A 57201-nucleotide genomic window follows, 5' to 3' on the forward strand; every position below is an offset into this window, starting at 1 on the left:
TTCTATTCCTCCGCCTCGGAGAAATGCTCCCGGCAGAACGCTTCCAGCACTCGTTCTTCCTCGTCTTCCAATTCGGCGTCGACGAAGGCGTCGTTCAGCCGCTTGTACAGCTCGTACTTGACGATGCCGCCGCTCTCTCCGTCCACGCGGTATATGGCCCTGACATACAAGCCGCCTGCGACATGCAGGTCGTCGTCCTCGGCGAGTTCGATCTCGAGCCTGAATTCATACCGGTCGCCGGACAATATGCCGAACGGATCCTTGATCTTTTCTACGGTGTACGCTTCGATTTCCATGTATGTACCTCATCCTTCCAGACGTCGTAGCCCCCATTATACCGTTTTCGGCCACGGCTTTCGAGTCCGGACGCCGGAACGGCCCCTTCGTTACTCCCGGCATTCCTCCCGCGTCGGCTTGACCTCGTACGGCACGCGCCTGCCGGCCATCGGTACCGTCCTGGCATCGAACCGTCCCGCGTAGCGGAATACCGGTCCCAGCACCGGATTCGCGATCTCGGCGGCGATCCTGTAGCAGGACGCCTCGTCGTCGTACCATTCGTGCACGTTCGCTCGCGCCGTCAGCCAATCCGGGAGCCGGAACCGAAGACGGCCTTCGTAGCAGCGCTGTTCGCCGGACCGGAGCAGCATGCCGCCGAGCGGCGAGACGTCCATCTCCAGATCGACCGCGAGATGCTGCCTCGTGCCCATGTAGTCGACGATGCAGCGGCGTTCCGAGCTGTGAATCATCGTCGCGTCGAATTTGCGGACGCCGTCCGGGAAGCGGAACCGGCGGCTCCACGTCACCGTTTCGCGGCCGTAGGAATCCGCGTACGCGTAGTTGGACACGGTGAACGGAACGCCCTCCCCGCCCCGCGGGAACATGATGTTCCGCGAAGACAGGAGCAGCAGCGGCGCAGCCGCCCATTTGGCGTACCAGACGCGTTCCATGACGCCTTCGCCGATGGAAGCCACGCCGGCTTCGCTGGCGAAGCCGAACCGCTCCCGAATGCGCGGATGCAGCCGCTCGAACTTTGAACCGAGCGCTCGTTCGTAGATGGATCTCATGCCCGGCCGCCTCCTCTCGCGCCGGGCTTGCGCCGGCAGCGCCCGGCCTGCGGCAGTTCTCGGCTCGTCACGTGCGCCGCCCCGCACAGGACGATCATCGCCGCCGCGAGCGCGGCCGGATTGTACGGCGATGCCAGCAGCGCGGGGTTGCCCGCGGCACCGGAGACGGCCAGCAGCAGTAGCAGCAGCGCCTGGAGCCGGTAATAGACCCTTGACCGGTGCAGGAACGGCGAGACCGTCCCGACCGCGATCTCCAGGATGCCGAGCAGCGCGAGCAGCGCGGGCCCCCATCCGCCCGGTATCCAGCCGGCCGCCTGCATGACGGCAAGCTCCCCGGTGCCGGGAAACAGCAGCTTCGGCAGCAGTCCTTGCCCGATCCATAAGCCGGCCAGCGCCGCTGCGCAGGCATAGTGGACGACGGCCTGGCGGATCAGGATTCGCGGGGGGATGCCCGCTTCCAGCCATATCCGAAGCAGGTCGAAGCTCCAAGCCGTGGCATAACCGAACACCGGGCGGAAGAGCCACCGGTCGAACAGGAGACCCGCCCAGCCGAACCGCGTCCGATAATCGTAACGGGTCGCGAATCGAATGGTTGGCGGTTCTCCTTCTTCGTCAAACTCGTGCAATCGCGTATATTTCCAATAGCCCGCGCCGCGGCTGATGAGCGACTGCGGCTGCTCGGAGCCGAACGACAGCGTGGACAGGCGTTCGTTCCGTATCGCGGAAATCTTCGTTCTCGTCTCGCCCGTCCCCGAGATTCGCAAGCCGAATCCGATCTGCGTCCGATAGGTAAACGTTTGCGTGCCGTCCTCCTTTTGCCGCGGATGATAATGAATGTCGGTGAAGCGCACATCCCACTGCCGATGCAGCTCCGGATGCTGCGTATGCAGCCAAAGCCGGTCCATGTCGGTGCGGATCACCGTTTCCACGTAAATCGGTTTTCTTCCCGCCGTCATTCCGATCAGCTCCTCTCTGGACCCAGTATAGCGGCATCCCGCGGGGGCTGAGCAGAACCAACATTCGTAGAACGCACGGCAAAAAGGGTACTAGATTCGCTAGTACCCCTGCTCGCGCCGTCTTTTGCGGCGGGCTTCTCGGCTGCAACGCATGCCCGCTCCAAGCGCTATATCGCCCCAATGCGCCGTGCATCAGGACGAGGTACGCCGGCGGCAGCCGCGCATCTCATTGCTCCGGTTTGTCCGGCGACATGCCGATGCGCTTCACTTTCTCGACGGCTTCCCGGCTGCTGCGGACCCCGAGCTTTTTGAGCATCTTGTTGACCTGGTTCTTGAGCGTGCTCTCCGCCTTGTACAGCTTGCGTTCGATCTCGGGCTGCGTGTAGCCGGCTTGAATGAGGTCGAACACTTCGCGCTCGGCCGCCGTCAGCTCCTTCAATTGCTCTTCGCGCTTCAGCCGCGCGAACTCCTTCAGCAGCGCGTCCATAGGCGCGGAATGATGATAAGCCGCGCGTATGGCATGCGGCAGGTGCAGGTAATTCGTCTTCTCGATGTAGTTGACGGCTCCTGCGGTGAACGCCTGCGTCATGACAGCTTCCTCGTTCATCGACGTGAGCATGATGATCTTGGCCGCCGGCGCGAGCTCGTGAATCTCCATCGCCGCGTACAAGCCTTCGTGCTTGCGGTCGGTCAGCTGAATATCCATCAGCACCACGTCGAAGGACAGCGTCCGGGCGAGCGCGGCCGCTTCGGGCGCGTTCGTCGCCGCGCCGACGACGAGCAGGTCCTCCTCCCGGTTCAGGAACGTGCTGATGGCTTTGATCCAATCCAGGTCGTCTTCGACCAGAAAAACGCGGATCACACTCATGGGAACGGTTCATTCCTTCCGTTGTTTCTTGCGCGGGAACGTCAGCGCGGCGCAGGTCCCGCCGCCGGCTGCGCCCGACAGGCTCAACGTTCCGCCGCTGAGCAGCATCACGTTGTAGGCGTAGGACAAGCCGAGCCCGTAATTGTCGACGCGGCTTTTGGTGCTGTAGAACGGTTCCATGACGCGCCGCAGTCGTTCCTTCGGAATGCCCGGCCCGTTATCCGATACGGTCAGCACGATATTGCGTTTGTTCCCGTCCAATGCGACATCCAGATGGCCGCCGCCTTCCATCGCTTCGACCGCGTTCATGATCAGGTTCCCGAGCACCTCCCGGATATGTATGGCGTCGAGCAGCAGCACCGGCCGCTCCAGCGGACTGAACGCGTGCGTGATGCCCCGTTCCTCCAGCAGCCCCGCATACCGGTCCAGACAGTCGCGGACGAGGTCGTCCAGGGCATGCGGCCGCTCGTGCAGCACGATGGCCTTCGTGCGGTGATGGATGCGCGTGACCATCTCCAGCATATGTTCGGAGGATTGCGCGATGATGGCGAGATGCTGGCGCGTATCGGCGTCGGCATCCGGAAGCTGATGGCGGAGATTCAGCGTGCTGAGCGAGATTTTCCCGATCTCGTTCTTGATCGTATGGTTCAGCATCGCGGTGCCCGAGCTCACGGCCTTCATCGTCGTATCGAGCGGATCGTGCTCGATCCGCAGCTTCACGCCCAAGAAGCCGTAGACGAACACGCAAAGCAGCGCCATCGAAAGCGAATAAATCATGAAGATCGAGATGTAAGCGAAAAAATCAAAGTCCGGCTTGATCGCGCGGGCGACATTGATGAACGCCAACGTCGCGAGCACGGTCGGAACGATGATAAGCGTCGTGATGAGCCGGTTACGCTTCCGCCGGGCGTCCTCTTCCTTCCAGAGCGCGCGCACCAGCACGTAACACGCCGCCCCGTAATAAGGACCGACCCAGCAGAGCAGCAGCGGGAAGTCGATCTCGAGCGCGGGCCACATCGGCGTCGCCGCCAGCATCAAACCCGCCGGAAAAAAAAGCAGCACGGCGGTCAACCGCCTTCTCGTCCTGCCGCGGGGCAAGCGTTCCGCGTATGCGAGGCTGAAGGCCAAAATGCCGCAGGGCGTGAAGGTCTGATTGACGTAGACCGCCGCATCCGCGAACCGCGGCCATCCCGCCTCCCGCAGCGTCGGCTCCGCGCCGCCGATCGAGGCGCAGACCAGGAAGAACGCCGCCCAGCGGTTCGTTTCGTGGCGGGGATTGCTGACCAGCAGCACGGCCGCGGCCGCCGACAACGCGAAGAAATAGAAGATCACGAGATGCCTTGAAGCGTTCCTTCCAGCCGCAATAGCTCGGCCTTCGCCCGCAAGCCGCCGCGGAAGCCGGTCAGCTTGCCGTTCTTCCCGACGACCCGATGGCACGGCACCACGATCATCACGGGATTGGCGCCGATGGCCAAGCCGACCGCGCGGACCGCGCCGGGCTTGCCGATCCGTTCCGCGATATCCGAATAAGCGCATAATTCGCCATGCGGGATCCGCTTCAGCTCCTGCCAGACGGATTGTTGGAAGTCGGTTCCGCGAAGGTCGACCGGGATGCCGAAGCTTACCTCCCCGCCGTGCAAATAGGCGTCCAGCGCCTCGACGTAAATCCGCATCGCCGCGTCGTCGCGAGCCGGCGCCGCGCCGGGAAGCCGTTTGCGCGCCCACGCTTCCAGTTCTTCGTACGGGGCATCCGGGGTGCCGACGTAGCACAGCCCCGCTTCCGTGGCCGCCAGATGCATGTTCCACATGCCGCTTTCCATCCTTGTCCATATCAGCTTAGTCATGATTATCTTCACCGGCTTTCCGATTCGATGGGGTTGCTAGTTCTTGCCTGTACTGAGAAGGAGAGCGGCCCACGGTCTTCAGGAATACGGTCGCGAAATGCGCCGCGTTAGAGATGCCGACGCGCGCCCCGACCTCGGCTACCGTGTACCGGGATTCGCGAAGCAGCCCTTTGGCGGCCTCGATCCGCACGCCGATCAAATATTCCGCCGGCGTCGCTCCCCGAATCCGCTTGAACGTCCGCTGCAGATGGAAAAGGCTGACATGCTGCTCCTCGGCCAACGATTGCAGCGTGATTCGTTCGGGATAATGCGCGCGGATCGACTCCGCGATCGCGTTGACCCATTCTTCGTCCGGCATCCGCAGGCCGTCCGGCTTGCAGCGCTTGCAGGGCCGGTAGCCGGCCGCGACGGCTGCGGCGGCGGAACCGAATACCCGCACGTTCTCGCGCTTGGGCGTCCTGGATCTGCACGAAGGCCGGCAGAAGATCCGCGTCGTGCTGACGCTGTAATAGAACCTGCCGTCTTGTCCGGCGTCGCTATTGACGATGGCGGACCATTTCGCGTCGGTCAAACATTCGGCGTCCGGCGTTTCCGTCTGCTTCGCCGCCGGCGTCCATACGGGCTCTTCCATCCTCGATGCCGTGTCGGTTGCGTCCGGTACCCCGGTTAAGTCCGTTGCCATGTCACCCACCTCCAAGCCAAAGTATACCCGCTTTGACGCCCGGATGTAACCATTTCGAAATAGAATAGCAAGATTACGAAAGCCGCGGTCCGCCCGAATGTGGTACAACTAGTAGAGAACCGCGGGGCGATCCGCCCACCAGAGGAGGAAAGTGCGTCCAATGACAGTAAACATCACGTTAACGCCGCCGGAAGCGTTCAGCTTCCCGCATATGCTCGGCTATATGGAACGATCCAGCAATGAATGCCTGTACCGCGTCGACGATGCAGTCCTCTCGCGGCTGATTCGCATCGGCGAAACGCCCGTCCTCGTCGTCCTGTCCGAGCTCGCGGACGGCAAGTTGTCCGTCGCTTGTCCGAATCTGCCGGAAGCGCAGGCTCGGGCAATGGAGGCGGACATCGTCGCTTATGTCCGCGATTGGTTCGACATGGACAGGGATCTGGCGCCGTTCCTCGAGCTGGCGAGCCGAGACGCCGTGCTGTCCGGGGCCGCCGAGCGATTCGGCGGCCTGCGCATCGTCGGCATCGCGGACTTGTTCGAGGCGCTCTGCTGGGGCATCATGGGCCAGCAGATCAACCTGACCTTCGCCTACGCGCTCAAACGGCGCTTCGTGGAAAAATTCGGCGAAGCCCTTGATTGGGACGGCGACCGGCATTGGTTGTTCCCCTCGCCCGAGCGCATCGCTGGCATCGATCCCGCGGAGCTGAGGGAGCTGCAATTCACGGGGCGCAAGGCCGAATACGTCATCGGTACCGCGCGGTTGATGGCCGACGGCGCGCTGTCGAAGGAAGGGCTGTTGGCGCTGCCCGACTGGACGGCCATGGAGAAGGCGCTCACCGGCATCCGCGGCATCGGCCCTTGGACGGCCAACTACGTGCTGATGCGCTGCCTGCGCATGCCCGGCGCTTTCCCGATCGAGGACGTCGGGCTGCATAACGCGCTCAAGACGGTGCTCGGCCGCGAGGACAAACCGTCCATCGCCGAGATTCGGGAGCTTTCCGCCGGTTGGGGCGAATGGAAAGCGTACGCGACGTTTTATTTGTGGCGGCTGCTCTACTGAGGACTGGCGGACGGAAGCTTCCCTCGCGCAGCATAAAGAAAAGCCGCCTGAGCGGCGGCTAGATGTCGAATTCCGATTTCGGTTTTCGCGGTTGTCGTTTGATTTTGTTTTGCACGGCCGGGAGATGCCTCATGCTGCGATGCATGGGGCCTTTGCAGATGGGGCAGCTTTGCTCGCTCTCGGCGAATTCTTCCCTCACCCACGCCTTGCACTCCGCGTTTTTGCATTTCCAAATCTTCGTCGGGATCAGCTTCGGTTTCTCATCTTCTGTCGTTGCCAACTGTAAGCATCCTTTCCATCCATCATGCTAATTCGTGGTTGAACTAAGTTTTCAATTGACGATTGCGTCTTTCGTGTTATATTATCTAACAAGAAAAACGAATAAACAACCATAATCGTTTTCTAGGGTTCCGCCGCGGCAGATTAGCTGACCGTCGGGCTGGTCCGAGAGAAAACGCACGGCAAGCGCTGTGTGCACGGAGGGATAAAAGCCCGGGAGGATATCAGTCGACGGATATCTCCTGCGCTTTTTTTATTTTAGCCATCATCGAAAGGGTTGTGCCGCGCATGAGAGAGGAAGCCAAACTGCCACGGACGCTGTCGTTGACGCAAGTCGTCTTCTTGGGACTTGCCTGGATGACGCCGATGATTTATTTCTCCATCTACGGAATCGCCTACGATTCGTCGTCGGGCATGCTGACGCAGGCTTACTTGCTAGCGTTCGTCGCCATTCTGTTCACCGCCTACAGCTACGGACTGATGTCCGTCGCCCATCCGACGTCCGGTTCCGCCTATACGTATGTAAAAAAATCCGTCCACCCCTATCTCGGCTTTCTCGTCGGCTGGGCGCTGCTGCTCGATTACTTGTTCTCTCCGATCATCGCTTGCCTGACGTTCGGCATCTACATGCACGCGCAATTCCCGGTCATCCCGGAATACGCGTGGATCATCGGCATCAACCTCGTCATCACGCTGGTGAACGTGAAGGGCGCTTCCTTCTCCGCCAACCTGAGCAAATGGTTCGTCCTGCTTCAAATCGGCTTCATCGCGCTCTTCTGCGCGCTGCTGATCCGCAATCTCCCGACGCTTCATGATCCCTTGGCGCCGCTGCTGCAGACGACCATCCCGATCGCGTCGATTCTGAGCGGCGTATCCATCATCTGTTTCTCGTTTCTCGGCTTCGACTCCATCACCACGATGGCGGAGGAAACCAAGAACGCCAAGAAGAACATCCCCCGTGCGATCGGCATTATTATTATAATCGCCAGCATCCTATATGTCACACCGTCTTATTTGACCCAGCTCGTATTTCCGAAAGCCATCGCGTTCGCCGATATCGACGCCGCCGGTCTCCAGATCGTCAAGATGGTCGGCGGGGCCGCGCTCGGCACCGTGTTCATCGCCGTGCTGCTCTTCGCGATCTTCACCCAAGGCGTGTCTTCGGTGGCGAGCGTCTCCCGGCTGATGTTCGTGATGGGACGCGAAAGGATTCTGCCGCCGCGCTGCTTCGCGTACGTGCATCCCAAATTAAAGACGCCGGTGGTCAATATTCTGATCGTCGCGATCGTCTCCCTGCTCTCGCTGGTCATCCAGCTCGACCTGGCCGTGAAATTCGTGAATTTCGGCGCGCTGACCGCCTTCTTCTTCGTTAATGTATCCGTCGTCAGCCATTATTACGCAAGAGAACGCCGTCGTTCCTTCTCCGGAACGCTGCTCTATCTGATCCTTCCGACCCTCGGGGCCGGCATCGTCGGCTGGCTGTTCCTGCTGCTCAGCAAGGACGCCTTGATGATGGGGCTCGCTTGGCTGCTCGCCGGAATCGTCTACAACGCGCGGAACACCGCCTTCGCAAAAGGCCTGCTGGCCCGCAGGAAGCTGCAAGCGCGCAAGGGCGCATAGCCTCGCGCAGGCGCTCGCATGCAAAAAAGCACCCGCTGCCGGGTGCTTTTTTGCATTTCATGATGTATCCGCGCGAAGCGCTTCGTTAGTCGCGAATCAATCGTTGACCGTATTCGGAGCCGCGCCGAGGCTGCCCGTCTCGATCAGGCTGCGCAGATCGGGCTCGATCGCCGCAGGATCGGTCGTCGCCGGATACTGCTTCACGACATGGCCTTCTTTGTCGACGAGGAACTTGACGAAGTTCCACTCGATATCGCCCGTATGGTACGGAGCCGGCACTTCGTCGACGAGATATTTGAACAGCGGGTGCGCATCGTCGCCTTTCACGTCGATCTTGGCGAACATCGGGAACGTGACCGAATAGTTCAGCTCGCAAAATTGCGCGATTTCCTCGTTCGTGCCCGGTTCCTGGCCTTTGAACTGGTTGCAGGGGAAGCCGAGGACGACGACGCCTTCATCCTTGAAATTGTCGTAAATATGCTGCAGTCCCTTGTAATGCGGCGTCAGGCCGCAGGCGCTTGCCGTGTTGACGATCAGCAGAACCTTGCCTTCGTAAGCCGCCAGCGTCTGTTCCGTCCCGTCGATCGTGGTGACGTTGAAATCATAAATACGCATGCTTTGTCCCTCCCGATATCGGTCATTCGTACATTTCGCTTAATTAAATTGCATAAAATCATTATAGACGAATACCGGAAGCGGGAGCAAATTTTATTATCGACAAGGCGTACGCATCCGAATCGCGGCTTTTTTGTTTGCACGAACAAATAGGAGCGCCGCTCGCGTCCGTTGGTCGGCGAAGCATCAGGCGTCGCGGCTCAAGGCATGCTGCAGCTGGCCCGCAAGCTGCTCGGGGTCGTCCCACACGATCGGCCGCACGCCCGCTGGGCGGCTGCCGCCGGATGCCGACGAGCGGCAGGTCCAGGCCACCGGGATCTCGTTGCCGATCGCGTAGCCGGCGTACATCCATGTCTCGGCCTCCGGCTCCGAGATGTCGGCGATCAACAGCTTGCAGGTCAGTACCTGCTGCATCGCTTCATGAACAGGCTTGGCGGAAGGACTCCGTCCCTCCACCTGCAGCAGCTTCGGCGCATAGCCCAGCTGAATCAGCCGCGGAAACACCGTCTCCATCCATGCCTGCGCCAGCTCCTCCGCGCCTTCCGGCAGCAAGACGAAGCAGGGCTTGAGCGACTTGCCCGACGCGCTGGATTCCGCCTCCAGCCACCCCTTGTCCGTAAGGCGGAACGTCGAGCCGATCCGTTCGATCATGCCTTCTTCCTTCAGCTTCTCGGCGATATAGACGAGCTCCTGCAGGTTCAACGAGTACGTCAGATTGAAGCTTTGCGAGAATTGATTGATCACGACCGGATCGTCAGGCCCGCTCGCGTGACGGTGCAAATACCGCAGCAGGCGCAGGCCCTTCTCCTCTGTAGTCAACGGGACTTGCGGCGACAGCAGAATGGCGTCCCGTTCGTCGAACGAGACGATCACCACTTCCTCGCAGTCGCTTTTCTCCCGGATGTAGGCGGAGATAATCGGGAACATGTTTCGTTTATCCGAATAAGACAGCTGCCGGAACGGCTCGTAACTGTCGTCCTTCAGGCCGTAGGCGCCGCTTGGCGAGCAGAGGCAGTTCATGTACCATTCGCTGCCGCCTTTATGTCTCACCTGCACGAGCGAATCGCAGAACAGGCATCTCTTGGTGTCCAATACTTCCATGGTGTCATCATCCTCTCCTTATCAAGGATTCGGATCGTCCGCCGCGATAGAGGGTGCGGGCGGCATTAAGTTTTTCTCATGTTTGATGTACCCGTATCGCCATCCTTTGACGCGCGCCAAATTTTACCGTCCCATTCGACGGCATCGCCCGGCGCGACGCCTTCCGCCACCTTCTCCCCGGCAAGCCGCAGCGACTTGCCGCCGATTATGACCGTCACGCCGTTATGGTCCGCTTCCGTTACGAGACCGATACGCCGAATGACGCAATGACTGCCCTCTCCGGCAAATTCCGTCATGTCGCCTCTCCCCTTCCTTCATGACGCGCTCTCATTCATGCCCCATCTTCGCTCAGCCCCTCGCGCGCGGCGTTGGAGTTCGCGACGAGCAGCGCGCAATGACTGTCCTCGCGAGCCGTCATGCCTCCCCGCAACCTGCTACGCTCGGCGTCCGCGAATGCAACCTCAACAAGGACGACCGGGATTTGAACCCGATCGTCCTCTCCGCCGCTGCCGGCTAATCGCGTTCATAGATCGATCCGGAACGGCTGGCGTAAAATTCGGTGTACACCTTCTCGGCGTACGCATCCGTCATGCCGGCGATATAATCCGCCACCATCCGCTCCCACGGCCATTTGCTGCGCTGCCGTTCGTAGCTCTCGAGCCAGTCCGGCGGTATGATCAGCCGGCCCGATTCCGGCGTCCTGAAGCTGTCCCAGAGCCGCCTAATCATGATCTCGCTGCGCTTGTGCAGGCGCTGCACGCGGAAATCCTTGATCAAGGTAACCCAAGCGAGCTTCTTCAAGATTTCCATCGTCCGCAGCAGCTCAAGATCCTGAACGCCGTCGCGGATGAACGTCACCCGTTTCCAGCCCGTCGCGGGATCGTCGATGATGCCCACGCCGCTGACGAATTTGCGCACCCAGCGCGCCTTCATCTCCCGGCGCGTGCGCGAGGGCTCCCTGCCGCATTCCACGTAGATGGTTTCCCATTGCTGCAGGTAATGGAGCAGCGCCTGCTTCACCATCAGCTTCATGTCGACCTGTTCCCAATGCATGACGGCGTTGCCGGGATCGTCGATGATTTCCTGCATGACGCTCTCGATGAGCCGGTCGTCCTCGAACAGGCTGGTGTTCATCTGAATCTTGCCGGCGCGGATACCGTCCTCGATATCGTGCGTGGAGTAGGCGATGTCGTCGCATAAGTCCATCAATTGGGCTTCCAGCGTCGCGCAGCCATCCGGCATGCCCCATGCTTTGCGCAGGGAGGCGATGCCCTCCCACTCCATGCCGTACACGCCTTTGAGCCGGCCGGGATCCTCCAGGCTGAACGGATATTTATTGATCGCCAGCAGCACGGCGGCCGTCAGATCGAGACCGCTGTCGCTGCCCGCGCGCTTCTCCAGGAACATCAGGATACGGAAATTCTGCGCATTGCCCTCGTATTTGAGCCCGCATTCGTCCATCAGGATATCGTTCAGCACTTCTTCTCCCTTATGGCCGAACGGGGGATGGCCCAAGTCATGCGCCAGCGAAGCGCATTCGACCACTTCGGGATCCATCATGAGACCCGGATGCTCGCGCTTAGCCAGGAACGGGTTGTTCTTGCAGAGCTTCCGCGCTACCTCGCGGGCGATCTGCGACACTTCCAGCGAATGCGTCAGCCGCGTCCGGTAATAGTCGCCGGAGCCCGCGCCGAACACTTGCGATTTCCCCTGCAGGCGCCGGAACGCCGGCGATTGGATCAACCTGGCATAGTCCTTCTCAAACTCGTCCCGATCCTCGCTGGAGTGGATGTTCTCGTAATCAAAAAGCCGCATTTTACGTACGTTCATGCTCATCCGCCTCCGTTTCTCTCTCGTTTCTCTTATTTTATGTAGAACGTTCGGGAATAGCAAATAAAAAACCTCTCAAGCTGACGAATCAGGGCAGATGGCCTGACGTCAACTTGTGAGGTTTGGGTCATGAATCGTAATTTATGCGGAAGTCAGTTGGCGCATTAGCCTTCCAGCAGCAAGGATTCCGGATCTTCCAGCAGTTCCTTGACGGTCACGAGGAAGCGAACGGCTTCCGAGCCGTCGACGATGCGGTGATCGTACGAGAGCGCGATGTACATCATCGGGCGGTTTTCCATCTCCGTCGCGTTGATGGCGACCGGACGGATTTGGATCTTGTGCATGCCCAGAATGCCGACTTGCGGCGCGTTCAGGATCGGCGTGGAGAGCAAGGAGCCGAAGACGCCGCCGTTCGTGATCGTGAACGTGCCGCCCTGCAGATCGTTCAGTCCCAGCGTGTTCGCGCGCGCTTTGCCCGCCAAATCGCCGATTTCCTTCTCGATCTGGGCGAAGCTCAGACGGTCCGCGTCGCGAACGACCGGCACGACGAGGCCTTCTTTCGCGGAGACCGCGATGCCGATGTCGTAGTATTGCTTCACGAGAATTTCATCGCCTTGGATCTCGGCGTTCAGCAGCGGGAATGCCTTCAGCGCGCCGATGACCGCTTTCGTGAAGAACGACATGAAGCCGAGGCCGACTTCGTGCTTCTCTTGGAAGGCTTGCTTCCGGCGTTTGCGGACGTCCAGGATGGCCGTCATGTCGACTTCGTTGAACGTCGTCAGCATCGCTGCCGTATGCTGCGCTTCCACGAGGCGCTTCGCGATCGTGATGCGGCGGCGGGACATCTTGCGGCGCTCGGCAGGTTTGCCGGGCTCGGCTGCAGGTGCCGATGCCGCAGGCGCTTGCGGTGCCGGCACAGCTGCAGGCACTGCCGCAGAAACGGCGGTGCCGTGGGCCGCGATGTCTTCTTGGCGGATACGGCCAAGCGGATCGTTCGACTGCACTTGCGTCAGATCGATGCCGCGTTCTCTGGCCAGCTTGCGCGCGGCAGGCGTAGCGGAGATCGACGCCGCGTCCGCGGACGCCGGCGCAGCTGCAGGCGTCGATGCCGCCACGGCAGGCTTCTGTTCTTGAACGACAGGAGCAACAGGCTCGGCTGCAGGGGCAGCGCTGGGAGCAGCGGCCGCAGGAGCGCTCGCCGCAGCCTCGCCGCCGATCACGCCGATCGTTTCGCCGACGGCTACCGTGTCGCCTTCGGCGCGAAGAAGCTGGCCGACGACGCCGGCCTGCTCCGCGCTGATCTCGATGTTGACCTTGTCTGTTTCAAGCTCGGCCAGGACGTCGCCGACGTTGACGCTGTCGCCGACTTTCACATGCCACTTGGAAATCGTGCCTTCTACGATCGATTCGCCCATCTCGGGTACTTTGATATCGTTCATTGCCTACTTCTCTCCTTGGCTGTTAGCGTTTAATGTACTGCGGTTAAGGGCGACCGAAATGATGCGCTGTTGTTCGATGACGTGTACGTTGTGGAAGCCCGTCGCCGTGCTGGAACGTTTCGGCCGGCCGACGTAACGGACCGTCGTTTTGTCGGATACGCGAGCGCGGATACGAGGCTCGACATAATTCCAAGCGCCCATGTTTTGCGGCTCTTCTTGTACCCAAAGCACTTCTTTGACGTTCGGGAAGCGCGCGATGATTTGTTCCACGTCGGATTTCGGGAACGGGTAAAGCTGTTCCACGCGCGCGATATGGAGCCAATCCCAAGCATCCGCGGACTCGCCTTCCTTCAGCTCGAGACCCGCTTCCAGGTCGATGGCCACTTTGCCCGTGCAGAAGATCAAGCGTTCGACTTTGTCCGCTTTCTTGCCGAGGCCCGGCTGTTCCAGCACCAGCTTGAACGAGCCTTCGGACAGCTCGGACGGCTCGGATGCGACGCTTGCGTTACGGATCAAGCTTTTCGGCGACATCACGATCAGCGGACGCGCTTCTTCCGTGTTCAAAATCGCGGCTTGGCGGCGAAGCAGATGGAAATACTGCGATGCCGACGTCATGTTGACGATCGTCAGATTGTCTTCGGCCGCCAGCTGCAGGTAACGTTCCAGCCTAGCGCTGGAATGCTCCGGTCCATTGCCTTCGTAACCGTGCGGCAGCAGCATGATGAGGCCGGATTGCTGTCTCCATTTCACGCGGCTCGCCGTGATGAATTGGTCGACGATGACCTGCGCGCAGTTGGCGAAGTCGCCGTACTGCGCTTCCCAGATCACGAGCGTTTCCGGCGAGAACACGTTGTACCCGTATTCGAAGCCGAGCACGGACGCTTCAGCCAGCGGGCTGTTGTGCAGCGCGAAGGAAGCTTTCGCTTGCGGCAGCGTATGCATCGGAGAGTACGTCGCATTGTTGGTCGGGTCATGCAGCACCAAGTTGCGGAACGCGAACGTCGCGCGTTCCACGTCTTGTCCGCTCAAGCGGATCGGCGTGCCGTCGGACAATATCGTCGCGAAGGCAAGCGATTCCGCGAGTCCCCAATCGACCTTGCCGCCCTTGTCCAGCGCCCCTGCGCGGCGCGTCAGGATCCGTTCGAGCTTGTCGTTCACCTTGAAGCCTTCGGGCCACTTCAGCAAATCCGCGTTGATTTCGCGCAGCTTCTTCAGCGAAACGCCCGTCGCGATGTCTTTTTTGCGGCGTTTGCTGCCGACATCGTCGATTTTTGGCTGTTTATGGTTCTTGTCGTTCCCTTTCACTTCGTCCAGGGCCGCTTGCAGCTTCGCTAGACCGTTCTTGCGCAAAGCCGCGACCTGCTCCTCCGTCACGAAGCCTTTCTCCTTCAGCTTCTCGGCATAGAGGCGCGCGATCACCGCGTGACTGTTCACTTTCTTGTACACGAGCGGTTGCGTCGTTTCCGGGTCGTCCGTTTCATTATGACCATAACGGCGGTAACCGATCAGATCGATCAGGAAATCTTTATGAAACTTTTGGCGGTACTCGCAAGCCATGCGGACTGCCGCGATACAAGCTTCCGGGTCGTCCGCGCTGACGTGAACGATCGGGATCTCGTAGCCCTTGGCCAGGTCGCTCGCGTAATACGTCGAACGGGAATCCAGGCTGTCCGTCGTGAATCCGAGACGGTTGTTGCCGATGATGTGGATCGTGCCGCCGCTCTCGTAGCCGCGCAGCTTCTTGAAGTTCAGCGTTTCCGCTACGATGCCCTCGCCCGGAAATGCCGCGTCGCCGTGGATGAGCACGCCTGCCGCGCTGCCGAAGTCCGATACGGGATAACCGGCCTTGGAACGGTCGTCCTGCGCGGCGCGCGCGAAGCCCGCGACGACCGGATTGACGTATTCCAAGTGGCTCGGGTTGTTGGCCAGCGTAATGCGCGTCTCGACCGTCTCGCCTTCCTTCACCGAACGGTGGGCGCCAAGGTGGTATTTCACGTCGCCCGTCCAGCCGGTGTTGATACCGAGGGCGCCTTCGGCCATATCTTTATTGGCCGAATGGTGGAACTCCGCGAAGATAGCCGCATACGGCTTGCCGAGCACGTGCGTCAGCACGTTCAGGCGCCCGCGGTGGGCCATGCCCATGAGAATATGCCGTGCGCCGTCATGAGCGACTTCTCTCACGACTTCGTCCAGCATCGGCACCAGCGTATCGATTCCTTCGATGGAAAAGCGTTTTTGGCCGACAAACGAGCGGTGGATGAACGTTTCGAATTGTTCGACGTCGATCAGGCGCTGCAGGAGCCCGATGCGCTCTTGCGCGGTCATCGGTTTGCTGCTCATGACGAGCTCGGCTTGACGTCGCAGCCAGAGGCGCTCGTCCTGCTCGTGGATATGGGCGAACTCGAAGCCGAACGACTTCATGTAAACGTCCTTCAAATGTTGGATCGCTTGCTTGCCGTTTCCGATCGTTTCCGGCGCTTCTTCCCAAATCAGCGAAGCAGGAATAGCCTCGAGATCCTCGTCAGTCAGCTTGAACGTGGAAGGTTCGAGCAAGCGAGTGTCCGGAGGCGGCGTCAGGCCGAGCGGATCGTTGTCGGCGGCCAGATGGCCGAACGTGCGGATGTTGCGCACGAGTTTGCCGGCGTTCACGATTTTTTTCAGATAAGCGGGATCGATCGTCTTGATGCTATTGGAACCGTCCGTCGTTACCTTGAGCGGTGGATTCACGTTCACGCTGCTGCCTGCCGATACGGAAGGCGGCGGTCCCCACTTCTCAAATAATTCCTTCACGGCGGGATCTACGTCGTTCGGGTTGCGCAAAAAGCGCTCGTACATTTCTTCGATGTACCCTAGGTTCGGACCGTAATAGAGCTCCCAAGGCGACTTGCGGTCAATACTGTCTGCTGTCATTAACGGCTACCTCCATCAATAGTTGTACAACGGGCGCGTATAATGCCTTCTTGTTCCAATAACCCGTTATAACGTTCATCCATATATGATACCAGAAGTAAATGGGAGGAACAAATAATGTGACAAATGTCCTCATAATCTTCATATTTGCGACCTCCTTCATTCGACAGCGCTGGCAGATTCCGTAAAAAAGGCTGTCCGCATCCAATTTTCGGATGCACGGACAGCCTTATCGTTAACCGATCGCGATCAGGAAAGCGCGCGAACCGGCTCTTCTTCCTCGTCGTCCGTCTCGTCCTTCTTCGCGCCATTGATCAACAAGGCGGTGATCAGGATAAACGCGATGAGCGCCAGGAACGGAATGGTGACGTATCCGCCGAACCAATCCAGGTAATCCTCGCTGCACGGTACGCCTACCGTGCATGGGAGAACGCGGGCCAAGGCCGGAATTTGCTGCTCCAAATAATGGTACAACGATATGCAGCCTCCGACGATGGACAGCGGCAGCACGTAGCGGATGATTTTGCGATCCTGGTTGTAGCAGGCGATGCCGAGCAGAATGACGATGGGATACATGAAGATCCGTTGATACCAGCATAGGTTGCAAGGAATGAATTTCATGATTTCGCTTAAGTACAGACTGCTTCCGACCGCGACGATCGATACGACCCAGGCGAAATAAAGGGCGTACCGGCTAAAGAAGGCCAGGAACGGCGACTTCGGCGTCATTCGGATTTACCTGCCGCGAGGGCATCCTCGATCGCCGCTTTGATCGCGCCGTAATCGGCGAATTGACCGGTGAACATCTTGCCGTTGATGAACAGCGTCGGCGTCGATTGGACGTTCGCTTTTTGCGCGTCGGCGTTGCTCTTGGTGACTTCCTTTTCATACGTTTTCCCGTCGATGTCTTTCTTCAACAGGTCGTAGTCGATCCCGACATTGTTGTCTTTCGCCAGTTTCACGAGATAATCCGGCGTTGCCCACAACGTTTTCTCGTCGGGTTGATTCTTGTAAAGGGCGTCGTAGTATTTCCAGAACGCGTCGTTATTCTGATGGAAGACGGAATGGGCGGCAGACGCGGCGGTCAGGGAATCGGGTCCGATAAACGCGAAATCCTTGAAGTACAACGCCACTTTTCCGGTGTCGATATACTCCTTCTCCAGCACCGGCTTCACCTGTTGGCTGAAAATCTGGCAGGACGGGCACTTGTAATCGCCGAACTCTACGATTTTGACGGGCGCGTCGGCCTTGCCGAGGACGGGAAGATTCGCGTAATCGAAATCGGTCGGGTTCGACCGCGGCGTGAAGACGAGTGCCGCGACAATGCCGAGCACGACGACGATGGCGGTCCCCCATATCAGCTTTCTCATCGTTTTGCGCTGCTTCTCCTGCCTTTCCAGCTCGGCTTTCCGCTGGCTCTTGTACGCCGTTTTCTTGATCGGTTGCGTCATCTATTTCCCTTCCTTTTCTATCAGTCTACTCAAATTGTAAGAGCCGTGCCAGTAGATGTCAATTCGGGGACGGCAGCAGTTCGTCGGCCGGCACGCCCTGCGGAAGAACGCCCTTGATCCGGTCCATGATTTCCCCGTCCGCGAGCTCGCGCCCGAAGATCGTCACGATCCCTTCGTCGTCGCGCTTGCGGATGAGACGGCCCAGTCCTTGACGCAACCGAAGGAGCATATGGGGCATGTCCACTTGCCGGAACGGATCGTCCGCCTCCCGGCGCTTGGCGGTAAAGACCGGATCGCCCGGAGGGAACGGCAGCGACCACATCAGCACGTGCGACAGCGACGGGCCGGGAATATCCAGTCCCTCCCATAACGTAACGGCGCATAGAACGCTGGCCTCGTCGTTCTGGAAGGACGCGATCAGATGACTGATCTCGGCCGTGCCTTCGAACAGGAAACGGAACTCCGCATAGCCCGGAATGTCCGCGATGTCGTCCCGGAAGCGCCGCAGCTCCTCCATGGACGGGAACAACAGGAGCGCCTTGCCCGCGGATTGTCTCAGGCGGTCGAGCGTCAGCCGCAGCTTCGCGTCCGGGTCGGACTCGCTCGAGAACGCGACCGACATCCGTTCCTCGTATTCGTAAGGCGACGCCACGGAGAAGGACAGCGCGTCGTCGATGCCGAGGCTGTCGGCGATGTAGCGGAACGAACCTTCGACCGACAGCGTCGCGGAAGAGAAGACGACCGGCATGCGCTGGGAGAAGACGCGCTCCTTCAGGACTTCCTTCACGAGCTTCGGCATGATGACGAGCGAGGTGCCGTCGCGGTCTTGCTCCACCCACGAGATCAGGCCTTCGGGCTGCTTGAACAACCGCAGCGCCAGCTGGATCATCTCGATATGCTCCTCCACGATCGTCAGCTGATACGCGTCGATCGTGAACATGCCGCTCTCGAAGACGAGCTCTTCCTCGATCGCGGACAGAAGAAGGCCGAACCGGTCCACCTCGCGCAGGAACGCTTTCGTGAGCGGCGCTTCCCGGCGGTCGGATGCTTCGACGGCGATGCTGCCGGCATCGAGCAGGGCGAACAGCTTCTCGCTCTGCTCGATGGCTTCTTCGATGGCCACGGCCAGCGTTTCCCGAATCTCGCCCTGCAGGAGGCGCGTAACGATGGACTCGAACACGCCGTGCTTCAGCTTGTAGGTCAATGCGCTTTGGGCGGCCGTCTCCAGCAGATGGCCTTCGTCGAAGACGACCGAGCTGTGCTCGGGCAGCAGCGGCAGCTGGCCTTCCCGCTTGCGCGCCTCGTACGTCCACACATGCTCCATATAGAAATCATGCGAGCAGATGATGATATCCGCCGCCTTGCGGTAATGCTCGCGCGATAGCGTCTGCCCGCAGCGGTGGCGCCTGCTGCAGACGAGGCAATCCTGGAACACGTCCCAGGAGATGGCATTCCACTGCTCGTCCGTCAGATTCGGGTAGTCTTTGCGATTGCCGTAGGGGTGAAACGCCTGCATCGTGCCCGGATTGTTCACGAAATCCGGCAGCGACGCATGCACGTCGCCGAACGCCTCCAGGTTGTCCAAGCCGCCCCGCGCATCGTCCAGCTTGTTCAAGCAGATGTACTGGTCCATCGATTTGCCCAATCTGGCATCGATCGTCAGGTCCAGATAGCGGGCAAGCTTCGCGATGTCGCCCTCCGGCTTCACCAGCTGCTCGATCAGCGATTCGTCCGCGCAGGCGATAATCGCGGGCTTGCGCGTGTAACGGGCGTAGTTGATGGCATACAGCAAATAGACGAACGTCTTGCCCGTGCCGACGCCGGCTTCGGCGAAAATCGTTCGTTTCTCGTTATACGCGCGCTCCAGCTGGAACGCCATGAAGATCTGCTCGTCGCGCAGCTCGAAGCCGGCTTCGGGCAGCCGTTCATAGAAAACATCCGCGATCCAGTCGCTTGCCTGCTGGATGAACGGCACTTTCGGATCGAATTCAAAAGGATACTTATTCAACGTCATGACAGCCTCCAATCAAGCCTCTATCATAGCATGCCGGCACAAGAAAAGGCTAACCCGAAATACGGATTAGCCATGGCGCCGGCAGCGTATTCGATCGCCGCAGCGGTTATTAGGAAACGACGTCGAAGCCTTGGTCTTCGATCGTCGATTTGATTTGGGCCATCGTGATCGCTTTCTCTTCGAAGTCGACCGTCACGCGGTTGCCCGGAAGATCGACCTTGGCGGATACGCCCTTCTTCTTCAGCGCGCCTTCGATGCTGTTCACGCAGTGCTGGCACGACATGCCTTTGACTTCAATAACGCTTGTCATTCGGATCATCTCCCCGATTGGAATTGGTGTGGCTGCTCGTCACGAACGAGCACGGTAACGCTGCAGGCGCAGCGCGCTTAATACGACCGAGACGGAGCTAAGCGCCATCGCGGCTCCGGCAACCCACGGCGCGAGGAGCCCCGCGGCGGCGATCGGAATGCCGATCGCGTTGTAGGCGAGCGCCCAGAACAGGTTCTGCTTGATGTTGGACATCGTCTTGCGGCTGATGGCCATCGCTTCGGCGATGCCGCCCAGATCGCCGCGCATGAGCGTGATATCCGCGGTCTCCATGGCGATATCGGTGCCGGTCCCCATGGCGATGCCGATGTCGGCGGCCGCAAGCGCCGGCGCGTCGTTGATGCCGTCTCCGACCATCGCGACTTTCCGCCCCGCCGCCTGCAGCTTCCTGACCTCGAGCGCTTTGCCTTCCGGCAGCACTTCGGCCATGGTATGCTCGATGCCGGCTTGCCGGGCCACGGCCAGCGCGGTCGCAGGATTATCCCCTGTTACCATCATAACCTGCAAGCCGAGCGCCTTCAATGCCGCGACCGCCGAACGCGAGGTCGGCTTGATCGTGTCCGCGACGGCGAGGAGCGCCGCGAAACGGCCGTTGACCGCCGCGAGCATGACCGTCTTGGCGTTCTCCTCGAGCGCCGCGAACCGCTGCAGTCGTTCGCCATCGAGGGCAACGCCCCGCTCCGTCAGAAACCGCCGCGTTCCGATGAGCAAGGTCTGCCCCTCGACGACGGCTTCGATGCCGAACCCCGGAACGGCCGAGAAACGCTGCGGCATGGCGGCCGGCGCCGTGCCCCGTTCGCGCAGCCCGGCGACGATCGCTTCGGCCAGCGGATGCTCGGAGCTGCTCTCCGCCGCCATGATCCAGCCGAGCAGCCGGCCGGCGTCGGGATTCGTTTGGAAAGCAGCATCGGAATTGGATAGCACGCGCGATTCGAACGTCGGATCGATCTCCACGTCGGTCAGGCGCGGTTTGCCTTCCGTCACCGTGCCCGTCTTGTCGAGCACGACGACATCGACGGCATGCGCCCGTTCCAGATGCTCGCCGCCCTTGAACAGGATGCCGAGCTCCGCCGCCCGGCCGGAGCCGGCCATGATCGAGGTCGGCGTCGCCAAGCCCAGCGCGCAAGGACAGGCGATGACCAGCACCGCGATGCCCGTGCGAAGGGCATCCGGAAAATCGCCGGGGCTGAACGCGAAGTACCAGAGCAGGAACGTCGCCGCCGCCAAACCGATGACGATCGGAACGAAGATGCCCGATATGACGTCCGCGATTCGCTGGATCGGCGCCTTCGAGCCCTGCGCCTCTTCGACGACGCGGATGATCTGCGCCAGGACGGAATCCCGTCCGACCTTGACGGCGCGAATCGTCAGCGCGCCCCGCCCGTTCATCGTGGCGCCGATCACTCGGTCGTCCTCGCTCTTCTCGACGGGCAAGCTTTCTCCCGTCAGCATGGATTCGTCGACGGAGGAGCTGCCGCCGATCACGGTCCCGTCCACGGGAATTTTCTCGCCCGGTTTCACGAGCACGACGTCGCCGACCAACACCTCTTCGAGGGGCAGCTTCAGCTCCCGTTCCCCGCGAACGACCGTGGCATCCTTGGCCTGCAAGCCCGCCAAGGCGCCGATCGCCTGCGAGGTGCGGCCCTTCGCGAGCGACTCCAGCAGCTTGCCGAGCAGCAGGAAGCTGATCAGCAACGCGCTCGTTTCATAATACAGTTCCAACCTATGCATGCCGTTTCCGATGGATGCCACCGTTTCGTAGAGGCTGTAGAAATACGCGGCCGAAGTGCCCATCGCGACCAGCACGTCCATGTTGGCGCTTCGGCTGCGCAGCGCCTTGTAGGCGCCGACGTAGAACGGGCCGCCGATCCAGAACTGCACCGGGGTCGCGAACGCAAGCTGCACCCAAGGATTCATCAGCCATTCCGGGAGCGTCAGGAAGGACAGAAACGCGAAATGGCTGACCATGGCAACCAGCAGCGGGACCGACAACGCGGCGGATATATAGAAACGCAAGCGCAGCCGCCGCAGCTCGGCGGATTTTCCGGGACGGACGGACTCCTGCCGAACCTCCGCCTTGTAACCGAGCGTGTCGATCCGGTCCATAAACGCGCCCGGACCGGTCAGGTCCACGTCGTACTCGACGCGGGCGGTCTCCATCGTCAGATTGACGGCTGCGTTCGCGACGCCTTCCATGCGGCTAAGCCCCTTCTCGATCCGGGATGCGCAAGCGGCGCAAGTCATGCCGGTGATCTGAAGGGTCGTGGTTTGTTTCGTCATCTGCCTCTGCTCCTATCTCCGCCATATACCTCCACGGGGTATCTCTTCCAAAATCATCATAACATACCCCATAGGGGTATCGCAAGAGATAAAAAAAAGACCTCGCAGCATGATTTCGCTGCCGGCCGCCTCGTTATTTGATCAGTTTGTTCATCGTTACCATCAGTTCCTTCACGACCTCGTTGTCGCCCTGCTGGATGCGGTCGATGACGCAGCTGTTCATATGATGCTCCAATAACAGCTTTCCTACGCTGTTAAGCGCCGATTGCGCCGCCGCGATCTGATTCAGCACGTCGTCGCAGTACGTATCCTTCTCGATCAGCCCTTTGACGCCGCGGATCTGGCCTTCGATGCGGTTCAGGCGGGAGACCAGGTTGTTCTTCGTTTCCTCGCTGTGGTAGCTTTTGCGGTGCGCCTCATGGCCTTCCCGGGCGCCGAGGGATTCCGACGTACCGTCGTGGCAAGCTTGATCCATCCCCTCACCCTCCTTCTTTTCCTCACTATATCATACCAGAGGGGGGTATACAATCCGCTGCCGTCAGCCTTGATACAGGAAGACGGCGGCCAGCACGAAGATGCCGAGCCCGAATGCGTACGGATGAAGCAGCACCGAGCCTGCCCCCGCGCCGTTCTTGTTCTCCGCCGCGTTCGGCTGGGCCGCCTCTTCCTTGATCAACTGCTGCAGGACGAGATGTATAAATAGAAACAACACGTCGACGAACAACACCATCATCGCCGCGTTCTTGCCCAGCATGACGCCCAGCATCGCGCCCATCATGCCGCCCATGATGCCCGCGAGCATGCCGTCGAGCGCCGCCATGGTGCTGACGGGCTTCCCGGCGAGATAACCGGACAACACGCCGAGCAGCACCGCGCCGGCCGTCGGAACGGCCAGGTCCTGCGGAAACAGAAGACCCGCGATCGTGCCCGCCGCGAGGCTCTGCATCATCCCGATCGTCATGGCGATCATCATGCCGGCCATGCAGCTGATCGCCGCGCGGCGCCGATAGGCATAAAGGATCGATTTGCCGGACAATCCGGTCACCGCGGCGAGGCTCGCCAGATAGAACACCGTCATGATTTCTAGCCCCTTTTACCCCGTATTTATGGAACGTATTCATAAAGCGCTGTCAATATGCGTTTTATGAGGAATTTCTAATCGAATTCTCATAGAACGCATGAAAGCCTTATCAGGCATGTATTCAAAAGGTTGCAAGCAAATGTTGGCAAAAAATCTTGTGGTATAGTGGAACTAGGTTAAACGGCCTACTACTTTCGATACCGTCATTAGCGGCGGCGAGCAAGATGATTTCATTTCATGCGAATGCTACAACAACTTGGGGGGAACTGACATGATGAAACACAAGTTCGGCAAATTGATGATGAGCGTTACGGTAAGCTTTTCTTTGTTAATGGGAGGCACTGCGGTACTGCAAGCGCAACCGGCGCACGCAGCGATTTCTTCTTCGAAGGCTTCGTCCATCATCTCTTCCGCTAAACACTATCTGGGTACGCCTTACAAATTCGGCGCTTCGACTTCGACGACACGCTATTTCGATTGCTCTTCGTTCACGAAGAAAGTTTTCGGCATGCACGGCGTTTCGCTTCCGCGCGAGTCCGAGGACCAGGCGAAAAAAGGCAAGGCCGTCAGCAAAAGCAACCTGAAACCTGGCGATCTCGTATTTTTCTATAAACCCGTTCATCATGTCGGCATTTATATCGGCGGCGGCAAAATGATCCACACGTACGGCAGCCCGGGCGTCATGATCAGCACGATCAACTCCGGCTGGTGGAAAGACCACTACGCTTTCGCGCGCCGCGTATAGCCAGGCGGTTGGCTACGGATTTCATTCGCAATTAGACAAAGGAGCATCGTTCCCGAGGGAACGATGCTCCTCAGATTGTAGAGAAACCCACGTTTTTCAAAACAGTGAGTTTCTCTTTTTAGATTTCGGTTCAATTTTAGGGCTTCGTAGGGTGAATTCCCCCTACGAAGCCCTCCTTTCTAGATGGAGGGCAATCTTCTTCATGTTCTGTACAGCGGCGGTCATAAGCGCCTGTTCCATCACGTTCTGCACCCCCCGCAAACGGCAATAGCGAAACCCATGGAGCTCTTTAGCATCCGCGAAGCTTCGCTCAATCGTTTCTTTTCGTTTTCGGTATAGCTTTTTGCCCGACTTGCTCAGGCGGTTTAATCGTACTTGCTCTTTGCTGTCCTCCCAGACGTGCCTGGTGACAATTTTTCGTTTGTTGCGGGAGCGCGTACACTTCTCCAGCATCGGGCAGGACGCGCATTGTTTCGGATCCGAAGCATAATGCCGGTATCCTTCACGGTCTGTCGTTCGGTAGGGCAACTCTTGTTGTTGCGGACATACGTATACGTTCCGCTCTGCATCATAGGTGAACTTCCACTTGGGGAATAGTCCTTGTGTTGGTTGAAATCTGCGGTGTGCAATGACGCCGAAGATGTTGCGGTCTTCAAGTCCCTTACAAATAGGCGTTGCCATATAACCAGAATCAAGGGCAACGGCTTCTACTGCAAAACCAAATCGGTTACGTTGGCGGTCCAAGCGTGAGAGATACGGCACGGAATCATGCACATTGCCTGCGGTGACGAAGACATCGGTAATGAGGTTGTGCTTTGCATCGACGGTGCGGTGATCGAGATAGAAGAAACCTTCCGGCTTGCCTTCTCGGAACATATATCCGCTGTCCGGGTCCGTTGTGCTGACCTTCACTTCTTTGTCTTCATTCACCTCCTCTCGTGGTTTAAGGGCTTTTTTCCTTGCGCTTTGCGGTCAACCTCGACAGCGGCGTTCAACTCATCCAAATAGTCGCGGGTGTTCTGCTGAACCTGCTCTTTAGTGAATTTGTGTTTATTCGCATTGGCTTTCACGTGCGTGGAATCGGAAATGAGCACACGACCGCCAACCATTCGATGCGAGATGGCCTGCAGCACAATTTCATCGAAAATATCTTGGAAGACCGAGGTATCTTTGAAACGCGTACGACGGTTCCAACTGATCGTGGTGTGGTCTGGTACTCGGTCAGTTAACCCAAGTCCTAGAAACCAGCGGTAGGCCAAGTTCGTCTGAACTTCGCGTTCAAGTTGACGTTCGGAACGAATGCCATAGAAATAACCTAAAAAGATCATTTTGAAGAGAACAAGGGGATCGATAGCTGGACGTCCGTTGTCTTGCGAATAGAGATGGCGAACCTTTTCATCGATAAAGGTGAAATCAATATACTTATCGATCTTGCGGAGCATGTGATCCGCAGGCACCAAATCTTCAATGGAAACCAATTCATAATTCTGCTGTTTCTCTTTATTCGACCGTAGCATAGCAGCACCATCCGTTCATATATGTTATCTATATTATAACATATTAACGCGGTGTCGTGCTAAACTAAATAGACAAAGTGAAGGCTGCCGAGACTTTCTCGACAGCCTGAGGAGCATCGTTCCCGAGGGAACGATGCTCCTTTTTACGTTGACCTGCATGGCGTTAACTGCATTACATTGACCTGCATTCTGTTGACCTGCATTCCGTTAGTATGCGCATCCCCCGGCGGCAGCCTACGCATCGGGAGACTTCGCCCCTCTTCTCGCCGCTTTCCTGCGCCGGTACAGCAGTCCCGCGCCTGGGAAGCGAACGAAAAAGCGGGGGCGATCCACGCCGGCCAGCTGCGCGCCGTAAATGCCCGCATGACCGGAAAACATATAACTCACCAGACTCGCGGCGAGCATGTAGCCGGCGCCGTGCAGGCCGAACAGCTCCAGCCCGAGCACGAAACAAGCCGCGGGGGCATTGGCCGCCCCGCTGAATACGCCGATCAGGCCGAGTCCCGCCAAGAACGGGATCCCGAGATGAAGCAGCGGCGCCAGCGCGTTGCCGAGCGCGGCTCCGATGACGAAGAGCGGCGTCACTTCCCCGCCCATATAACCGCTGCCGAGCGTGATGACCGTAAAGACGGCCTTCCCTAGAAACGCGAACGCGGACAACGGCGCTTCAAATGCCTGGACAAGCAGCGGAAGGCCAAGTCCAAGGTAATCGCGCGTGCCGACGGCATAGACCAGCCCGATGACGATAAAGCCGCCGATGACGCTTCTCCAAGCCGCATGCGAGACGATCTCGGCCATGCCGCGCTTGACGTATTGAATCCCGAGCGTGAACAACAGGCTCGTCAAACCGAACGCGACCGACGCGGCCAGCACCTTCAACAGCACGAGCAGCGTGAATGGCGGCATGTCGCCCATCGCATAGTGCAGATGACGAATGCCCCACGCGCGCGTCACGTAATCGCCGGCGAAGGCCGCGATCGCGCAGGGCGCGATCATCCTCGGCGACACCCATCTTCCCATCGTCACCGCTTCGAGCGCGAACACCGTGCCGGCCAGCGGCGTTCCGAACACGGAGGCAAAGCCTCCGCTGACGCCGCACATGAGCAGCATGCGACGATCGCCGCCGTTCGCCCTCGCGAGCCGGCCGAACGCGTCCGCCAGGCTTCCGCCCATCTGCACCGCCGTGCCTTCCCTGCCGGCGGACCCGCCGAACAAGTGCGTCGCCCACGTGCCGAGCAGCACGAGCGGGGCCATGACGGCAGGCACGCGCTCGTAGCGTTCGCCCGGTTCGTCGCCGTGCCGAATCTGTTCCACGATCAAATTATTGCCTTTGCCGGCATTGCCGCCGTACTTGGCGTAAACCGAGCTGACAAACGCGCCCGCGAACGGCAGCAGCCACAGCAGCCACGGATGCGCGAGCCGCGTATCCGTCGCCGCGTCCAACCCCGCCAGAAATATCGCGGAAGCCGTGCCCGTCAACCCGCCCATGACGGCGCCGTAGACGATCCAACGTATGATTTTGCCGATGCTCTTGTCGCTGATATTTCCGATGCTCATCCCCGTAACCCGTAACGGCTGCCCGTCCATCCGTTCCTTCTTCGTTTTTCTCTATGATAGCGGGCTTTGGCGCATAATGGCAACATTCTTGACGCAGGAAGTATAAAAGGCATGCCAAAACGCCCATCCTAGACGAAGGACGGAGGTGAGCATACCATGGCGAAAGACGTGCTTTGCGAAGTCAATTCCTGCAAATTTTGGGCAGCCGGCAACAACTGCAATGCTTCCTCGATCTATGTCGTGAACAATCGGGGCAAACAAGCGCATAACTCCGAAGAAACGGACTGCAAAACATTCGAACCGAAAATTTAACCGACGCAGCGGGCCGCCTTTGCCTAGAAGGCGGCCCGTCGTCCGTCTATCCCGTAGTATAGCCAATGGTGATAATAATTATCAGTGAGAATGAAAATTCGTTTTTTCTTCGTTATTGAAGCCCCGAGACGTCCGCGTCCTGTTCCGTCAGCCGAAGCTGCTGCGTCGCGAACTCCTTGTACATGGGATGGTTCGCCAGCAACTCCTCGTGCGTGCCTTTGCCCGTCAACCGCCCCTTCTCCATGAATACGATCTGGTCCGCGTCCACGACGGTCGACAAACGGTGCGCGATGACGAGGGTCGTCCTGCCGGCCATCAGGTTCTTGAGCGCTTCCTGCACGACGACCTCCGACCGGCTGTCCAAGCTCGACGTCGCTTCGTCCAGCATCAGGATCTTCGGATCGCGCAGCAGCGCTCTCGCGATCGCGATCCGCTGGCGCTGGCCGCCGGAGAGCTTGATCCCGCGTTCGCCCACCTCCGTGTCGTACCCGTTCGGCAGCTCGCTGATGAAAATATGGGCATACGCCATTTCCGCGGCGCGGACCAGCTCCTCTTGCGTCACCTCGTGATCGATGCCGTAACAGATATTCTCCCGGATCGTGCCCGCGATCAGCGGACTCTCCTGCGACACATAGCCGATCTGCCTGCGCCAGGATGCCAAGGCGAAGCCGTCGATGCCGTCGGATCCGAGCTTGATGGTGCCGCCGGTCGGCTCGTAATAGCGCTCCAGCAGCGAGAACAGCGTCGTTTTGCCGCCGCCGCTCGGGCCGACGATCGCCGATACCGTACCCGGCGCCACCTCGAAGGTCAGCTCCCGAAGCACCGGCTCGCCGTCGCCGTAGCCGAAGCTTAGGTTTTCGATACGAATGGCTTGCTCGGCTTTATCGACCTGCCGGCCTTTCTGATGATCTTCTTCCGGCGCGTCGAGAATGTGAATGATCCGTTCGGTCGCGCCGACCGTTTTCTTGAACTGGGTGAAGAACGTGGAGATCTGCGACATCGGCATGACGATTTGGATCAGATACAAGATGAACGCGACCAGCTCGCCGGCCGTCAAGGCGCCGGACGATACCCGCATGCCCCCGTAGCCCACGATGACGACGAGCAGCATCATCATGACGAAGAACATCAACGGCGCGATCATCGCCTGAATCTTGGCCTCCTTGCGTCCGAAGCGGAACAAGCTCGAGATCCCCTTCTCCCCGGCTTCGTACTCGCGCGGCTCCGCGTTCATCGATTTCACCAGCCGAATCTCCGAGAGCACCTGCGTCAACGTCGTCGTAAACGATGCCGTCTCCGTCTGCAGCCCCTTGGATACGAGGTACATTTGCCGGCCGAGCGGCACCATGAACAGCGCCGCGATCGGAATGACCCCCAGCATGACCGCCGTCATCTGCCAGTCCATGTAGAACAAGACGACGACCGAACCGATGACGGAGATGATGCCGGTGAGAAAACCGGTGAAGTTCTCGGCGATCAGCTGCTTCACGACGCCGGTGTCGTTCGTCATCCGGCTGATGGTTTCCCCGGTCCGGTTATTGTCGTAATACGATACCGGAAGCCTTAAGAGCTTCCGCCATAATTGATCGCGCAGATTGGCGACCACGCGCTGGCCGGAGACGTTCAGCATGTACATCGACACCCCGCTGACGACGGCCTGCAGGATGAAGCAGCCTCCGAATACGGCGATTTGCCCGAAGCTGAGGCTGCTGACGTCGAAGCCGTCCACGAGCTTCTTCGTGAACAGCGGGATAATCAGGGAGATCAGCGTGCCCGCAAGGCTCATCAAGACCGCCGTCACGATAAGGCCCACGGACGGCTTCGTGCGCTTGAGCAGCCTCAGGAACAGCCGCCAGCTTCCTTTCGTTTCCTTGCTTTCGTGTTGCGTCATGGTGCGCGTTGCTTCCATAATGTCCATTCCTTCCTATTCGTGCATAGGTCGTTCTCGTTCGGCCTGCCGATTAAATCAAGCATAACAACGAATTTTGAACGGAGCATGAACGGCTCGGGACGGCAGGCGGTTGAAGCGATCGAGGGCATCACCATTATCGCCGTTTCTTCTATGAAATCGACCATCGCCATGCTTGCGCTCAGCTCCGGCCTGTCCCTGCTTCTGAAGCTGAAGGACAGCCGAAGCGTCATCCTGCCGATGACGGCGCTGATCATCTTCATGTCCTTCACCTTGTTCTCGACCGAGATGGACGCCGTCGTCTTCTGGACGCTCGTCTGGCCGGCCGTCACGACGAGCGGCACCGCCGTGCTGGTCGCCGCGGCCGTCGTCGCGCCGTGCCGTCGAATCGTTCCTAGCGGTCACGAATTAAAGCCTGCATGTTCCGCGCGCGGCGTGTACAATAGAGAAGAACGAACCGTAAGCGCTTGCTTGGGGTTCCGCGCGCATCATACCCTTTCATGTAGGAGGATTCACCAGACATGGCATTCATTCAGTGCGATTTCTACTCCGATGTTCTTGGCTTGTCCAGCTCGATGTACGTCATTCTTCCCCAAAACGCGCAGTCCCAGATCGGCATGGAATCGAGAGCGGCGCAAAAGAAACACAAGACGCTGTTCCTGCTTCACGGCCTGTCCGACGATCATACGATCTGGCTGAGACGCACCTCCATCGAGCGGTACGCCGCGCCGCTCGGTCTTGCCGTCGTCATGCCCGCGGCCGGCCGCAGCTTCTACTCGAACATGGCCAGCGGAGGGGACTACTGGACGTTCGTCAGCGAGGAGCTTCCGGCGCTGGCCCGCTCCTTCTTCCCGCTGTCGGACCGGCGGGAAGACAACTTCGTCGCCGGCTTGTCGATGGGCGGCTACGGCGCGTTCAAGCTGGCGCTCAACAAACCGGAGCAGTACGCCGCGGCCGCGAGCTTGTCCGGCGCGCTCGACGTCTCTCCGTTCGAAGAGCGGGCGCCCGAAGATTTCAAACGGATCTACGGCACGGCCGCCGTGGCGGAAGCGCTCCCGAACAATCTGTTTCTGGCCGCGCAAGAGCTCAAGGCATCCTGCCGGCCGATTCCGGAGCTCTACCAATACTGCGGAACCGAGGATTTCCTGTACGAGGACAACCTTAAGTTCCGCAGGCATGCGGAGCAGCTCGGTTTGCCGCTCACCTATACCGAAGGCTCCGGAGATCACAGCTGGGCGTATTGGGATGCTTACATTCAACGCGTGCTGGAATGGCTCCCGCTCGGCGACTAGACCTGCGCGGTCTCCGGCGTCGTGTCCGCGCACGAAGCTCGCGATCCGATTCAGGAACGTGACGTGAACGAGGCAATTTGCGAGCCGCTAGAGACTGGAGCTTATCTCGTTGAGAGCGGCAAGAGACTGGAGCTTTTCTGATTACGAGCGATATGAGCCTGGGGCGATTGGAGTCTGAGGCGATCCGTATCGCGATCGATGCTAGTCAGAAGCAGCGGAGGCGCGTGCCATGCGAGCGAGTTATCCGCGGCGACGCAAGTCGCAAGCGGTTCGTGTCGAGCGTCGCACGTTCGCGAACGAATGCCTAGCCACGAATAAAGCCGCAGGTGCGGGGCCGCCTTACGCCCCCGCTCCCGCGGCTTTCGCTTACCCTTGGAGCAGAATCGGCGAAACCGCGACGCCAGACGGAAAACTGCCCGTCGGCAGAATCGCGATCGGCAGCTGGCTCGCGACTTCGATCACGGCGACATAGCCGAACGTCAGGATCGTCACGTAAATCTTGAGTCCGTCCGCGGTGACCGCGATATCGCTGGCGTTGCTGCCCTTGGGCAGCTCGATCTTGGTCAGAATTTCGTTCCGGGACAGATTGATCGCCACGATCTCGTCGGTTCCCCGGCAGGCCGCGTACGCAAGCGCGCCGTCGGGCGTCACGATCACCTGCTGCGGATCGCTTCCTTCATCGAGCATGACCGTCGCGGCCAAGACGTGATTGGAAGCATGGATGCAATAGATGCGATCATGATGGACGTCGGCCGCATAGATGCGTTCCCCGTCCGGCGCGACCGCCACGGCGGACGGCTTGGCGCCGGCGGGCAGTTTGATGGTCGCGGACACCGTCAGCGAGCCGACGTCGATGACGGCGATGGCGCCGCGGTTGATCAGGCAGCAGTATACCCGCTTCCCGTCCGGCGAGACCGCGAGCGACGCGGGATCGCTGCCCGGCGGGAACGGAATGAGCTTGATCAGCGATCTCGCGTCGGTGTCGAAGGCGGCGACGTAATCCTGAATGATCGTCGACACGTACGCCCTGGCGCCGACGGGCGAGATCGCGACCGCAAACGGCACCGCATTCACCGGAAAGGTCAATTCGCCGCTCACTTCATGGGTAAGCGTATCGATGATCTTGACGGTTTTGTCCCCTTGGCAGGTCACGTACACTTCGCGTCCGTCCGGCGTGAAGTCGAGCGTGCGCGGGCTGCTTCCCGCCGGAAAGTTGATGGTGGCCACTCTAGCGTTGGTGTCGGTTTGAATGACCGTGAGCGAATGCTGGGTATGGTTGGCGATATAGGCATGCAACAGCTCATCCGTTCCCGACGGAAGCGGCTCCAGGACATGCTGCTCGATGACGTTCCCCGATTCGTCCAGTTCGGCAAGCGAGGCCCCGATCTCGCCCGCCGCGAGACCGCTGACCGTCACGCGGACGCCGTAGACGGTCAGCAGCTTGACCTCGCGGGTCACGGCATACATGCTGCGCGCGCGGCCGGACGGACTCAGCTTCACGTTCGCCAGCGATTCCGTCTGCATCGTGCCGTAGCCCGTTTCATGCGGGCCCGCTCCTTCTAAGTTTCCCGATATCGAAGCCGTGTACAATTGAACGGCTGCTCTTGCCGGCTGCCTGCCCCGATTCATGACGCTGATGCTCAAACTTGCCGTACGCCGCTTCTCCCGATTAAACAACAGTCCCGTGTCCAATACCGGCAAAGGTAGACGCCTCCTCTACTCTTCCATTCCTCTATCTTATGAATGAATCGCGCGAATGGAGCGAGGCATTCTCCCAGCTCGGATCGATAGATTGCATGCCCGGCGCAAAAAAAAGAGGCATCCCCGATTCGGTTCGGGAATGCCTGTCGTCCTGATCAGCCCTGCGGCCCGTCGGCCAGCAGCGTCCGGATCTCATCGAGCCGGGCGATCATCGATTTCAGCTCGATCGCGAGAAAATCCTCGTCGGCCTTGTGAAACGCCTCGCGGAGCCGCTCGAGCTGCGCGGATGTTTCGGGCAGCAGCTTATAGGCTTCGTCGGCATGCTGATAATACGGATGTACGGAAGTGCTGGACTCGTTCACGGTCGTCTTCTCTCCTTGCTGCGTATCGGATGGCTCTACTCTATCATTCCGATGCGAAGGCTGTAAAGGACGTCAGCTGCCCCGGTAGGTGCTGTAGCCGTAAGGCGCCACGAGCAGGGGCACGTGATAATGCTTGCCGGGGTCCGTCACGACGAAACGGATCGGTACGATATCCAGAAACGCCCGGTCGCCGAAATACCCGCCGACGTCGAACCTTAGTTCATAGACGCCCGCGCGCAGCTCCCCGTCCGAGAGCAGCGGGCGGTCCACGCGTCCGTCGCCGTTCGTCGTCGCCTCCGCCGCCAGCCTCGGTTCCGTTCCTTCCGCGGAAAACGCCAGGAGCCGAAGCTGCATCCCGGCGGCCGGCATGCCGCGAGAGGTATCCAGCACATGCGTCGTCAGCTTCCCGCCCCCGCTCATGGTTGCGCGACGCCCTTGGCCGACGGCCGATGGAGCCCGTCCGCGTCGAACGCGAACTGCGGATCGGTCAGGTCCGCCCTCGTCATCGCGAAGCCCTGGAATCCGAACGGCGGCCTCGGCTCCGTGAAGACGGAAGCGCCCGTGACCGGATCCCGGTCCACGATCGTCTCCCACGTCCGGTTATTGGATTCGAACCGCACCTCCGCGAGCTGCGGGAAACGGTCCAGCATATGCAGGCCGATGCGCGTGATCAGATATTGGATCGACGGCGATTCGTACGCATGGAAGGCCTGCTGCGCCAGATCGCGAACCTGCTCGGCCGGCGCGTAGCGTCCGCGCGAGCCGTCCCACGCGTCTTCCGGATCTTCGTAGCGCCATTGGATGTTGAGGAAAATGAACAGCGGCCGGTCGAAAGATTCGGGCAGCGTCGTGTATTCGTCGCGAACGAAGCCGTGGAAGGAGCTTCCGCTTACTTTGATGAGCTGCAGATCCGACAATCCGCTCCACTGCTCGACGACGCCGGCTCCCTCCGCCGCGCGCCGCAGCTCCATCGCGGCATGCGCATGGTCGTTATGGGAACGGCGATAGACGAGGCCGCTCTCCCGCGGCCCTTCGTCCCCCCGAACGGACAACGATTGAAACGGGATCCGGTCTCCCCGGACCTCGATGGCGGAGATATGCGCGTATTTCGCGAAGAAAGCCTCGCCGATGTAGGCGAGAAAACCTTCCGTCGTGCTGCCTTCGTATGTTGCCGCATGGCGCAAAATGAAATTTTTCATGGAGTCGGTGGCGACGACCTGCGCGTTGTCCCCTTCGCTGAACGAGGTCATGAGCGACTCGCCGCTGACGGCGAACGTGATGTTATGCGCGAAAATCACGTTGGCGTCGCCCGTAAACGCCGACTCCGGAATGGCCGGTACCTCGAGCGGGGCCGCGTACGTACGGTATGTCAGCACGTCGCCTTTCCCGTAATATAACGTGCGTCCGTTTCTCAATCGCAGCATGCCGTCATCCCCTTCGCCGTTATTCTTCGATTTGGTCGCGCAGGCGCAGTTCCGCGATGCGCCGAATCTCGAGCAGCGCCTGCTTCCTTTCCTGCTCCCCGTCATGCTCCAGACGTTCGGCCATCGCGGCCAGAATGTCGTTCTTCGTCTTGCCTCTTACGGCGATGATGAACGGAAAACCGTGCTTCGCCAGATACGAAGCGTTCAGCGCCGCGAACCGGTCGTACTCTTCCGCGGACAAGGCATCGAGGCCAACCGACTGCTGTTCCTCCGCGGAATGCGCCGTCATGCTCGCCCGCGATGCCAGATCGGGATGAGCCCGCAGCAGCGCGACGATCCGCTCTTCCGGAGCTTCCAGCACGGCCGTCATCATCGCTTCGTGCAGCTCGTGCCGAGAATGGAACGGCCGCCGCTCCCATACCCGCTCCGCGACCCAAGGCGAATGCTCGAAGATCGCGCCGAGCTGGCCGATAAACCGTTCGCGGCTGAGCGTGTTCAGCTGCCAGAGTTGGATGCTCATACCCAATACCCCGCATGCGCGGACGCCGCTTCCGCTTCGAGTTCCGGGAACGGGCCGATCACCTCGATCGGCTTGCGGCCCGCGGCGAACACGTCCCTGCACGGCAATTGCAGGGTCAGATTGCGCGCGTCGCCGCCGGTCAAACCGACGAGCTTCTCTTCCGCCATCGCATAGACGACCGTGCCGACGTTGCCCCAATAGATCGCGCCTGCGCACATCGCGCACGGTTCCGTGGACGTATACATCGTATACGTCCACAGCTCTTCCTTCGAGTAACGTTTCGACGCCTCGACCATTAACGCCGTTTCCGCGTGACCGGTGCAGTTGCGCGCCGTCACCTCGATGTTGCCCTGCTCCAGCACGACGGTCCCCTCGGCGTCCACGAGAATGGCGCCGAACGGCGTGTTGCCGGCGGTTCTGGCCATCCTCGATACCTCGATGCTTCTGCGCAAGTAGCCGATATGCCTTTCCCGTTCGTTCACGGCCGTTCCCTCCTTTGGTCAATGGCGCGCCGGACGGCGCGGATATTGCCGACTTAGCCTGTTCGGCGATACAGATCGCCGGACGACGCGCGGATTCGAATGTTCCATGTGCAGGCTCGCGAGCCGGCTGAATTCGCGCATGCGGACGGGCTCGAATGCGTAAATAACGCACGCAAGGCAGCAGCGCGGATTTTATTTCGCGCGCGCCTGCACTTGCGACCAGATCAGCCTCGCCTTATTCAGCTGCTCCTTGGTGTCGATATCGACGAACGACCATTCGGCCGCATAGCGAACGACCTTCCCGCGATGCTCGGGCGATTGCAGGATGCCGCGCGCCCCCGCGTCTCCTTCTAGCCGGCACAGCCGGCCGAACAAGGATTTGTTGAAAATAACGGGCGGCGCCGGGAAATCGCCGTACCCGCTGGCGACGAAATCCACCGTCGGGTTCTCCCGGAAGACGGAGACCAGACGCTTCAATTGCGAAGCGGATATGAACGGCTGGTCGGCAAGCGCGATCAATACCGCGTCCGGCTCCTCGGGCAGAATCGCCTCCATGCCGTGCCGGATGGAACGCGACATGCCTTCATGGGCGTCCTTGCACGGGGAGATGCGGAACTTCGACAGCTCGCCGAAGCCGTCCGACTTGTCGATCAGCCAGAGAAGCGTATCCTCCGGCCGCACGACGACGACGATCGGCCGGAAGCCGCAGCGCCTCAGCTCCAGCAGTCCGCGGCTCCCCACCGTTATGCCCGGCGCAAGCTCCATCGAAAGCTTCGCTTCTCCCATGCGACGGCTGTTGCCGGCCGCCAAGTATACCGCTCCGATTCTCATAAGCCACCATCCTTTCCTTCGCCCGGCCGACGCGGCGTACCGCACGGCAACGAGCAGCTGAGCAGTACCGGGCAGGATGCCGATCCGATCATGATACTTATTATGTAATATTATATTACATCAATTAGCGCAAGTGAACGATTGTGTCACTTATATGTAATGTATAATTACATGCATAACAAAAATCCTTCCTGCCATTGCCCGAACCCGGACGGCAAGAAGGATTTTGGTCGTTGCGCGCTGTCGATTACTGCATCAAATTCCGTGACGCCGGCTGCGTGCTTCCGCCCGCCGGCATCGCGCCTTGGACCTGCGCCATGGCTTGATGAATCTTCTGCTGGCACAGCTGGATTTGGCGCTTTTGCGCATCCATCTGCATTTGCAGCTGGTTTTCCGCCAATTTCAATTCGTTCTCCACGCCGTACAGCACTTGCACGATCGACTGGATGTGCTGCGAATTCTGATCCAGCCCGGCGCTTCGAAGCGCTTCTTTGGCGCGCTGCTGTTCCTGTTCCTGCCGCAGCTTCACCTGTTCTTGAAATTGCTCGTACGATAACTGCTGGCTATCGGCCCATTGGCCCGACATATCGTTATTCATGGACTTACCCCCCTAGGTGTGCATCTTCCCCCTTAGCATGCCACGTCCATGGATAAATATGTATGCCGCAGCTCCAGCTACGGCCTCGGTTGCCCAAGCTGCGCGGCAACGGCCCGCAGCTCTTCGTCGGACAGCTTGCCGCCGCCGTAACGAACCCGCTGATAGTGCTCCACCAGCGCTTCGGCCGCGGCCGAGGGCAAGGCTTCGCGCGCCTGTCCATTGCCCATGAGCTCGCGCTGTATTTCCCGCGGCGTCATGTGCGGCCGGTGCGCGAACCCCTTCTTGACGGCATTGCCGATCCAGCGCCTGTAGAGATACCGGATGCGGGATTCGTTGTCCGTCAGGTCCTTCCATTTGAGACGCTCTTCCTTGTTCCGGCCGAACATTTTGCGAAAGGACCGTTCGGATTTGTTGATTCGCTCGACCTCGTCCACGTAACCGCGGGCCAAGTCGCCTTTGTCCCGGTCGAACAGCTTCAGGAAGCGCAGGCGCAGTCCGTTCAGCCAGCCCGGCAGCCGGTTGACGCGACGCAATATCAAATACAACAGCACGAGGGCTATCGCGATGACGATGCCGTACATGATGTAGTCGACCCAAGCCGGCAGCGTTTTCGTCTTGCCGTCCGGCGGAAGGAAGTCGGGCGGCGGTTGTACGTCCTGCGTCTGCGGCGGCGGCTGGTCGCCGGATCCGCTGAACAGCTTGGACAACCAGGCCTTCAGCCTGTTCCCGGCCTCGCCCAGCAGCGCCTGCAGCTGGTAGGACAACGCGATCAGCACGGTAACCCCGATCGCGACGCCTACGAACAACCGGTTGTTGCGTCTGACGGAAGGCTCCACCATCGGCTTCTCGGCGCCGGACAGCGTTTCGCGGCTCACCATACCGCGATTGGTCAGGTAAAGCGCCGCGAACAACGTCGCGAGGCCCGCGAAGAGGTAGAGCAGCCTGTATTCGTCGAACGTATCGTTGAAGCTCTGCACGATGGAACCGACGAAGTACAGGAACACGCCGACGATATAATCCTGCGTCGTCAGCCGGACCGCGAGCGGCATGCCCGGCAGCCGGCTGCCGCGGTATGCGGCGCATAACACCAGCGCCGTAGCGATGATGCTCCCCGGCGCGAGTCCGAGCACCGGTATGCCGGCTGCCGCAGCAACGAGCAGTGCAAGCAGGATTTTCGGGAACGGATGCCTGAATTTGAACAGCGCGTTGATCCCGTAACCGATCCAGTACGCGACGAGCAGCAGGAGCGCGACGAGGACGAGCGGAGCCGATCCCGGCGGCTTCAGGACGAACGCGCCCAGCATGACCGGGAAAAATAGCATCAGCTCCAGCAGGCTGGCAAGAAAGAGTCTGCCGCTTAAGCGGCGAAGCATGGCCGTCATCCCGCAACCGCCTCCCTCTCCGCAATCGGCAGCCAATCGACCGCGTGGCCTTCCTTCCTCAGCTTCGCGACCATCTCGTGAATATCCTCGCTCATGAAAGCGGAAACGATCACGATGTCGCTGCGTTCGCTCCATTCCGGCGCCATCTGCTCGAGCATCGTATGAAACGGCAGCGTGCGGACGATGACGAGCTTCGCCAGCAAGCCGAACAGATAGGTCAAGTGCTCGCTTCCGCTTCCGCGCTCCGCGACCATGACCCGGTCCGGCTCGTCCAGCGAATGGCCATTGCAGGCGAAAGCGGTTTCAAGCCCCTGTTCCGTCGCCATCTGGAGAATGCCGGCCGCCAGCCGGATGCCCTGTTCGACGACTGCCGTATCGTTGACGGCATGCCACATGCCGGCGTGATCCTCGATGTTTAGCAGGACGATCAAGCGGAAATCCGCGGTGTAATCGCGGCGGTGAACCTGCAGGTCGCCCGTGCGCGCCGTGGCGTTCCAATTGATCGTCTTGAGCGAATCGCCGGGCCTGTACGCCCTGACGCCGCTGATCGCGAACGGATCCTCGACGATCCATCTTCGCACGGCGATGTCGCCCTGCCAGCTGCGGGACGGCAGCTGGATCAGCTCGCGGTCGGCAGGCAGCGGATAGACGAGCAGCTCGACCTGCAGCGGTTCGGATCGCCAGGTGCTGAACAAGCCGAACAAATCCCCGAACGTCAGCGAGGCGCTCGTGATCCGGTAACAGCCGCGCTGCGCGGCTTGGACGGCATGCCTGCGCGTCAGCCGCTTATTGCCCCGCAAGCTGAACAAGCTCTTGTGATTCTGCATGAACTGCCCGTTGCTGACGTCGAAGTTGGCGTCGCTCCGGAAATGCAGTCCCGTGTGCAGGACCGACTCCACGCGCAGCCAAGGGACGGGTAGCAGCTTGCCGTTGGCGAGCCGCTCGATCATCTCGATGTCGTCGCCTTCGAAGCAGGTCGCGACGCTGAACGATCGCGAATAGCTCACCTTGCGCATGCCGAAGTACCGGAACAGATAACGCTGCAGCACGATTACGATGACGGCGCTTAATATGTACCAATGTATGCCCATTCGAAGCCTCCCTTCCGCGGCATGCGTTAAGCTCGGCTGATGAGCGGCGCGTCCGCGGGCACCGGGATCGATGCCAGGATGCCGCCGATGACGTTCTCGGCGGCGTCCGCGCGCATCCGCTGCACGCTGCGCAGCGCGATCCGGTGCGCCAGGACCGGCACCGCCATCGCTTTCACGTCGTCGGGCAGCACATGGTCCCTGCCCTGGATCGCCGCCCTGGCCTGGCAGGCGCGGAGCAGCGCCTGGCTGCTGCGCGGACTCGCGCCAAGCGCCGCGTCCGGATGCTTGCGCGTCGCTTCCACGATCGCCAGCATATAGCCGAGCAGCTCTTCGGTCACCCGCACGGACGTATACTGCCCCTTGGCTTCCTCGATCTGCGCGGTAGTCACGACGGGAGCCAGCTGCTCCAAGGGGCTGTCCGCCATGAATCGCTTCATGATCGCGATGCCCTCGTCCGTCGTCGGATAGCCCATTTTCAGCTTGAACAGGAAACGGTCGAGCTGCGCTTCCGGCAGCGGAAACGTGCCCTGCTGCTCGATCGGGTTCTGCGTCGCGATGACGAGAAACGGCCGGCCGAGCAGGTGGGTCTCGCCGTCGATGCTCACTTGGCGCTCCTCCATGCATTCCAGCAGACTGGATTGCGTGCGCGGGGTGGCGCGGTTGATCTCGTCGGCCAAGACGATATTGGCGAACAGCGGACCGGGCCGGAACTCGAATTCCGCCAGCTTCTGATTGTAGAAATGGATGCCCGTCAGATCGGACGGCAGCAGATCCGGCGTGAATTGAATGCGTTTGAACTCGCCGTCGATCGATTTCGCCACCGCTTTCGCGAGCAGCGTTTTCCCCGTTCCGGGCACGTCTTCGAGCAGGACGTGTCCGGAGGCCAAAATAGCGATGATCAATTGATCCACGATGTCTTCCTTGCCCACGATGACTTTCCCGACGTTAGCGCGGATCGCGTTGGCCGTTTGCGCGATAGTTCCTACGTTCATCTCGCTGTGCTCCTCTCGTTTCCCAGTGAAATGGAAGTGCTTTCTTTAGTAGTATACCTCCAATTCCGGCGAGGGGCCATCCTTTTGGCGCGTTTATCGGACGGGCCGGAGCTCCGCGATGCCGTGCATGTACGGCCTGAGGGCGGGAGGCAAGCGGACCGAGCCGTCCTCGCGCTGATGGTTTTCGAGCAGCGGGATGAGAATGCGGGGGCTCGCAACCATCGTGTTGTTCAACGTATACGCGTGCCGCAGCCGCCCGTCTCCGTCCCGATAGCGAATATTCGAGCGCCTGGCCTGAAAATCGAGCAGCAGCGACGCCGAATGCGTCTCGCCGAAGCCGTCCCGGCTCGGCATCCAGGTCTCGATGTCGTACTGCTTGTAATTTTTCTGCGACAGATCGCCGCCGCAGACGGCCACGACGCGGTAAGGCAACTCGAGCAGCCGCAGCAGCTCCTCGCTGTTGGCCGTCAGCCGTTCCAGCCAGGCTAGGCCTTCCGCCAGCTCCGCCCGGCAAATGACGACCTGCTCCACCTTCGCGAACTGATGGACGCGATACAAGCCGTGAACGTCCCTGCCGGCCGAGCCGACCTCGCTCCGGTAGCAGGCGCTGACCGCCCCGAGCAGCTTCGGCGCGGCCAAATCCACGATCTCGCCGCCGTAATACGAGACGAGCGGCACTTCCGACGTCCCGGCGAGCCACTTGTCCTCGCCTTGGATCGCGTAGCTCTGGTCGCGGCCGCCGGGAAAATGGCCGGTCGCGATCAACGTCCCTTCCTTCACCAGCACCGGCACGTCCAGCAAGTCGAAGCCTTTGCGCAGCAGCAGGTCGAGCGCCAGCTGCTGCACGGCGCGGTGCAGCAGGAGCCCGCCGTTCTTCAGCACGTACTGCCGGGCGCCGCCGATTTTGACGCCGCGCGCGATATCGACGATCGCCAGCGATTCGCCGAGCTCTACGTGGCTGCGCGGCTCGAAGCCGAATGCCGGAAGCTCGCCGGCCCGACGCATCTCCACGTTATCGCGGTCGCTCGCGCCGTCCGGCGTGTCGGGCGAGATGACGTTCGGCACCTGCAGCATCAGCACGTCGTACAAGCGCTCCGTCTGGCGGAACCGCTCCTCCAGCTCCTTCAGCTTCGCAAGCTCCGAAGCGGCTGCCTTTTTCGCCCGCTCCGCCTCGTCGCCGCGTCCTTCGCGCAGCAGCCCCTGAATCGCTTTCGAGCTGCGGTTGCGCTCCGCGCGCAGCGTCTCCGTCGCCCGCTGCAGCTCCCGCCGCCGGTCGTCGACCGCCAGCAGCTCCCCGATCGAGAGCGCGATGCCCTTCCGATCCGCCGCTTGCTGAATCTCTTCCGCCCGTTCCCTGATAAACCCGATGTCCAACATGGTCAACACTCCCGTATCCGTCATTTCGGGGCCAAAAAAAACGCGTTCCCGCCCCATTGCCATGGGACGAAGAACGCGTTCGCGGTGCCACCCAAATTAGTCGATCCAGGATCGACCCTCTCGGTTCCGCGGATAACGGCGCGGTGCCGGACTGCTTGGCGGAATGCGGACTCGCCGCATTCCGTACGCAACGCCTCCGAGTTGGAATCTCATCATCGGCCTGTTTGCTTATTGCGAGGAGTATAACAAAAACAGCCGCCTTTGCGCAAGAGGCAGCTGTCCGGTTAAGCGGATGAATTTAAAGAACGGAAGAAATCAGCTCGTTATCCAGCACTTCGCGCTCGAATTGTTCCACGTAGCTGGACATGCAGTTGCAGTAGTAATCTCTTCTGCAGATCGGGCAAGGCACGGTCAGCAGGCGATTGACGCCGATCAGCTTCCAGTCCGGATTTTTCGTGAAAATAAGGCGACACTGCGTATTATCGGACATCGTCACGACGAAATGATATAGACCTGCTGCCGGATTCACATCAGCCGCTGCAAAATCTTTAAATTTGATGTTGAATTTCATAATCGATCTCCTGTTTTTGTAGATTTGAAAATTCCTTGTAAGCTTATATAATTTGAGGCTGAATGTCAATTCATTTATCCAGTTTACCCGGTTTGCGGGCTTGCCAACCCATACGCGAAAAAGCAGCTCCCTTCCTATCGGAAAGGAGCTGCCCTATGAACCCCGATCATGCGCCCGTCTGCATCGCCAGCGATTGCTGCATCTCGTATTGGGTCATATAGAGTTTCTTATAGAGTCCGCCATGCTGCATCAGTTCTTCGTGCGAGCCCTGCTCGAATATTTGGCCGTCCTTCACGACGAGGATGATGTCCGCATCCCGAATGGTGGACAGCCGGTGCGCGATGATGAACGCCGTGCGTCCTTCCAGCACCGTCTGGAGCGCCGCTTGGATATGCTGCTCCGTCTCGGTATCGACGCTGGACGTCGCTTCGTCGAGAATCAGGATGCGCGGGTCCGACAGCAGCACCCGGCCGAAGGCGAGCAGCTGGCGCTGGCCGACGGACAGCTTGGAGCCGCGCTCCTCGACTTGCGTGGCGTACCCGTCCGCGAACTGCGAGGCGAAGTTGTCGATCCGGACGCTCTCCGCGGCGCGGCGCAGCGCCTCGTCCGAAGCGTCCTCGTTGCCGTAGCGCAAATTGTCCTCGATCGTGCCGGAGAAGATGAACGAGTCCTGCAGCACGATGCCCATCTGCCGACGGAGCGACTCCAGCGTGACCGCCGTCACGTCCTGGCCGTCGATCAGGATCCGGCCGCCCGTCGCGTCATAGAAACGCATGAGCAGATTGACGATCGTGCTCTTCCCGGCGCCCGTGGGCCCGACGAGCGCGACGCGCTGACCCGGCTTGATGCGGAGGTTGACGTTCCGCAGCACGTCCGGTTTATCCTCCGCATAGCGAAACGATACGTTGTCGAAGACGACCTCGCCCCGAATCCGTTTCATGTCCGCGGCGTCTTTGCGGTCCTTCACTTCCGGCTCGGTGTCCAGGATCTCGAAAATCCGTTCGGCCGAAGCCATCGCCGAGAGCACCTGGCTGTAGACTTTGGACAAGGCGCTGAGCGGTCCCCAGAACCGCCATAAGTAGTTGATGAACGCCATGATGAAGCCGAGCGTCAGCACCCCGTCCATGACGGAGCGCGCGCCGAACCAGAGCACGATGCACGTCCCGATCATGCCGATCATCTCGACCGACGGCCAGACCATCGACTCCAGCGTGATCGCCCGCATGAAGGCGTTCTTGTTGCGCGTGTTCAAGCGCTCGAACCGCCGGCTGTTCTCCCGCTGCCGGGAGAAAGCCTGGATGACGCGGATGCCCTGGATCGTTTCGTTCAGGTTGCCGTTGATCGCGGACATCGTCTTGCGCGAATGCGACCAGGAGCCTTCGATCTTCGGCTGCATCAAGCCGACGATCATATAGAGCAGCGGCAATGTAATGAAGGAAAGCAGCGCGAGCTTCCAGTCCATCCAGAGCAGGATCGCGACGATGCCCACCAGGTGGGTGAACTCCATGACCATCGTGATCAAGCCGCCGTTGACGAGCTCGCCGATCGCGTTCGTGTCGTTCGTGATCCGCGACATGATCTTCCCCGCCGGCCTGCCGTCGAAGAACCGGAACGACAAGGTCTGCAGGTGATTGAACAGCTGCTGGCGCAAGTCGAACAGGATGCGCTGTCCCGTGAAATTGATCATCTTGGTGTGCAGGTAGCCGAGCAGCCAGCCGATCGCCTTGGACCCCAGCAGCACGCCCCCGAGGATGTTGATGATCATGAAATCCTTCTCCATGATTCCATTGTCGATGATGTACCGGACGAGCAGCGGCTCCGCCAGGCTGAGTCCCATATTGAGCAGGACGATGACGATAACGAAGGATAATACCTTCCGGTACGGAAGCACGTAACGCAACAATCGTTTCAAATACGCGCGGTTAAACGGCTTTTCTTCGATCTCCTCGCCGGAATCCCATTCGACCTGGCTCACGTTCATCCCCCTCTATGATCTCGCGAATCATTAATTCTCTATCGTCATTAATAGCGTGAATGAATCAGCGCGAGGCGGCGGCTTCCTGCAGTTGGAACAGGTTCCGGAAGAAGCCCTCCTGCGCGAACAGCTCGCGGTGCGTCCCCTGCTGCACGATCCGGCCGCGGTCGAGCACGATGATGCGGTCCGCCCGCTTCACGGAAGACAGCCGCTGGGCGATGATGAACGTCGTGCGTCCCTTCATCACGTCCAGCAATTCCTCGTGGATCGCGGATTCCGTCGCCGTATCCACGCTTGCCGTCGCTTCGTCCAGGACGAGGATCGGCGGATCCATCAGGATCGCGCGCGCCAGCGCCACGCGCTGGCGCTGGCCGCCGGACAATCCGACGCCCCGTTCGCCGATGATCGTGTCGTAGCCGAACGGCATGCCTTCGATGAAGGCATGGATCTGCGCTTTGCCCGCCGCCCATTCGATCTGCGCCTGCGTCGCGTCCGGCACGCCGTACGCGATATTCTCGCGGATCGTCGCCGAGAAGAGAAACGTCTCCTGCGGCACGATGCCGATCTTCCGGCGAAGCCCGTCGAGCTCGTAATCCTTGACGTCCACGCCGTCGATGAGCAGCCTGCCCCGGCTGACGTCGTAGAACCGCGACATGAGCGCGATCAGGCTGCTCTTGCCGGAGCCGGTCGCGCCCAGCACGGCGACGACCTCGCCCTGCTTCACGCTGAGCGAGATATTCTCCAGCACGCCGGCGTCCTTCTGCGGATCCTGGTCCGCGAAATGGAACGCGACGCCGTCGAAGACCACGTTGCCTCGGATGCGGGCGACGTCCTCGCCCGCGTCCTTCCCGGCGGCGATATCGACGGGCGTATCCAGCACTTCGAATACGCGCGGAGCGGCCTTCATCGCCTGCTGCATGATGTTGATCTGCCAGCCGAGCATGTTGAGCGGCCAGATGATGCCCCAGGTGTACCATTGGAACGCCATGAACGTGCCGAAGGTCATCCCGTCCTTGGCGACGTACAGGGCGCCGAACCAAACCATCGTGACGAATACGATGCCCCCGTAGAAATTCATCAGCGGGAAGGCGCTCGCCTCCAGCTTGGCGCGTTCCATGTTGGTCGCGAAGTTGTCGTCGTTGCGCGCCTCGAACTTGCGCTGCTCGGCTTTCTCGCGCGCGAACGCCTTGACGACGCGGATCCCGGAGATGTTCTCCTGCAGCGTGGTCGTCAATTTCCCCATTTGCTCCCTGACCTGGCCCCATGCCGGACCGACCTTCTTGTTGAACCGGTACAGCGCGAACATCAGCAGCGGCACGGTCGCCATGCTAAGCAGCGTGACCTGCCATTGCATGGCCAGCATGAAGCCGATCGTCCCGACGAAGGTCAGCGCGCCCGTGAACATCGACATGGCGCCGAAACCGATGAAGTTCTTGAGCGATTCGATGTCGCCGGTCATCCTCGACATGAGCTGGCCGGTCTGCGCCTTGTCGTAGTAGCCGAACGACAGCCGCTGCAGATGGTCGTACATCTCTTCGCGGAGCTTGAACACGACGTTCTGCCCCACCAGCTCCTGCGACCGGCTCTGCATGTACATCGCGAAGCTCTTCGCGACTTGAATGCCGGAGAGCGCCAGCGTGAAGCCCAAGATCATGGTGACGTTTTTGTTCGCGATCCCCTTGTCGAACACTTCTTTGAGCAGCCAAGGCGCCACCAGGTCGACAAGCGTGCCGAACACCAGCAGCAGGGTCGACAGCACGACCCATTTCGCGCTTGGACGCAAATACTTCAGCAAGCGCAGCATTACGACGTTCATTGCCCGCACTCCTCCTTTATCAACGGCCGGTTCCGAAGGGACGACAACAAAAAAGGAGACTCCGAGCCGCATGGCTCAAAGTCTCCTTACACGCGCGGAACAGGGCAGCCGGTTACGGCTGTCTAGTGCGCAGCAAGAAGTCGGGCCGATGGATCGGATTCATTTTCGGCATGCGCACGTCATTCGCAAAATGAAGCATATCCATCGCCCTCCTTATCGTCGTTATCGTTCGTTGGAACATCCAAATCTTATCATCACTTCCAGCGGCATGCAAGAGGCTCCGCCGAAAAATATTGTTTATTTTAGGCGCATATTCGCAATATACCCATAAATACCCAAATGCGATAAATCCCTTACAGGTCGCGGGAAGATTCGAAATCGGCAGCGGTGATGCCCTGTTCCACCGCGAACTCGTAGTCCTCGATATCGTATACTTGCACGGGCACTTCCGCTTCCAGCAGCTTATCCTGGAATTCGAACTGATCCGACAGCAGCGGCACGCTCAGCTTCATGGAGGTCAGCAGCAGCTCCGTCTCGATCGGGTCGAAATATTCGCCGTACTGGGCGTTGTCCACCGCATGCACGACCGTGAACTGTACCATGTCGCTGAGCAGCAGCGGCGAGCTCTCGCGCCACGGCATTTGCAGCGAACGCTCGATCTTCTTGCGGTTGAACGGATCCTCGAAGAACGCGATCAGCTCCTGTATCTTGCTTTTCACGTGCTTATCGTCTTCCGGATCGTCCATGACGGGCTCCGTACCGTCCTTCATATCGTAAAGCTCCATAATCGTCGAATACGGCAAGACAAAATCGACCGGCCGGCTTGGCACGAGCAATTGACCATATGTTGCAACCATTACGGCTTCTATCACAAATCGCCGTCGCATTCTATCTCCCCCTTCAAGCAGCGTTAGCTTATTATACAACAAATTGTTCCCGCGGGCACATAGCCAAATGGTCGAATCCGCTCGCGCCGCGATCCTCCCCGCCGCGTAGCGGGCTGCGAGCGCCGGGCCGCGCGAATATGTTAGAATAATAGATATTCCCGTCGTTGGCCTCAAATGAACATTGGAGTTGATATCGTTATGCGCATGCCAGACGAGCGCGTCATCATCATCGGAGCCGGTCCCTGCGGGCTCGCCGCGGCGATCGAGCTGCAAGCGATCGGTCTCGAACCGCTCATCATCGAGAAACGGAACGTCGTCCATTCCATCTCGCAGTACCCGACGTACATGAATTTCTTCAGCACCCCGGTCAATCTCGAAATCGCCGACGTCCCGTTCACGACGGCGAACGAGAAGCCGTCGCGCCTGGAAGCGCTCAACTATTACCGCGGCATCGCGCTGCGGCGAAACGTGCGCATCCACGCCTACGAGACGGTCGAGGCCGTCGAGGCGCAGCCGGACGGCTCCTTCCTCCTGAGCAGCCGCGACCGCTTCGGGGAAGCCCGGCACTACCGAGCTGGCACCGTCATCGTCGCGACCGGCTATTTCGACCACCCCAACGTGCTGGGCATTCCGGGCGAAGAGATGGACAAGGTCACCCATTTCTTCCGCGAGGCGCATCCCTACACGGGCATGAAGGTCGCCATCATCGGCGGCAGCAATTCGGCCATCGACGCGGCGCTCGAGCTCGAACGCGTCGGCGCGGCGGTCACCGTCGTCTACCGCGGCGAGCAGTATTCGCCGAGCATCAAGCCCTGGGTTCGGCCGATCTTCGAGGGCCTCGTGAACAAAGGGCGAATCGGCATGCGCCTCGGCTCCCGGGTCGTGCGGATCGGCCCGCGCAGCGTCACGATCGAGCGCGCGGGAGAACGCGAAGAGCTGTCGAACGATTTCGTGCTGGCGCTGACCGGCTTCCATCCCGACCGCGCGTTCTTGAACGCCGTCGGCGTGACGATGGAACAGGAAGGCTTTCCGACCTTCGACGACGAGACGATGGAGAGCAACGTCCCGGGCATCTACTTGGCCGGCGTCGTCGCCTCGCGCCACGAAGCGAACGAAATCTTCATCGAATCCGGCCGTTTCCACGGGCGCAAGATCGCCGCGCATCTGATCCGCTCGGGCAAGGTCCCTTCCCGTTCGCAAGCATAAAGGCTTTGATTCCGGCGCCGCCCTTCGGCTGCGGGAATCAAAGCCTTTTTGGCGAGGAGCGCCGGGCGCTACAGGCTCGCGATGGGCCGGACGCCGTCGGCGTCGGCGCCCGTGCAGGTGATGACGGTCGCTATCTTCTGCAGCCGGATGTATTCGTTGTTCGCGAGCTCCGTTCGGAAATACGCGAACATGTACGCCGCCTCCATAAAGGACAGGCCCGGGTAAACGGCGATATTTTGATTGGAATACGGGTTGTCGAGCAGCACCTGCCACTCCCCTTCGCGGTCCCGCTTCGGAACGTCCCGGAAGATCTCGGCCTTCGTGCGGACGATGCCGCCGTATTCGCCCCATATGTACGTCCAAGACGGACTGATCCGCCCCGGCTCCGGAACGGCTTCCATCGCCCGCGCGAGCAGGGAGGCGGCCGTATCGCAGTCCGCTTCCTCGTAAGTCCGGAGATAGTGCCGGAACTCGTCCAAAAATCGCCTCATCGGCGTGAAGCCCGCCCGGCGCAGCGATTCCCCGAACGTCTCGGCGTCGCCGGCCGAACGCAATTCCCGCAAACGCGCGAAATAATCCTCCTGATCAGCAACATGCATGGTTTCCCGACCTCCCGCAGTTATGCGCTCTAGCTTCTGATGACGGCGATCGTCCCGTCGGATTGGAGAAGCAGCCTGCGTCCGCGGTCGTTGTTCAGCTTGACGTTGAACAACTTGAGCCGCTCCTCCCCGACCTCCAGCGCGTCCCAGCCGGAATCGTCCTCGTATCCGGCCAGCGCCAGCGCCGACGCGGACTCCTCCTCCGCCTTCTCGTTATCGTCCCACCGGAGCGCGCCATAATATGCGAAATCGTAAACGTTCTTCAACATGCCGCATGCGATCTCCCCGGAGACCCGGTGACGCAAAACGGTTGGCATGCGAGGCCACTCCTTTCATCGGGAATCGTCCGATCCCCGCCTCTAGCCCGCTATAACGAAACAAGGCCCGGCACTTGCGACGCCGCGCCTCGTTCGTGTTTCGAGCCGATTAGATTAGAGATACATATTCTCGTGCTTCGCCTTCAGGCGCTGCCAGCGGCGCTCCACTTCGTCCTCGAACGACTTGAGCGCTTCGGCGTATTCCGGACGGGTCATGTGCTTCGTCTTGCCCATGTTCTTGAGCCAGTCGCCGAGCGGGATGCGCTTGCCTTTGTCTTCCGGATTGTAGGTGATCGTCGTGACGCCTTCTTCCACCTCGTACATCGGGAAGAAGCAGGTGTTGACCGCTTCGTCGATCAAGGTCTGCCCGATTTTCTCCTCGGACAGCCAGTTGAGCGGACAGGAAATGAGAATCTTCCCGTAGACGAGACCGACGTTCTGCGCATAATACTGCGCTTTCGCCGCTTTGCGCAGCAAATCCTGCGGCAGCGATTCCGATCCGGTGAACACGTACGGGATGTTCGTGGCCGCCATGATTTGCGCCGTGTCTTTATGATGGAACAGCTTGCCGCCCTGATGCTTGCCGACGTTCGACGTCGACGTCCGGTGACCGAGCGGCGTCGAATAAGACAACTGCGCGCCCGTGTTCATGTAGCCTTCGTTATCGTACTCGAGAATGATCATTTTATGGTTGCGCAGCGCGCTGCCGATCGCCGGGCCCATGCCGATGTCCATGCCGCCGTCGCCGGTGATCATGACGAACGTGAAATCGTCCTTCAGGCCGTATTGGTCCAGCTCGCCGCGGCGCTTGCGCTCCCAGAACATCTCGACGACGCCGGACAGCGTGGCCGCGCCGTTCTGGAACAGATTATGAATGTATGTCGCCTTATGCGAGGAATAAGGGAAGCCCGTCGTAACGACCATCGCGCAGCCCGTCTGGTAGAGCGCCACGATATCGCCCTCGATGCCCTTGAAGAACAGCTCGAGCCCGGAGAAAATGCCGCAGCCCGGACAGGCGCCGTGACCCGGCGCCAACCGCTTCGGCTTCTTGGTCAGTTGGCGGACCGGCGGCACCTTGACCTTCAGCTTGCCGGTCGCCTCGTCGCGGTCGACCGTGATCAGGCCGGTCTTCAGGTCCTCGTACCGCAGCGGCTCGAGCACGCGCTTCGGCGCTTTCTCGGGATCGCCGGGCGTGTGGCCCCAATAATCGAACGGCACGTCGACCTTGCCGGCGTTCGCGGCTTCGATGGCGAGCTCGAACAGATGATGGCCGTCCTCGGCATAGAAGTCTTTGCCGCCGAGGCCGTATATCCGGCTGATGACGAGCGTGTCCTTCGCGCCGTGCGTGAACAGCGCCGCCTTGATCTCGTTCGTCATGTTGCCGCCGTGGCCGCCGTAGGAATCGGCGCGGTCGCCGACCGTGACGGCTTTCACGCCGCGAAGCGCCTCCGCGATCTCCTTCGCCGGGAAGGGGCGGATGATGTTCGGCGCGACCGAGCCGGCCTTGATGCCCCTGGCGCGCAGCTGGTCGACCACGTCCTTGATGATCTCGGAAGCCGAGTTCATCAAGAACACCGCCACCTCGGCATCGTCCATCCGGTACTGATCGAGAATCGGATAGTCGCGGCCGGTCAGCGCGGCGTATTCCTGACGGATTCGGTCGAAAACTTCCGAAGCCTTGTACATGGCCATGGATTGCTGGTAGCAGTTGTTGATGTAGTCCGGCTCGTTCATGTACGGGCCGACGGTGATCGGATTGTTGCGGTCAAGCACGTGCTTGAATCCTTCGGGGGAGTGCTCGCCGACAAACGCATGCACGTCCGCGCGGTGCGCGAACGTCTGCACGCGCCGCTTCTGATGGGACGTGAAGTAGCCGTCCGACGCCACGAGCACCGGCAGCCTGACCTCCGGATCCTCCGCAAGCTTCAGCGCGATGATGTTCATGTCGTACACCGCCTGAGGGTCGCGGCACATCAAGATCGGCCAGCCGGTATTGAGGGCGAAGTACAGGTCGGAGTGATCGCCGTGAATGTCGAGCGGGCCCGATACGGAGCGGCAGACCAGGTTCATGACCATCGGGAAGCGCGTCCCCGACTGGACCGGCATTTGCTCCAGCATGTACAGGTAGCCGTTCGAGCTCGTCGCGTTGAATACCCGGCCGCCGGCGGCCGAAGCGCCGTAGCAAATCCCCGCGGAACCGTGCTCGCCGTCCGACGGAATGAGTTTGATGTCGTGCTGGCCGTTCGCTTTCATGAGATCGAGGAACTGCGCGACCTCCGTCGATGGCGATATCGGAAAATAACCCATAACGTGGTAGTTGATCTGATGTGCCGCATAGGCGGCCATTTCATTGCCCGACTCGTACACCATTCGCTGCTCGACCGTACCCGTGCTCACTTCTTTGTTGATTTCGATGGCCATGTAAAAGCTCCTCTCTTTCGTGCGCGGAAAACACGACGTTAATTCGCTGCTGCCCAATTAAATCTGTGCGCGACCCGGTGATCGTCGCCGTAGCCGTCCGTTTCGCGTTCGGAAACGAGCGCTTCGGTCGGACAGGCGACGACGCATTTCAAGCAACCCTTGCAATATTGATAATCGATGCCCTGCAGGAACATCTGCGGGCGTCCCTTCTTGTCCGGCTGTTCGTCCCAGACGAAGCAGAAATCCGGGCAGGCCGTGTCGCAAGCCGCGCAGTGGATGCATTTCTCCTCGTCGAAATGCGGCATCATGCCTTGGCGCGAGATGCTCAGGTCCTTCAGCACGCTGTTGCCGGGGTTGACGATCATGCCTCCGAGCGGCTGCGTCTGGTAGCCGAGGGCCGGAATGTCCCAGCGCGTCGGCTGCGGCATCGCGATCCCCTCGGGCAGCGCGAACGTCTGGAATTGCACCTCGTCGTAGCCGCGCTGGAAGGTGCGCAGCGCCGGATCGACCGCCTGCGGGTATTTCTTCTCCAGCGATTTGCGGATAATGCCCTTCATATGTTCGAAATCCAGGAAGTCGCAAAGCCGGAACAAGCCTCCGAGCATCGCCATGTTGACGCGGTTGTTTTCTTCGAGCGCGATCCCTGTCGCATCGACGACGGCCAACGTGCCGGCGGACAGCTTGATTTTCTCCTTCAGCTGCTCCGTCGTTTTGGAGGAATTGACCAAGACGACGCTGTCCGCGTAAATCCCGCTGATGACGTTGACCGTCTTGGACAGGTTTTCGTGGAAGACGCCGACGATATGCGGTCGTTCGACCGGCGTCGTATCGCGGATATTCGTCTCCAAATCGCAAAACCGGATATGCGCCTTGACCGGCGAACCCTTCTTCTCCGACCCGTAAGAAGAGAAGCTCACCCCGTTGAAACCGCTTCCAACTACGCCCGCCTCAGCTAACATTTTCCCGGCCAGGTTGGCCCCCAGCCCGCCGATCGATTCCAGTCGAATTTCAAAGAATCCCAGGTCATTCTGCTTTGGAAGTATTGCCACTTGCTCCACTCCCTTCCCGAATTAACTGAATACTTTTTATTTTCACAACAGTCAGTATATCACTAGTGCGGGGCGGCGAATAGCGTTTATTTCCAGAACAGGGAATGAAAAAGAGTAATACAGCCAATTTGTCCGTTCAGCTGTGATAGTACAGCTTGTCCGCGGCCGGGGAACAAGGCTGGAACAGCGGGGTCCCGCCTTGTCGAACCGCGATTTACGGCGCACTGCGCTTGCGTTGATGCTGTCTCAGTTCGCGCCAGCCGATCCGGATGATGCTTTCTTGCCGAAGCGCCTCCTGCACCTCCGCGTCGCGGAAAATATCAAGCTCCATTCCCCGGCGAAGCGGTTCGCCGTGAAAGGCGGCCAGCTCGTCGGTGACGAAGGACGGATGGATGATGATCTCCGTCACCCCCGGCTTCAAGCGTTTGATGAGCGCGATCATCTGCGCTTTGAACTGCGCGTAGGTTTCCTTGGGGGCGGCGCGAAACGGCAGGCCCACGAGATAATCCAGCACCAGCACCCCTTTGCGCGCGGCCGCTTCCGCCTGCTTCATGGCCTGGCCCGCAAGCTCGGGCGGCGCCGGCATGCCGCTTTCGAGCAGCAGGTACCGCGGCAGCCGGAACGGAAGTCCGTAATGGGCGCAGGCGTCGAACGTCTCGCTCAGGAAATCCCTTCCCGTCTGCAGGCCGTACAGGCTGCCCATGTGATTGTCGGCATGCGTGACGTCGATGCCGAGCGTCAGCGCCATTTCGATCTGCGCGGCGATTTCCTGCTTTACCTGACCGGCTTCCGCGCGCCGCTCGAACGTCTTGGCGTCCTTGTGAAAATAACCTTCCGCCGTCGTCAACGATTGCGACGGGCCGCCGCGGTACACCGGTCCCCATTTCATCGCGTCCCATTCGCTCGTAAACGTCAGATGCACCCCGACGTCGAGACGGGAATGCGAAGCGCTCCACTGCGCGGCTTCCCGCGCCCACGCGCAGGGCATCATGATCGTGGTTGACGATACCGTCCGTTCCTCCATGAGCTTCTGAATCCCGCCATTGGTCGAATGGCAAACCCCGAAATCGTCCGCGTTAATGATCAAGAGGCGGTCCTTCGGCCCGTAGCCGAGCTGCTCGGCCGTGCTTTTCATCTATGCTTTCCCCTCCTGCGGCGCCTCCCAAAGCGGCGGCACGTTATGCTTCATCATGTAACATTTATATGACAAAAGCCCGGCGGATCATTCTTTATCGCAAAGAATGATCCGCCGGGCTTGGCCGCAGCGCTTATTAAATGGCAGCCTGCCGCTCGGCCATCGCCGCGAACAGGACATCCAATTGACGACGATGGCGGTCGATCCATCCGCACGCGAACGACACGCGCTCGGTCTCTCTTAGCCATACGCGCTCGGGATCCAAGCCTTCCGCCAGTCGTCCGGCGAAGTGCAGCCAAACGTCCATCAAGCGCAGCTGCATCAGGTCCGGCAGCAGCCGGATCTCATCCGCGCCGAGGCCTGCCTTCGACCCGTAACCGCGGCAAAACCGCCTCATCCGATTCATTGCCAGCGCATCGTCCTCGCCGGGAAATTCGGCCAGCACGACCGCCGGCTCCATGGCCCTGGCATCGACCGCGCAGAACTCGAAGTCCAACAGACCGGCGATCGCATCGCCGTCCGCGAGCGCGTTCGCGAATACGATATCGCCGTGAATCCACTGCTGCGGGAGCTCCTTGAACCGTTCGGTTAATGCCGTTAACCGCCGTCTCGTTTCCAGCAGCGACGCTGCTTTCGCGGCTTGTTCCGCCAGCTTGGGCGACGATTCGCACAACGTCTTGACCGACGCTTCGTTCATCGCGGCATGCGTATTCTCGAAGTCGTAATACGGCTTGTACGCCGGCGCAAGACGCGCGTCCGGGTTCAAGGCGGCAAGCGCGAGCGTCAATTCGCCCGCCGCCCGGCCCAAGCCCTCGACATGCGCGCCGGATTCGGGCGAAGGACGCTGACCGGCGATGTAGCCGAATACCGCGGCGAGCTTCCCGTCCGGCGCTTCCGTGATCGTCGCGCCATCCCGGTTGGACACGGGCGCCGGGACTCGAAAGGAAAGATCCGCCCGCTGCAGCTCCGACAGTATCGCATGCTCGGTGCCCGCGATCTCGCGGTCGCGGTGATTGTCGTACACGCGGAGCACGTAGCGCTCTTCGCCGGCATAGATCATCCGGGTCGTATTGTTCATGCCCGTTTCTTCCAGCTCGATGCGCAGCGGCTGCCGCAGCGCGTAACGGCCGGCGATCGCGGCAAAATCACTTATCCGTTCCGTCATCTCGGACCGCCATCCTCCTTCATTCGGCCGCGTCGTCCAGCTTGGACAATCGTTTGGCGAGCGTGTGCCGCCAGCTCTCGGAAAGCTCGGGTACGCCGAGCAGCTTGACGATTCCGTCGCGGTCCCGCTGGTCCCGGTGCATGACGCGGTTCGCTTCCGCCACGCTGACGCCCGATTCATGGCGCTTCCGCAGCGTCAATACATCCCCCTGCGCGACGGCGCCTTCCTTCAGCACGCGGAAATAAAACCCCGTAAAGCCGGTCTGCTGCACGTCCAGCTGCAACGACGGCAGGCCGTGCTTCATGCCAAGCTTGTAACACGGCTGCCGCGGCTGGCTAACCTGCAGCAGGGCTTGTCCGACGGCAACGACGTCGCCGATGCACAGCGAATGCTCCGTCAGCGCCGACACGGTGAAATTCTCGCCGAAGTCGCCCGCCGACACGGGACGCCCCCATTGCTCCGCCCAATAAGGAAAATGGACGGCGCTGTAGACGCATATCGCTTTATCGACGCCGCCGTGGTAGACGAGATCGCCCTGCGCGTCGCCGCTCAGGCCCGTCGCGCTCAAGTCGAGCGAACCGGCGAACGGCTTTTTGTTGATGCCCGTGATGACTTCCTTGTTGCCGAACGGCACCGTTTCCAGCTTGGATACATTGAGCGACAATAACGTTCCGAGTTCCATTTCCCGACCTCCGGCTGTGCGTTTTATTACCGAAATTATACGCGCTGGGCGTAGGGTTGGCAACGTTTAACGGCATCAAACAGGCGGGAGCGCGCCGCGCGAACAGCCAGAATGCCACAGTGCGTGTCGAAAGCCCGCTGATCGTGTTGCTTTCTGCGCTTCCCCGGGAAATGATTGCGCATTGCGGACCGTTATTTCCCCGCCGGATGCCTTTCATTTCCCGGCTGGACGACGCTCATGCCAACCGCAAGCGGAGTCCATCATTGCGGAAATTTTCTTTCAATTCTGATACATTCGTCGATCGTTCGTCTGCTGAAGCGCATCGAGCCCACGATCTTGACGGGCGTTTTTCGTCTCAGGCTGCGCTGCGTCCTCTCGATGACGACCGCTCCTCCGAGCAGGCATGCGGCCACGGCGATGAGCGCGATCGGATTCAACAAGACGACCGCGAGCAGCCCGCTTCCCCCGAGCCAGCACGCCGTGACCGTGTCGATGCCGGTCCCGTATTTCCCCAAGGCCCACGGCCCGTTCAGCTTGTTTCGCTTTCGGGATCGCGGCTGCCCTCTTATCCCTCTGACGGTTGAATAGGCTTCCCTCAGCTTGCCGCTGATCGGGATGGCATAGGCTGCGTGCATGGCCGCGATGCTGATCAGGATCAGCTGAACGATCAGCGCTTGAAGCGAGGCGGGCGAAGCAGCGATCGCCAGCAGCAGCGCGATGCCTCCCGTCCCGATCGTTACCGTCAGCAGCGAATTCACCGGCGAACGGTACTGCTCCGAGACGGCTGCCAGCTTCCCCGCTGCAGGCACCGACTCGTCGCGCGCCATCGCGAAGAGCGTTCTCGAAGCGGACCCCATCGTCGACGCGCCGTTCGCCCATGCGAGCAGCGCGACGAGGACGAAGAACAGCACCGAGCACGCGGCCCCCCATCTCTCCCATACGACGACCAGCCAATCGCCGATTCCCGGCAAAGCCGTCAAGCCCTCCGCTCCGGTCTTGGCATGAACGGCGATGAACGCGAACAGGATAAAGCCGAAGATCGCCAGAGCGGCCGAAGACAAATAAATCGACCAAGGCACGGTGATGCGCGGATCTCTCGTCTCTTCGCCGGACTGCGCGCCTTCGCCGATGCCGAGAAACATCCGCTGCAGCAGCATCAGCCCCAAAAACCACCATGCATCGCTCCCGGCGGCCCCTTGCAGCGGGTTCCACTCCATCGCCGTGTAGGTCAGAATTTGAAACGGATATTCGCCCGGCCAGGCAACGGCGGCTAGAATCGCGAGGATGGCGACGAACAGCAGCAGTTGCACGCCGGCCGTCCAGAAGTGAAGCCGGCCGAGCGAGCGAAAGGCTCTGGCGTTAACCGCTGCCTGCGTAACGAACAGCATGACCAGCACGACGTAAAATAAACCCGTGCCGCCGGTATAACCCAGACGCCGTTCGATGTTCCGGCACATCCAGTCCGCGAGCCAGAGATTCATGGTTATGAGCATCGCGCCCGATCCGGCGAGGTGCAGCCAGCCGGACCATAATCCGGACCGCCGCCCTCCCGAAGCCAATGCCCAGTGGTAACAGCCTCCCGCCGTCGGTACCGCGGAGGCGAACGCCGCGACGGAACAGGCCGTGAGCAGGCCGAACAAGCCGAGCACGGGCCATCCGAACCCGATGACCGCCGGCCCGCCGGAAGCGATGGCCGGCCCGAGCAGAAACACGGCCCCGCCGATCAGCGGCAAGGACGAGAACGACAATCCGAACGACGACAGCCCGCCCATATGCCTGGTCAGCTGCTGCGGGAATCCCAAGCCGTTCAAGTCGTGCTTGTCGCGCATATAACGAACATAGGCGGTATGCTCATAAAGCGACT

55 protein-coding genes and 1 riboswitch (1 of these 56 running past the window's edge) are annotated in these 57201 nt (G+C 60.3%); of the genes, 6 read left to right on the forward strand and 49 right to left on the reverse strand.

Annotated features, from left to right (window positions below):
• Positions 1-2: 2 nt before the first annotated feature.
• The 7 genes from GT019_RS05850 to GT019_RS05880 form a co-directional block, all read right to left on the reverse strand.
• Positions 3-296, reverse strand: coding sequence for a DUF6509 family protein (locus GT019_RS05850; RefSeq protein WP_161741807.1), 294 nt, complete (start codon positions 294-296; stop codon positions 3-5).
• 90 nt (positions 297-386) lie between these two features.
• Positions 387-1064, reverse strand: coding sequence for a DUF4166 domain-containing protein (locus GT019_RS05855; RefSeq protein WP_161741808.1), 678 nt, complete (start codon positions 1062-1064; stop codon positions 387-389).
• Entirely contained in the window at positions 1061-2020 is a 960-nt protein-coding gene (locus tag GT019_RS05860; protein ID WP_161741809.1) for a DoxX-like family protein, read from the reverse strand. The genes GT019_RS05855 and GT019_RS05860 overlap by 4 nt, the downstream gene beginning before the upstream one ends.
• Positions 2021-2246: 226 nt before the next feature.
• Positions 2247-2888, reverse strand: coding sequence for a response regulator transcription factor (locus GT019_RS05865; RefSeq protein WP_161741810.1), 642 nt, complete (start codon positions 2886-2888; stop codon positions 2247-2249).
• A gap of 9 nt (positions 2889-2897) precedes the next feature.
• Positions 2898-4220, reverse strand: coding sequence for a sensor histidine kinase (locus GT019_RS05870; RefSeq protein ID WP_161741811.1), 1323 nt, complete (start codon positions 4218-4220; stop codon positions 2898-2900).
• The gene (locus GT019_RS05875; protein WP_161741812.1) at positions 4217-4732 is read right to left on the reverse strand and encodes a methylated-DNA--[protein]-cysteine S-methyltransferase; all 516 of its coding nucleotides are present in this window, start codon (positions 4730-4732) and stop codon (positions 4217-4219) included. The genes GT019_RS05870 and GT019_RS05875 overlap by 4 nt, the downstream gene beginning before the upstream one ends.
• Positions 4725-5363 carry a bifunctional transcriptional activator/DNA repair enzyme AdaA gene (locus GT019_RS05880; protein WP_161742149.1) on the reverse strand — a complete coding sequence of 213 codons (639 nt, stop codon included), beginning with the start codon at positions 5361-5363 and terminating at the stop codon, positions 4725-4727. The genes GT019_RS05875 and GT019_RS05880 overlap by 8 nt, the downstream gene beginning before the upstream one ends.
• Before the next feature lie 211 nt (positions 5364-5574).
• Here GT019_RS05880 and GT019_RS05885 point away from each other — a divergent pair, with 211 nt between their 5' ends.
• On the forward strand, positions 5575-6474 hold the full coding sequence (locus GT019_RS05885) for a DNA-3-methyladenine glycosylase 2 (protein WP_161741813.1): 900 nt from the start codon (positions 5575-5577) through the stop codon (positions 6472-6474).
• 58 nt (positions 6475-6532) lie between these two features.
• Here the strand turns inward: GT019_RS05885 and GT019_RS05890 are convergent, their stop codons facing one another.
• A complete protein-coding gene (locus GT019_RS05890) occupies positions 6533-6754 on the reverse strand; it encodes a cold-inducible protein YdjO-related protein (RefSeq protein WP_161741814.1) in 222 nt (73 codons plus the stop codon).
• A 111-nt stretch (positions 6755-6865) separates the two neighbouring features.
• A riboswitch (guanidine-I (ykkC/yxkD leader) is annotated at positions 6866-6975 on the forward strand.
• Positions 6976-7041: 66 nt separating this feature from the next.
• Between GT019_RS05890 and GT019_RS05895 the strand changes: the two genes are divergently transcribed.
• A complete protein-coding gene (locus tag GT019_RS05895) occupies positions 7042-8373 on the forward strand; it encodes an APC family permease (RefSeq protein ID WP_161741815.1) in 1332 nt (443 codons plus the stop codon).
• Between the two features lie 96 nt (positions 8374-8469).
• Here the strand turns inward: GT019_RS05895 and GT019_RS05900 are convergent, their stop codons facing one another.
• From GT019_RS05900 to GT019_RS05960, 13 genes are all read right to left on the reverse strand, one after another.
• A complete protein-coding gene (locus GT019_RS05900; protein WP_161741816.1) occupies positions 8470-8988 on the reverse strand; it encodes a glutathione peroxidase in 519 nt (172 codons plus the stop codon).
• A gap of 186 nt (positions 8989-9174) precedes the next feature.
• The gene (locus GT019_RS05905) at positions 9175-10089 is read right to left on the reverse strand and encodes a hypothetical protein (protein WP_161741817.1); all 915 of its coding nucleotides are present in this window, start codon (positions 10087-10089) and stop codon (positions 9175-9177) included.
• A gap of 65 nt (positions 10090-10154) precedes the next feature.
• A complete protein-coding gene (locus GT019_RS05910) occupies positions 10155-10385 on the reverse strand; it encodes a hypothetical protein (protein ID WP_161741818.1) in 231 nt (76 codons plus the stop codon).
• Between the two features lie 217 nt (positions 10386-10602).
• Positions 10603-11919 (reverse strand): deoxyguanosinetriphosphate triphosphohydrolase family protein, encoded by a 1317-nt coding sequence (locus GT019_RS05915; protein ID WP_161741819.1) that lies wholly within the window; start codon positions 11917-11919, stop codon positions 10603-10605.
• A gap of 164 nt (positions 11920-12083) precedes the next feature.
• Entirely contained in the window at positions 12084-13358 is a 1275-nt protein-coding gene (gene odhB / locus GT019_RS05920) for a 2-oxoglutarate dehydrogenase complex dihydrolipoyllysine-residue succinyltransferase (protein WP_161741821.1), read from the reverse strand.
• Between the two features lie 3 nt (positions 13359-13361).
• Positions 13362-16268, reverse strand: coding sequence for a 2-oxoglutarate dehydrogenase E1 component (locus GT019_RS05925; protein ID WP_161741822.1), 2907 nt, complete (start codon positions 16266-16268; stop codon positions 13362-13364).
• 249 nt (positions 16269-16517) lie between these two features.
• Positions 16518-16997, reverse strand: coding sequence for a disulfide oxidoreductase (locus GT019_RS05930; protein ID WP_161741823.1), 480 nt, complete (start codon positions 16995-16997; stop codon positions 16518-16520).
• Positions 16994-17719 carry a DsbA family protein gene (locus tag GT019_RS05935; RefSeq protein ID WP_235946923.1) on the reverse strand — a complete coding sequence of 242 codons (726 nt, stop codon included), beginning with the start codon at positions 17717-17719 and terminating at the stop codon, positions 16994-16996. The genes GT019_RS05930 and GT019_RS05935 overlap by 4 nt, the downstream gene beginning before the upstream one ends.
• A gap of 58 nt (positions 17720-17777) precedes the next feature.
• The gene (locus GT019_RS05940; RefSeq protein WP_161742152.1) at positions 17778-19727 is read right to left on the reverse strand and encodes an ATP-dependent DNA helicase; all 1950 of its coding nucleotides are present in this window, start codon (positions 19725-19727) and stop codon (positions 17778-17780) included.
• 115 nt (positions 19728-19842) lie between these two features.
• Positions 19843-20043 carry a cation transporter gene (locus GT019_RS05945; RefSeq protein ID WP_161741825.1) on the reverse strand — a complete coding sequence of 67 codons (201 nt, stop codon included), beginning with the start codon at positions 20041-20043 and terminating at the stop codon, positions 19843-19845.
• A gap of 39 nt (positions 20044-20082) precedes the next feature.
• On the reverse strand, positions 20083-22341 hold the full coding sequence (locus tag GT019_RS05950; RefSeq protein ID WP_161741827.1) for a heavy metal translocating P-type ATPase: 2259 nt from the start codon (positions 22339-22341) through the stop codon (positions 20083-20085).
• Positions 22342-22474: 133 nt separating this feature from the next.
• A complete protein-coding gene (locus tag GT019_RS05955) occupies positions 22475-22816 on the reverse strand; it encodes a metal-sensitive transcriptional regulator (protein ID WP_161741834.1) in 342 nt (113 codons plus the stop codon).
• 63 nt (positions 22817-22879) lie between these two features.
• Positions 22880-23419 carry a hypothetical protein gene (locus GT019_RS05960; protein ID WP_161741836.1) on the reverse strand — a complete coding sequence of 180 codons (540 nt, stop codon included), beginning with the start codon at positions 23417-23419 and terminating at the stop codon, positions 22880-22882.
• Positions 23420-23696: 277 nt separating this feature from the next.
• On the opposite strand from GT019_RS05960, the gene GT019_RS05965 reads away from it, so the two are divergent.
• On the forward strand, positions 23697-24167 hold the full coding sequence (locus tag GT019_RS05965; RefSeq protein ID WP_407945065.1) for a C40 family peptidase: 471 nt from the start codon (positions 23697-23699) through the stop codon (positions 24165-24167).
• Positions 24168-24329: 162 nt separating this feature from the next.
• Here GT019_RS05965 and GT019_RS05970 read toward each other — a convergent pair.
• Positions 24330-25684, reverse strand: a protein-coding gene (locus GT019_RS05970) for an IS1182 family transposase (RefSeq protein ID WP_161741840.1) whose coding sequence is annotated in 2 segments (ribosomal slippage) — positions 24330-25114 and positions 25114-25684 — 1356 coding nt in all. Because the reading frame shifts where the segments join, the coding sequence is not laid out codon by codon here.
• A gap of 234 nt (positions 25685-25918) precedes the next feature.
• Positions 25919-27241, reverse strand: a complete 1323-nt coding sequence (locus GT019_RS05975) for a chloride channel protein (protein ID WP_161741842.1) — start codon at positions 27239-27241, stop codon at positions 25919-25921.
• 156 nt (positions 27242-27397) lie between these two features.
• Between GT019_RS05975 and GT019_RS05980 the strand changes: the two genes are divergently transcribed.
• Positions 27398-27553 (forward strand): DUF1540 domain-containing protein, encoded by a 156-nt coding sequence (locus tag GT019_RS05980; RefSeq protein ID WP_161741843.1) that lies wholly within the window; start codon positions 27398-27400, stop codon positions 27551-27553.
• Positions 27554-27665: 112 nt separating this feature from the next.
• Here the strand turns inward: GT019_RS05980 and GT019_RS05985 are convergent, their stop codons facing one another.
• Both GT019_RS05985 and GT019_RS05990 read right to left on the reverse strand, forming a co-directional pair.
• Positions 27666-29444 carry an ABC transporter ATP-binding protein gene (locus tag GT019_RS05985; protein WP_161741845.1) on the reverse strand — a complete coding sequence of 593 codons (1779 nt, stop codon included), beginning with the start codon at positions 29442-29444 and terminating at the stop codon, positions 27666-27668.
• Positions 29441-29806, reverse strand: a complete 366-nt coding sequence (locus GT019_RS05990) for a hypothetical protein (protein WP_161741846.1) — start codon at positions 29804-29806, stop codon at positions 29441-29443. The genes GT019_RS05985 and GT019_RS05990 overlap by 4 nt, the downstream gene beginning before the upstream one ends.
• Before the next feature lie 177 nt (positions 29807-29983).
• On the opposite strand from GT019_RS05990, the gene GT019_RS05995 reads away from it, so the two are divergent.
• Positions 29984-30754 carry an alpha/beta hydrolase gene (locus GT019_RS05995; protein WP_161741848.1) on the forward strand — a complete coding sequence of 257 codons (771 nt, stop codon included), beginning with the start codon at positions 29984-29986 and terminating at the stop codon, positions 30752-30754.
• A gap of 366 nt (positions 30755-31120) precedes the next feature.
• On the opposite strand, the gene GT019_RS06000 is transcribed toward GT019_RS05995, so the two are convergent.
• The 16 genes from GT019_RS06000 to GT019_RS06075 form a co-directional block, all read right to left on the reverse strand.
• Complete coding sequence (locus tag GT019_RS06000; protein WP_161741850.1) at positions 31121-32455, reverse strand: beta-propeller fold lactonase family protein; 1335 nt, start codon at positions 32453-32455, stop codon at positions 31121-31123.
• 155 nt (positions 32456-32610) lie between these two features.
• Positions 32611-32817 (reverse strand): hypothetical protein, encoded by a 207-nt coding sequence (locus GT019_RS06005; protein ID WP_161741852.1) that lies wholly within the window; start codon positions 32815-32817, stop codon positions 32611-32613.
• A gap of 72 nt (positions 32818-32889) precedes the next feature.
• Complete coding sequence (gene uraH / locus GT019_RS06010) at positions 32890-33237, reverse strand: hydroxyisourate hydrolase (RefSeq protein ID WP_161741859.1); 348 nt, start codon at positions 33235-33237, stop codon at positions 32890-32892.
• Positions 33234-34241 carry a factor-independent urate hydroxylase gene (gene pucL / locus GT019_RS06015; RefSeq protein WP_161741861.1) on the reverse strand — a complete coding sequence of 336 codons (1008 nt, stop codon included), beginning with the start codon at positions 34239-34241 and terminating at the stop codon, positions 33234-33236. The genes uraH and pucL overlap by 4 nt, the downstream gene beginning before the upstream one ends.
• Before the next feature lie 19 nt (positions 34242-34260).
• Positions 34261-34761: a 2-oxo-4-hydroxy-4-carboxy-5-ureidoimidazoline decarboxylase gene (uraD, locus tag GT019_RS06020; RefSeq protein ID WP_201755253.1), complete on the reverse strand. Its 501-nt coding sequence runs from the start codon at positions 34759-34761 to the stop codon at positions 34261-34263.
• Complete coding sequence (locus GT019_RS06025) at positions 34758-35243, reverse strand: nucleoside deaminase (protein WP_161741863.1); 486 nt, start codon at positions 35241-35243, stop codon at positions 34758-34760. The genes uraD and GT019_RS06025 overlap by 4 nt, the downstream gene beginning before the upstream one ends.
• Positions 35244-35435: 192 nt before the next feature.
• Positions 35436-36074 carry a nucleotidyltransferase family protein gene (locus tag GT019_RS06030; protein ID WP_161741865.1) on the reverse strand — a complete coding sequence of 213 codons (639 nt, stop codon included), beginning with the start codon at positions 36072-36074 and terminating at the stop codon, positions 35436-35438.
• Between the two features lie 247 nt (positions 36075-36321).
• Entirely contained in the window at positions 36322-36672 is a 351-nt protein-coding gene (locus GT019_RS06035; RefSeq protein ID WP_161741867.1) for a hypothetical protein, read from the reverse strand.
• A gap of 77 nt (positions 36673-36749) precedes the next feature.
• Positions 36750-38054: a DUF4129 domain-containing protein gene (locus tag GT019_RS06040; RefSeq protein ID WP_161741869.1), complete on the reverse strand. Its 1305-nt coding sequence runs from the start codon at positions 38052-38054 to the stop codon at positions 36750-36752.
• Positions 38051-39145, reverse strand: coding sequence for a DUF58 domain-containing protein (locus GT019_RS06045; protein ID WP_161741871.1), 1095 nt, complete (start codon positions 39143-39145; stop codon positions 38051-38053). The genes GT019_RS06040 and GT019_RS06045 overlap by 4 nt, the downstream gene beginning before the upstream one ends.
• A gap of 26 nt (positions 39146-39171) precedes the next feature.
• On the reverse strand, positions 39172-40137 hold the full coding sequence (locus GT019_RS06050) for an AAA family ATPase (protein WP_161741873.1): 966 nt from the start codon (positions 40135-40137) through the stop codon (positions 39172-39174).
• A gap of 93 nt (positions 40138-40230) precedes the next feature.
• On the reverse strand, positions 40231-41514 hold the full coding sequence (serS, locus tag GT019_RS06055) for a serine--tRNA ligase (protein ID WP_161741875.1): 1284 nt from the start codon (positions 41512-41514) through the stop codon (positions 40231-40233).
• A gap of 298 nt (positions 41515-41812) precedes the next feature.
• Positions 41813-42085, reverse strand: coding sequence for a hypothetical protein (locus GT019_RS06060; protein ID WP_161741877.1), 273 nt, complete (start codon positions 42083-42085; stop codon positions 41813-41815).
• A gap of 166 nt (positions 42086-42251) precedes the next feature.
• Positions 42252-44060, reverse strand: a complete 1809-nt coding sequence (locus GT019_RS06065; RefSeq protein ID WP_161741879.1) for an ABC transporter ATP-binding protein — start codon at positions 44058-44060, stop codon at positions 42252-42254.
• A 64-nt stretch (positions 44061-44124) separates the two neighbouring features.
• Positions 44125-45876 (reverse strand): ABC transporter ATP-binding protein, encoded by a 1752-nt coding sequence (locus GT019_RS06070; protein ID WP_161741881.1) that lies wholly within the window; start codon positions 45874-45876, stop codon positions 44125-44127.
• 353 nt (positions 45877-46229) lie between these two features.
• Positions 46230-46763: an ADP-heptose synthase gene (locus tag GT019_RS06075; RefSeq protein ID WP_161741883.1), complete on the reverse strand. Its 534-nt coding sequence runs from the start codon at positions 46761-46763 to the stop codon at positions 46230-46232.
• A 204-nt stretch (positions 46764-46967) separates the two neighbouring features.
• Here GT019_RS06075 and GT019_RS06080 point away from each other — a divergent pair, with 204 nt between their 5' ends.
• A complete protein-coding gene (locus GT019_RS06080; protein ID WP_161742157.1) occupies positions 46968-47969 on the forward strand; it encodes a YpdA family putative bacillithiol disulfide reductase in 1002 nt (333 codons plus the stop codon).
• 68 nt (positions 47970-48037) lie between these two features.
• Here GT019_RS06080 and GT019_RS06085 read toward each other — a convergent pair whose 3' ends face one another.
• The 8 genes from GT019_RS06085 to GT019_RS06120 all read right to left on the reverse strand — a co-directional run.
• Entirely contained in the window at positions 48038-48568 is a 531-nt protein-coding gene (locus GT019_RS06085) for a hypothetical protein (protein ID WP_161741884.1), read from the reverse strand.
• Between the two features lie 29 nt (positions 48569-48597).
• Entirely contained in the window at positions 48598-48885 is a 288-nt protein-coding gene (locus GT019_RS06090; protein ID WP_161741886.1) for a hypothetical protein, read from the reverse strand.
• 114 nt (positions 48886-48999) lie between these two features.
• Entirely contained in the window at positions 49000-51306 is a 2307-nt protein-coding gene (locus GT019_RS06095; RefSeq protein ID WP_161741888.1) for a thiamine pyrophosphate-dependent enzyme, read from the reverse strand.
• Positions 51307-51344: 38 nt separating this feature from the next.
• Complete coding sequence (locus GT019_RS06100; protein ID WP_161741890.1) at positions 51345-52355, reverse strand: 2-oxoacid:acceptor oxidoreductase family protein; 1011 nt, start codon at positions 52353-52355, stop codon at positions 51345-51347.
• 214 nt (positions 52356-52569) lie between these two features.
• On the reverse strand, positions 52570-53490 hold the full coding sequence (locus tag GT019_RS06105; protein ID WP_161741892.1) for a polysaccharide deacetylase family protein: 921 nt from the start codon (positions 53488-53490) through the stop codon (positions 52570-52572).
• Positions 53491-53626: 136 nt separating this feature from the next.
• Complete coding sequence (locus tag GT019_RS06110; protein ID WP_161741894.1) at positions 53627-54655, reverse strand: phosphotransferase; 1029 nt, start codon at positions 54653-54655, stop codon at positions 53627-53629.
• Between the two features lie 19 nt (positions 54656-54674).
• Positions 54675-55337 carry an MOSC domain-containing protein gene (locus tag GT019_RS06115; protein ID WP_161741896.1) on the reverse strand — a complete coding sequence of 221 codons (663 nt, stop codon included), beginning with the start codon at positions 55335-55337 and terminating at the stop codon, positions 54675-54677.
• 260 nt (positions 55338-55597) lie between these two features.
• A protein-coding gene (locus GT019_RS06120) for an APC family permease (RefSeq protein ID WP_161741898.1) crosses the window boundary here: on the reverse strand, positions 55598-57201 show its 3' portion. The gene runs 103 nt beyond the window's last position; the window shows 1604 of its 1707 coding nt (coding positions 104-1707); its start codon lies off the right edge, out of view; its stop codon occupies positions 55598-55600.

Source organism: Paenibacillus glycinis, assembly GCF_009909185.1.
Classification (GTDB): Bacteria; Bacillota; Bacilli; order Paenibacillales; family Paenibacillaceae; genus Paenibacillus_Z; species Paenibacillus_Z glycinis.

Bases quoted from the DNA above. Each gene is read 5' to 3' on its own strand.
- GT019_RS05980 (WP_161741843.1), top strand. From the start codon at position 27,398: ATGGCGAAAGACGTGCTTTGCGAAGTCAATTCCTGCAAATTTTGGGCA.
- GT019_RS06035 (WP_161741867.1), bottom strand. From the start codon at position 36,672: ATGAATAACGATATGTCGGGCCAATGGGCCGATAGCCAGCAGTTATCG.
- GT019_RS05930 (WP_161741823.1), bottom strand. From the start codon at position 16,997: ATGACGCCGAAGTCGCCGTTCCTGGCCTTCTTTAGCCGGTACGCCCTT.
- GT019_RS06045 (WP_161741871.1), bottom strand. From the start codon at position 39,145: ATGGGCATACATTGGTACATATTAAGCGCCGTCATCGTAATCGTGCTG.
- GT019_RS05895 (WP_161741815.1), top strand. From the start codon at position 7,042: ATGAGAGAGGAAGCCAAACTGCCACGGACGCTGTCGTTGACGCAAGTC.
- GT019_RS05885 (WP_161741813.1), top strand. From the start codon at position 5,575: ATGACAGTAAACATCACGTTAACGCCGCCGGAAGCGTTCAGCTTCCCG.
- GT019_RS05950 (WP_161741827.1), bottom strand. From the start codon at position 22,341: ATGACGAAACAAACCACGACCCTTCAGATCACCGGCATGACTTGCGCC.
- GT019_RS05955 (WP_161741834.1), bottom strand. From the start codon at position 22,816: ATGGATCAAGCTTGCCACGACGGTACGTCGGAATCCCTCGGCGCCCGG.
- GT019_RS06080 (WP_161742157.1), top strand. From the start codon at position 46,968: ATGCCAGACGAGCGCGTCATCATCATCGGAGCCGGTCCCTGCGGGCTC.
- GT019_RS06105 (WP_161741892.1), bottom strand. From the start codon at position 53,490: ATGAAAAGCACGGCCGAGCAGCTCGGCTACGGGCCGAAGGACCGCCTC.
- GT019_RS05945 (WP_161741825.1), bottom strand. From the start codon at position 20,043: ATGACAAGCGTTATTGAAGTCAAAGGCATGTCGTGCCAGCACTGCGTG.
- GT019_RS05915 (WP_161741819.1), bottom strand. From the start codon at position 11,919: ATGAACGTACGTAAAATGCGGCTTTTTGATTACGAGAACATCCACTCC.
- GT019_RS06070 (WP_161741881.1), bottom strand. From the start codon at position 45,876: ATGAACGTCGTAATGCTGCGCTTGCTGAAGTATTTGCGTCCAAGCGCG.
- GT019_RS06060 (WP_161741877.1), bottom strand. From the start codon at position 42,085: ATGAAATTCAACATCAAATTTAAAGATTTTGCAGCGGCTGATGTGAAT.
- odhB (WP_161741821.1), bottom strand. From the start codon at position 13,358: ATGAACGATATCAAAGTACCCGAGATGGGCGAATCGATCGTAGAAGGC.
- GT019_RS05965 (WP_407945065.1), top strand. From the start codon at position 23,697: ATGAAACACAAGTTCGGCAAATTGATGATGAGCGTTACGGTAAGCTTT.
- GT019_RS05960 (WP_161741836.1), bottom strand. From the start codon at position 23,419: ATGACGGTGTTCTATCTGGCGAGCCTCGCCGCGGTGACCGGATTGTCC.
- uraH (WP_161741859.1), bottom strand. From the start codon at position 33,237: ATGAGCGGGGGCGGGAAGCTGACGACGCATGTGCTGGATACCTCTCGC.
- uraD (WP_201755253.1), bottom strand. From the start codon at position 34,761: ATGAGCATCCAACTCTGGCAGCTGAACACGCTCAGCCGCGAACGGTTT.
- GT019_RS05995 (WP_161741848.1), top strand. From the start codon at position 29,984: ATGGCATTCATTCAGTGCGATTTCTACTCCGATGTTCTTGGCTTGTCC.
- serS (WP_161741875.1), bottom strand. From the start codon at position 41,514: ATGTTGGACATCGGGTTTATCAGGGAACGGGCGGAAGAGATTCAGCAA.
- GT019_RS05900 (WP_161741816.1), bottom strand. From the start codon at position 8,988: ATGCGTATTTATGATTTCAACGTCACCACGATCGACGGGACGGAACAG.
- GT019_RS06050 (WP_161741873.1), bottom strand. From the start codon at position 40,137: ATGAACGTAGGAACTATCGCGCAAACGGCCAACGCGATCCGCGCTAAC.
- GT019_RS05975 (WP_161741842.1), bottom strand. From the start codon at position 27,241: ATGAGCATCGGAAATATCAGCGACAAGAGCATCGGCAAAATCATACGT.
- GT019_RS05935 (WP_235946923.1), bottom strand. From the start codon at position 17,719: ATGACGCAACCGATCAAGAAAACGGCGTACAAGAGCCAGCGGAAAGCC.
- GT019_RS06110 (WP_161741894.1), bottom strand. From the start codon at position 54,655: ATGACGGAACGGATAAGTGATTTTGCCGCGATCGCCGGCCGTTACGCG.
- GT019_RS06115 (WP_161741896.1), bottom strand. From the start codon at position 55,337: ATGGAACTCGGAACGTTATTGTCGCTCAATGTATCCAAGCTGGAAACG.
- GT019_RS05865 (WP_161741810.1), bottom strand. From the start codon at position 2,888: ATGAGTGTGATCCGCGTTTTTCTGGTCGAAGACGACCTGGATTGGATC.
- GT019_RS05855 (WP_161741808.1), bottom strand. From the start codon at position 1,064: ATGAGATCCATCTACGAACGAGCGCTCGGTTCAAAGTTCGAGCGGCTG.
- GT019_RS05880 (WP_161742149.1), bottom strand. From the start codon at position 5,363: ATGGAAGAGCCCGTATGGACGCCGGCGGCGAAGCAGACGGAAACGCCG.
- GT019_RS06090 (WP_161741886.1), bottom strand. From the start codon at position 48,885: ATGCCAACCGTTTTGCGTCACCGGGTCTCCGGGGAGATCGCATGCGGC.
- GT019_RS05850 (WP_161741807.1), bottom strand. From the start codon at position 296: ATGGAAATCGAAGCGTACACCGTAGAAAAGATCAAGGATCCGTTCGGC.
- GT019_RS05875 (WP_161741812.1), bottom strand. From the start codon at position 4,732: ATGACTAAGCTGATATGGACAAGGATGGAAAGCGGCATGTGGAACATG.
- GT019_RS05925 (WP_161741822.1), bottom strand. From the start codon at position 16,268: ATGACAGCAGACAGTATTGACCGCAAGTCGCCTTGGGAGCTCTATTAC.
- GT019_RS06085 (WP_161741884.1), bottom strand. From the start codon at position 48,568: ATGCATGTTGCTGATCAGGAGGATTATTTCGCGCGTTTGCGGGAATTG.
- GT019_RS05905 (WP_161741817.1), bottom strand. From the start codon at position 10,089: ATGGAAGTATTGGACACCAAGAGATGCCTGTTCTGCGATTCGCTCGTG.
- GT019_RS05860 (WP_161741809.1), bottom strand. From the start codon at position 2,020: ATGACGGCGGGAAGAAAACCGATTTACGTGGAAACGGTGATCCGCACC.
- GT019_RS06040 (WP_161741869.1), bottom strand. From the start codon at position 38,054: ATGACGGCCATGCTTCGCCGCTTAAGCGGCAGACTCTTTCTTGCCAGC.
- GT019_RS05910 (WP_161741818.1), bottom strand. From the start codon at position 10,385: ATGACGGAATTTGCCGGAGAGGGCAGTCATTGCGTCATTCGGCGTATC.
- GT019_RS06030 (WP_161741865.1), bottom strand. From the start codon at position 36,074: ATGAGAATCGGAGCGGTATACTTGGCGGCCGGCAACAGCCGTCGCATG.
- pucL (WP_161741861.1), bottom strand. From the start codon at position 34,241: ATGCTGCGATTGAGAAACGGACGCACGTTATATTACGGGAAAGGCGAC.
- GT019_RS06075 (WP_161741883.1), bottom strand. From the start codon at position 46,763: ATGCGACGGCGATTTGTGATAGAAGCCGTAATGGTTGCAACATATGGT.
- GT019_RS06095 (WP_161741888.1), bottom strand. From the start codon at position 51,306: ATGGCCATCGAAATCAACAAAGAAGTGAGCACGGGTACGGTCGAGCAG.
- GT019_RS05985 (WP_161741845.1), bottom strand. From the start codon at position 29,444: ATGACGCAACACGAAAGCAAGGAAACGAAAGGAAGCTGGCGGCTGTTC.